The organism is Methylobacterium sp. E-065, from assembly GCF_022829605.1.
GTDB lineage: Bacteria > Pseudomonadota > Alphaproteobacteria > Rhizobiales > Beijerinckiaceae > Methylobacterium.
The window spans coordinates 54,320-111,002 of sequence record NZ_JAKSYD010000046.1 but is presented as its reverse complement, the minus strand read 5'-3'; the positions used below and the strand labels follow the sequence as shown (position 1 = coordinate 111,002).

The 56,683-nt window shown below is 69.1% G+C and carries 50 protein-coding genes, 1 tRNA gene and 2 pseudogenes (2 of these 53 cut by a window edge); 21 read left to right on the top strand and 32 right to left on the bottom strand.

The features are described from left to right. Positions 1–398: the 3' end of a polyamine ABC transporter substrate-binding protein gene (locus tag MKK84_RS04125; RefSeq protein ID WP_243916778.1), read on the top strand. The gene continues 646 nt to the left of window position 1, outside the view; 398 of the gene's 1,044 nt are visible here — the last part of the coding sequence; the start codon falls outside the window, past its left edge; it ends in the stop codon at positions 396–398. 39 nt (positions 399–437) lie between these two features. Here the strand turns inward: MKK84_RS04125 and MKK84_RS04120 are convergent, their stop codons facing one another. The 3 genes from MKK84_RS04120 to MKK84_RS04110 form a co-directional block, all read right to left on the bottom strand. Further along, positions 438–851, bottom strand: a complete 414-nt coding sequence (locus MKK84_RS04120; protein ID WP_243916758.1) for a DUF3597 domain-containing protein — start codon at positions 849–851, stop codon at positions 438–440. A gap of 613 nt (positions 852–1,464) precedes the next feature. Next, on the bottom strand, positions 1,465–1,806 hold the full coding sequence (locus tag MKK84_RS04115; protein WP_243916757.1) for a hypothetical protein: 342 nt from the start codon (positions 1,804–1,806) through the stop codon (positions 1,465–1,467). A gap of 26 nt (positions 1,807–1,832) precedes the next feature. Continuing rightward, the gene (locus MKK84_RS04110; RefSeq protein ID WP_409566438.1) at positions 1,833–3,638 is read right to left on the bottom strand and encodes a DEAD/DEAH box helicase; all 1,806 of its coding nucleotides are present in this window, start codon (positions 3,636–3,638) and stop codon (positions 1,833–1,835) included. Between the two features lie 266 nt (positions 3,639–3,904). On the opposite strand from MKK84_RS04110, the gene MKK84_RS04105 reads away from it, so the two are divergent. After that, a tRNA-Tyr gene (locus MKK84_RS04105) sits at positions 3,905–3,988 on the top strand. Between the two features lie 17 nt (positions 3,989–4,005). On the opposite strand, the gene ruvC is transcribed toward MKK84_RS04105, so the two are convergent. Next, complete coding sequence (gene ruvC / locus MKK84_RS04100; protein WP_243916755.1) at positions 4,006–4,629, bottom strand: crossover junction endodeoxyribonuclease RuvC; 624 nt, start codon at positions 4,627–4,629, stop codon at positions 4,006–4,008. Positions 4,630–4,719: 90 nt separating this feature from the next. On the opposite strand from ruvC, the gene MKK84_RS04095 reads away from it, so the two are divergent. Then, positions 4,720–5,292, top strand: a complete 573-nt coding sequence (locus MKK84_RS04095; protein WP_243916754.1) for a peroxidase-related enzyme — start codon at positions 4,720–4,722, stop codon at positions 5,290–5,292. Here MKK84_RS04095 and MKK84_RS04090 read toward each other — a convergent pair whose 3' ends face one another. Beyond that, positions 5,293–5,613, bottom strand: coding sequence for a YnfA family protein (locus MKK84_RS04090; RefSeq protein WP_243916753.1), 321 nt, complete (start codon positions 5,611–5,613; stop codon positions 5,293–5,295). Positions 5,614–5,712: 99 nt separating this feature from the next. Between MKK84_RS04090 and MKK84_RS04085 the strand changes: the two genes are divergently transcribed. Then, positions 5,713–6,681: a tyrosine recombinase XerC gene (locus tag MKK84_RS04085; protein WP_243916752.1), complete on the top strand. Its 969-nt coding sequence runs from the start codon at positions 5,713–5,715 to the stop codon at positions 6,679–6,681. A 153-nt stretch (positions 6,682–6,834) separates the two neighbouring features. Beyond that, positions 6,835–7,692, top strand: a complete 858-nt coding sequence (locus MKK84_RS04080) for a response regulator (protein WP_243916777.1) — start codon at positions 6,835–6,837, stop codon at positions 7,690–7,692. A gap of 161 nt (positions 7,693–7,853) precedes the next feature. Here the strand turns inward: MKK84_RS04080 and lpdA are convergent, their stop codons facing one another. The 11 genes and pseudogenes from lpdA to gloB all read right to left on the bottom strand — a co-directional run bounded on the left by lpdA (position 7,854) and on the right by gloB (position 20,531). Then, the gene (gene lpdA, locus MKK84_RS04075; protein ID WP_243916751.1) at positions 7,854–9,257 is read right to left on the bottom strand and encodes a dihydrolipoyl dehydrogenase; all 1,404 of its coding nucleotides are present in this window, start codon (positions 9,255–9,257) and stop codon (positions 7,854–7,856) included. Between the two features lie 62 nt (positions 9,258–9,319). Beyond that, positions 9,320–10,069 carry an SDR family oxidoreductase gene (locus tag MKK84_RS04070; protein ID WP_409566436.1) on the bottom strand — a complete coding sequence of 250 codons (750 nt, stop codon included), beginning with the start codon at positions 10,067–10,069 and terminating at the stop codon, positions 9,320–9,322. Between the two features lie 8 nt (positions 10,070–10,077). After that, positions 10,078–10,392: a DUF2442 domain-containing protein gene (locus MKK84_RS04065; protein ID WP_243916749.1), complete on the bottom strand. Its 315-nt coding sequence runs from the start codon at positions 10,390–10,392 to the stop codon at positions 10,078–10,080. Then, positions 10,389–10,538: pseudogene (locus MKK84_RS35835) on the bottom strand (hypothetical protein); the annotation flags it as partial. The gene MKK84_RS04065 and the pseudogene MKK84_RS35835, both read right to left, overlap by 4 nt. 155 nt (positions 10,539–10,693) lie before the next feature. Beyond that, complete coding sequence (odhB, locus tag MKK84_RS04060; protein ID WP_243916748.1) at positions 10,694–12,013, bottom strand: 2-oxoglutarate dehydrogenase complex dihydrolipoyllysine-residue succinyltransferase; 1,320 nt, start codon at positions 12,011–12,013, stop codon at positions 10,694–10,696. Positions 12,014–12,105: 92 nt separating this feature from the next. After that, a complete protein-coding gene (locus MKK84_RS04055; protein ID WP_243916747.1) occupies positions 12,106–15,096 on the bottom strand; it encodes a 2-oxoglutarate dehydrogenase E1 component in 2,991 nt (996 codons plus the stop codon). A 170-nt stretch (positions 15,097–15,266) separates the two neighbouring features. Next, on the bottom strand, positions 15,267–16,151 hold the full coding sequence (sucD, locus tag MKK84_RS04050; protein ID WP_243916746.1) for a succinate--CoA ligase subunit alpha: 885 nt from the start codon (positions 16,149–16,151) through the stop codon (positions 15,267–15,269). A gap of 2 nt (positions 16,152–16,153) precedes the next feature. Further along, positions 16,154–17,350 carry an ADP-forming succinate--CoA ligase subunit beta gene (gene sucC, locus MKK84_RS04045; protein ID WP_243916745.1) on the bottom strand — a complete coding sequence of 399 codons (1,197 nt, stop codon included), beginning with the start codon at positions 17,348–17,350 and terminating at the stop codon, positions 16,154–16,156. A 112-nt stretch (positions 17,351–17,462) separates the two neighbouring features. Beyond that, positions 17,463–18,425, bottom strand: a complete 963-nt coding sequence (gene mdh, locus MKK84_RS04040) for a malate dehydrogenase (RefSeq protein ID WP_091779812.1) — start codon at positions 18,423–18,425, stop codon at positions 17,463–17,465. A gap of 403 nt (positions 18,426–18,828) precedes the next feature. Then, positions 18,829–19,446, bottom strand: a complete 618-nt coding sequence (locus MKK84_RS04035) for a TetR family transcriptional regulator (protein ID WP_243916776.1) — start codon at positions 19,444–19,446, stop codon at positions 18,829–18,831. 308 nt (positions 19,447–19,754) lie between these two features. Beyond that, on the bottom strand, positions 19,755–20,531 hold the full coding sequence (gene gloB / locus MKK84_RS04030; RefSeq protein WP_243916744.1) for a hydroxyacylglutathione hydrolase: 777 nt from the start codon (positions 20,529–20,531) through the stop codon (positions 19,755–19,757). Between the two features lie 153 nt (positions 20,532–20,684). On the opposite strand from gloB, the gene MKK84_RS04025 reads away from it, so the two are divergent. Beyond that, positions 20,685–21,419, top strand: coding sequence for a methyltransferase domain-containing protein (locus MKK84_RS04025; protein ID WP_243916775.1), 735 nt, complete (start codon positions 20,685–20,687; stop codon positions 21,417–21,419). 193 nt (positions 21,420–21,612) lie between these two features. Beyond that, entirely contained in the window at positions 21,613–22,320 is a 708-nt protein-coding gene (locus MKK84_RS04020) for a MarC family protein (RefSeq protein WP_243916743.1), read from the top strand. An 18-nt stretch (positions 22,321–22,338) separates the two neighbouring features. Here the strand turns inward: MKK84_RS04020 and MKK84_RS04015 are convergent, their stop codons facing one another. Further along, entirely contained in the window at positions 22,339–23,394 is a 1,056-nt protein-coding gene (locus tag MKK84_RS04015) for a hypothetical protein (protein WP_243916742.1), read from the bottom strand. Positions 23,395–24,344: 950 nt separating this feature from the next. Between MKK84_RS04015 and MKK84_RS04010 the strand changes: the two genes are divergently transcribed. Both MKK84_RS04010 and MKK84_RS04005 read left to right on the top strand, forming a co-directional pair. After that, entirely contained in the window at positions 24,345–25,178 is an 834-nt protein-coding gene (locus MKK84_RS04010; RefSeq protein WP_243916741.1) for an ArsA-related P-loop ATPase, read from the top strand. Beyond that, positions 25,175–25,618, top strand: a complete 444-nt coding sequence (locus MKK84_RS04005; protein WP_243916740.1) for a hypothetical protein — start codon at positions 25,175–25,177, stop codon at positions 25,616–25,618. Before MKK84_RS04010 ends, MKK84_RS04005 begins: the two co-directional genes overlap by 4 nt. A gap of 13 nt (positions 25,619–25,631) precedes the next feature. Here MKK84_RS04005 and MKK84_RS04000 read toward each other — a convergent pair whose 3' ends face one another. The 5 genes from MKK84_RS04000 to MKK84_RS03980 all read right to left on the bottom strand — a co-directional run bounded on the left by MKK84_RS04000 (position 25,632) and on the right by MKK84_RS03980 (position 33,512). Next, positions 25,632–26,675: a cytochrome-c peroxidase gene (locus MKK84_RS04000; RefSeq protein ID WP_243916774.1), complete on the bottom strand. Its 1,044-nt coding sequence runs from the start codon at positions 26,673–26,675 to the stop codon at positions 25,632–25,634. Positions 26,676–26,817: 142 nt separating this feature from the next. Continuing rightward, positions 26,818–28,941, bottom strand: a complete 2,124-nt coding sequence (gene pbpC / locus MKK84_RS03995; protein WP_243916739.1) for a penicillin-binding protein 1C — start codon at positions 28,939–28,941, stop codon at positions 26,818–26,820. Positions 28,942–29,028: 87 nt separating this feature from the next. Continuing rightward, positions 29,029–29,244 carry a hypothetical protein gene (locus tag MKK84_RS03990; protein ID WP_243916738.1) on the bottom strand — a complete coding sequence of 72 codons (216 nt, stop codon included), beginning with the start codon at positions 29,242–29,244 and terminating at the stop codon, positions 29,029–29,031. A gap of 272 nt (positions 29,245–29,516) precedes the next feature. Further along, positions 29,517–32,930: an acyl-[ACP]--phospholipid O-acyltransferase gene (locus tag MKK84_RS03985; protein ID WP_243916737.1), complete on the bottom strand. Its 3,414-nt coding sequence runs from the start codon at positions 32,928–32,930 to the stop codon at positions 29,517–29,519. Positions 32,931–33,254: 324 nt separating this feature from the next. Next, positions 33,255–33,512 (bottom strand): hypothetical protein, encoded by a 258-nt coding sequence (locus tag MKK84_RS03980; protein WP_243916736.1) that lies wholly within the window; start codon positions 33,510–33,512, stop codon positions 33,255–33,257. A 181-nt stretch (positions 33,513–33,693) separates the two neighbouring features. Here MKK84_RS03980 and MKK84_RS03975 point away from each other — a divergent pair, with 181 nt between their 5' ends. Together MKK84_RS03975 and MKK84_RS03970 are read left to right on the top strand one after the other, a co-directional pair. Next, a complete protein-coding gene (locus MKK84_RS03975) occupies positions 33,694–34,704 on the top strand; it encodes an SDR family oxidoreductase (protein ID WP_243916735.1) in 1,011 nt (336 codons plus the stop codon). Between the two features lie 56 nt (positions 34,705–34,760). Then, positions 34,761–35,636, top strand: coding sequence for an MBL fold metallo-hydrolase (locus MKK84_RS03970; RefSeq protein ID WP_243916734.1), 876 nt, complete (start codon positions 34,761–34,763; stop codon positions 35,634–35,636). On the opposite strand, the gene MKK84_RS03965 is transcribed toward MKK84_RS03970, so the two are convergent. The 3 genes from MKK84_RS03965 to nthA are packed head-to-tail and all read right to left on the bottom strand — an operon-like array spanning position 35,624 to position 37,247. After that, entirely contained in the window at positions 35,624–35,947 is a 324-nt protein-coding gene (locus tag MKK84_RS03965) for a nitrile hydratase accessory protein (protein WP_243916733.1), read from the bottom strand. The two genes, MKK84_RS03970 and MKK84_RS03965, sit on opposite strands and share 13 nt — an antisense overlap. Beyond that, entirely contained in the window at positions 35,944–36,603 is a 660-nt protein-coding gene (gene nthB, locus MKK84_RS03960) for a nitrile hydratase subunit beta (RefSeq protein WP_243916732.1), read from the bottom strand. Before nthB ends, MKK84_RS03965 begins: the two co-directional genes overlap by 4 nt. Further along, the gene (gene nthA, locus MKK84_RS03955) at positions 36,600–37,247 is read right to left on the bottom strand and encodes a nitrile hydratase subunit alpha (protein ID WP_243916731.1); all 648 of its coding nucleotides are present in this window, start codon (positions 37,245–37,247) and stop codon (positions 36,600–36,602) included. The genes nthB and nthA overlap by 4 nt, the downstream gene beginning before the upstream one ends. 203 nt (positions 37,248–37,450) lie before the next feature. Between nthA and MKK84_RS03950 the strand changes: the two genes are divergently transcribed. Together MKK84_RS03950 and MKK84_RS03945 are read left to right on the top strand one after the other, a co-directional pair. Then, positions 37,451–38,155, top strand: a complete 705-nt coding sequence (locus MKK84_RS03950; protein ID WP_243916730.1) for a sigma-70 family RNA polymerase sigma factor — start codon at positions 37,451–37,453, stop codon at positions 38,153–38,155. Between the two features lie 103 nt (positions 38,156–38,258). Beyond that, on the top strand, positions 38,259–38,585 hold the full coding sequence (locus MKK84_RS03945; protein ID WP_243916729.1) for a hypothetical protein: 327 nt from the start codon (positions 38,259–38,261) through the stop codon (positions 38,583–38,585). A gap of 77 nt (positions 38,586–38,662) precedes the next feature. Here the strand turns inward: MKK84_RS03945 and MKK84_RS03940 are convergent, their stop codons facing one another. Next, positions 38,663–40,054, bottom strand: coding sequence for an amidase (locus MKK84_RS03940; RefSeq protein WP_243916728.1), 1,392 nt, complete (start codon positions 40,052–40,054; stop codon positions 38,663–38,665). 4 nt (positions 40,055–40,058) lie between these two features. Next, a complete protein-coding gene (locus MKK84_RS03935; protein ID WP_243916727.1) occupies positions 40,059–41,672 on the bottom strand; it encodes an ABC transporter substrate-binding protein in 1,614 nt (537 codons plus the stop codon). Positions 41,673–41,885: 213 nt separating this feature from the next. Between MKK84_RS03935 and MKK84_RS03930 the strand changes: the two genes are divergently transcribed. From MKK84_RS03930 to MKK84_RS03915, 4 genes are read left to right on the top strand one after another with little or no spacing between them, the layout of a single operon-like run. Then, the gene (locus tag MKK84_RS03930; protein ID WP_243916773.1) at positions 41,886–43,430 is read left to right on the top strand and encodes an acetolactate synthase large subunit; all 1,545 of its coding nucleotides are present in this window, start codon (positions 41,886–41,888) and stop codon (positions 43,428–43,430) included. Next, the gene (locus MKK84_RS03925) at positions 43,427–45,988 is read left to right on the top strand and encodes a penicillin acylase family protein (RefSeq protein WP_243916726.1); all 2,562 of its coding nucleotides are present in this window, start codon (positions 43,427–43,429) and stop codon (positions 45,986–45,988) included. The genes MKK84_RS03930 and MKK84_RS03925 overlap by 4 nt, the downstream gene beginning before the upstream one ends. Before the next feature lie 31 nt (positions 45,989–46,019). Continuing rightward, on the top strand, positions 46,020–47,492 hold the full coding sequence (locus tag MKK84_RS03920; protein ID WP_243916725.1) for a M81 family metallopeptidase: 1,473 nt from the start codon (positions 46,020–46,022) through the stop codon (positions 47,490–47,492). Next, entirely contained in the window at positions 47,489–48,622 is a 1,134-nt protein-coding gene (locus tag MKK84_RS03915) for a M20/M25/M40 family metallo-hydrolase (protein ID WP_243916724.1), read from the top strand. The genes MKK84_RS03920 and MKK84_RS03915 overlap by 4 nt, the downstream gene beginning before the upstream one ends. 141 nt (positions 48,623–48,763) lie before the next feature. On the opposite strand, the gene MKK84_RS03910 is transcribed toward MKK84_RS03915, so the two are convergent. Then, positions 48,764–50,155, bottom strand: a complete 1,392-nt coding sequence (locus MKK84_RS03910) for an amidase family protein (RefSeq protein WP_243916723.1) — start codon at positions 50,153–50,155, stop codon at positions 48,764–48,766. A 308-nt stretch (positions 50,156–50,463) separates the two neighbouring features. Here MKK84_RS03910 and MKK84_RS03905 point away from each other — a divergent pair, with 308 nt between their 5' ends. Continuing rightward, positions 50,464–50,613: a hypothetical protein gene (locus MKK84_RS03905; RefSeq protein ID WP_243916722.1), complete on the top strand. Its 150-nt coding sequence runs from the start codon at positions 50,464–50,466 to the stop codon at positions 50,611–50,613. A gap of 5 nt (positions 50,614–50,618) precedes the next feature. Here the strand turns inward: MKK84_RS03905 and MKK84_RS03900 are convergent, their stop codons facing one another. Both MKK84_RS03900 and MKK84_RS03895 read right to left on the bottom strand, forming a co-directional pair. Continuing rightward, positions 50,619–51,527, bottom strand: a complete 909-nt coding sequence (locus tag MKK84_RS03900; RefSeq protein WP_243916721.1) for a metallophosphoesterase family protein — start codon at positions 51,525–51,527, stop codon at positions 50,619–50,621. A gap of 89 nt (positions 51,528–51,616) precedes the next feature. Beyond that, positions 51,617–52,108: pseudogene (locus MKK84_RS03895) on the bottom strand (VIT family protein); the annotation flags it as partial. A 291-nt stretch (positions 52,109–52,399) separates the two neighbouring features. On the opposite strand from MKK84_RS03895, the gene MKK84_RS03890 reads away from it, so the two are divergent. From MKK84_RS03890 to lpxK, 3 genes are read left to right on the top strand one after another with little or no spacing between them, the layout of a single operon-like run. Beyond that, complete coding sequence (locus tag MKK84_RS03890; protein ID WP_243916720.1) at positions 52,400–53,185, top strand: lysophospholipid acyltransferase family protein; 786 nt, start codon at positions 52,400–52,402, stop codon at positions 53,183–53,185. Beyond that, entirely contained in the window at positions 53,182–54,513 is a 1,332-nt protein-coding gene (locus MKK84_RS03885; RefSeq protein WP_243916719.1) for a 3-deoxy-D-manno-octulosonic acid transferase, read from the top strand. Before MKK84_RS03890 ends, MKK84_RS03885 begins: the two co-directional genes overlap by 4 nt. Then, positions 54,513–55,496 (top strand): tetraacyldisaccharide 4'-kinase, encoded by a 984-nt coding sequence (gene lpxK / locus MKK84_RS03880; protein ID WP_243916718.1) that lies wholly within the window; start codon positions 54,513–54,515, stop codon positions 55,494–55,496. Before MKK84_RS03885 ends, lpxK begins: the two co-directional genes overlap by 1 nt. A 3-nt stretch (positions 55,497–55,499) precedes the next feature. Here the strand turns inward: lpxK and MKK84_RS03875 are convergent, their stop codons facing one another. Both MKK84_RS03875 and MKK84_RS03870 read right to left on the bottom strand, forming a co-directional pair. Then, a complete protein-coding gene (locus tag MKK84_RS03875; protein ID WP_243916717.1) occupies positions 55,500–55,718 on the bottom strand; it encodes a DUF2093 domain-containing protein in 219 nt (72 codons plus the stop codon). 64 nt (positions 55,719–55,782) lie between these two features. After that, on the bottom strand, positions 55,783–56,683 hold the 3' portion of the coding sequence (locus MKK84_RS03870) for a bifunctional riboflavin kinase/FAD synthetase (protein ID WP_243916716.1). Its footprint extends 86 nt past the window's final position; the window shows 901 of its 987 coding nt (coding positions 87–987); its start codon lies off the right edge, out of view; its stop codon occupies positions 55,783–55,785.

Here is a 56,683-nt window from a genome sequence, read left to right as displayed (position 1 = left end):
GCGTGGCGGTCGGCTATTCGGGCGACGTGATGCAGGCCAAGCGCCGGGCCGACGAGGCCAAGAACGGGATCGAGATCGCCTACGTGGTGCCCAAGGAAGGCGCACTGATGTGGTTCGACACCTTCGCGATCCCGAAGGATGCCGCTCACCCGGCCGAAGCACTGGCCTTCATCGACTACATGATGCGGCCCGAGGTAGCGGCGGCCAACAGCAACTTCGTCTCGTACGCCAGCGGCAATCTCGCAGCGAAGAAGTTCGTGAAGCCCGAGATCCTGAACAACCCCGGCATCTATCCGGACGAGGCGACGATGCAGCGGCTCTCGACCAACACCGCCTGGGACGACCGCACCCAGCGCTTCGTCACACGGCTCTGGACCCGAGTTCGAACCGGGCGCTGAGCAGGGAGCCGGCGGACCGGCTCCCTCGTTTCCTATGGCCTAGTGCTTCAGATCGTCCGGCACCTTGCCGCCGTTCTCGGCGAGCTTCTGCATCACTTGCTTGTGCAGCCAGATGTTCATCGTGGCCGAGTCGTCCTTGTCGCCGGTGTAGTGCAGCTCGTCGGCGAGCTGCTTGCGCGAGGCGAGGCCGGAATCGAGGCCCAGCAGCTTCATCAGGTCGACGATGGAGTGGCGCCAGTCGAGCGTCTGCGGGTTCTTCTCGGCGAGGCCGGTGAGAACCGCCGCGACGTCCACGGGCTCGCTGCCGCCCGCAGTTCCGGGTGCCGAGGGTGTCGACGGGGTGCTGGTGCCGGCCGGGCTACCCGAGCCTGCGGTTGGCGCGGGCGCGGCATCCGCGGTCCCGCCGCCGAACGGGTGGAGGATCTTGCCGACGATGCTGCCGAGGAGGCTCATGAGTCCGCTCCGATAAATGCGGCCCGGCTCACGTGCCGGGCGGGCGTGTAACGGGCGGTTCCAGCCTGGCGTTCCGACACGGATGCCACGACTCGGTCCCCGCCGGCCGAATTCTACCCGTGGGCGCCGTGGAGCGCTACGCCGAGCAGGCTCAGACCGAGGACGAGACACACGCCGCTCCAGCGCTCCAGCACGGCGGCGCGGGCGGGATCATGGAGCGAACTGTATGCGAGGGCGATCCCGCTAATCAAGCAAACCAAACTTATCACGACGACCAGCGAGTTCCCCTGAACCGAAATCTACGCGACCAGCCATAATCAGTTTTCGCGCTTATGCGAGTCAAAAAATAACGTAGTCAATTTGGATGAGGACAATTTACGCGGCTGGGTCACGTGGACGTGTTCTGGGGTTCATAAACATAATCTGAAGTTGCAGGGCGACCGACCCTGTAACTATGAACCTTCTGTCACGCAGAAGAGCGATCTAACGACCTGACAAGATAAGGTGTCTTAGATTAGGCAGGGGTTCGAAGGCTTTTCACTTGAACGTCCCGCGCATATGTGCGGCCAGGAACGACGATAGATCGTATTTCGATCCCTTACAAAACTCTGATTTAGACCCGGTCGAGTAGGGCCGAGACGATCGTGGCCCATTCCTCCGCGACGCTTCCCTGTGGATCTGTGCGGCCGGCACAGCCGTACCAGTAGCGCGCATTCCCCGCGTCGCCCTCGATGCGATGGAGATGGGCGTGCACCCAGGCGGCATCGCGGCCCGGTTCCGCCTGCACGAGGGCGTGGGCCTGCTCCCAGCCGCTCGAACCCGGTCCGGAGGGCGCCTGCGCCAGCCACCAGAGCGCGGCCAGCGGGGCCGGCCATTCCGTGGGCGGGGCGGGCTCGGTCAGGGTCGCCGTGAAGGCGGCGAATGCCGGGTCGGCGACAGGCAGGATCTCGGTCACGGCGCTTTCCTCGTTCCCGCGGCGTTTCAGCGTCGGGCGGCGCGCTCCAGCGGCCAGCGGCCCCGGCGCTGGCGGGCAGACCACGCATAGCGCGTATCGCCATCGAGGCAGTCGAGATGGTCCGACAGGCGGTTGCGTTCAAGCCAGCCGAGCGCCGCCTCCAGCTCAGGCAGGGTCATGGTCGCGCGGCCCTTGCCGAGCACGCGCTTCAGCACCGCGTTGTAGCGGTGCGCGAGGTTGCTGCCGCGGGGTACCCGGAGGGACGCCTCGTCCTCCACCGCCTGGGCCGCCACCGTGGCGGCGAGCCTCTGGCGCAGGGTCCGCTCGGTGACGGAGGGCGGCTCGGGTGCCGGGGCTGCCGGGGCGGGCTCGACGAGGCGCGGGCGCAGCAGGGCATAGCGAAGGCCGATCGCATTGCTCTCCAGCGGGGTGATCCCCCCGGGATCCTCGTCGCGCCAATGAGTCCGCTCGGGTACGACGGCGCTGACCGGCCGCTCGCGCCGGGGCCGGATGCTGCTGCCCTGCTCGGTCTCGAGCTCCAGGCGAAACCGGGCGAAGAGCGGGTCGTCGGGGTGGAAGACCAGCGCCTGCTGCGTGTCGTAGGCGCCGGCATGCGGATCGACCCGGGTGGCCCGGGCCAGCATCTGCTCCAGCCAGGGGCGCGAGCGGATATGCGTGAGGGCCGCCACCACGGCGACCTCGGGGGCGTCGAGCCCCTCATAGGCCATCGCCACCGTCACGAGGATCGCCGGCTCCGGCGTCAGGCGGAAGGCAGCCAGCGCCGCATGGGCATCCCCCTGGCCGGAGGTGGCCAGCCGCACGTCCCGCGCCCCCTGCCCCGCCGGCATCCAGCCCCGGAGGGTTTCGAGGTAGGCGCGGGCGCTCGCCTGATCCGGCGCCACCACGAGGAGCTTGCCGAGGCCCCGCACCGCCTCGCCGGGCGGCAGAGCGCGTTCGGCCCGGCGCCGGGCGCGCAGGCGCTTCGTGGCGTGGAACGCCTCGCTCAGAAGGTCGCGGGCGAAGCCGGTGCGCAGCGCCGTGAACAGGGCCGGCCGGGTGGTGATGCGGACCGACCCCGCGCCCAGGCGATGCGGCCCGACCCGGGGGCTGTCCCCGGCGATCCGGCCGCCTTCCAGCCAGCTCGCCTCGCCGTCGATGGCCCCGAACGTTACCGGCAGCACGGCCCGCTCGGCCAGCGCCTGCGACCGGGAATAGCCGATCACCGCGAGCCCGGGTGTATCCAGATTGAGCTCGGGCCCGCGCCCCGGTGCGGCGGGCCGGTAGGGCAGTCCGAGGATGCGCTTGCCGTCGGCGCGCTCCAGCGTCCCGGACAGGTAGAGGCGGAACGTGGCGGCCTCCATCACGGGGAGCATGGCCCGGGACCACGCCCCGGCCTCCGCATCCTCAGTGCTGCCCTCGTCGGATCCCGGCCGTCCGGGGGCCGGCAGGTGATGGACCTCGTCGATCACCAGGAGGGTGCGGTGCGCCCGCGCCTCGGCGAGATGGAGAGCCGGCGCGGCGGCGATCGCCTGATAGGTGGTGATGTAGCCCGACAGCCCCCGGGCGGGATCGCGCTCGTTGTCGGCCGCGCGCACGCTGAGTGTGTGCCCGAAAGCCGCGCGCCAGAGCGGGTCGGCAAACGCTTCCTCAGCCTGCAGACGCAGGGAATCCCGCGGCACCACCCAGACCACACGCTCGACCAGACCCGCCGCGATCAACTGGTGGGCGGCGATCACCGGCAGCAACGACTTGCCGCCGCCGGGCGTCACCGCCGCCAGGATATCGCGGACGGCGCCCGCCTCCCCGCTCGCCATGGCCGCCACCAGGGCCATCAGCGTGCGCTGGTGCGACCGCAGGGACGGGGCGGGACGGGTCAATGGCCGACGAAGCAGGGCGACATAGGCCCACCGTGGCCGATCGCGATTCCTTTGTGAATCCCTTCCGTCGCGGAACGTTCGCGTTTTCTTCCGGACGGGTGGTACGGCTGCGTGTCAGCGGAGCGGCGCTGCACAGCCCGGTGCCGGATCGGCGCACGAGAAGCGTTGACACCCGGCCCACCCCTCACCATAAGGGCGCCGCGGGCGAAAAAACCCGCCTTGGGGGAATGTCCCGAGCGGCAAAGGGGGCGGACTGTAAATCCGCTGCGTAAGCTTCGTAGGTTCGAGTCCTACTTCCCCCACCAAGTCGATCCCAATCCCGTCAGCCTTGTTTCGCCAGCGCCGCCTCGATGCGCGCGGCGGCTGCGGCGGAAAACCCTTTCCCTTCGAGCCCTTGCCCCGCGGCCGCTTGGCCCGTGAGGCTGCGGCGCTTGCCCGCCGGCATGTGCGCCTTGCGGAGCGCGTGCGAGTCCCGGTGGCTGGCATGGGTGATGGCGATCGCCAGCGCGTCGGCGGCGTCGGCCACGCGGAACTCGGCCTTCGGCAGCAGGAAGCGCACCATCGCCTGGATCTGCACCTTCTCGGCGTGGCCGGAGCCCGCCACGGTCTTCTTGATCAGGTTGGCGGCGTATTCGAACACCGGCAGCCCGGCGAGTGCCGGCACCACCAGCGCCATGGCGCGGGCATGGCCGAGCTTAAGCGTCGCCTGCGCGTCCTTGTTGACGAAGGTCTCCTCCACGGCGACCTCGTCGGGCTGCTGGCTCTCGACGATGCGGCCGATCCCCTCGAACAGCTCACGCAGCCGCAGGGCCAGGGGCAGGTCGCCGTCCGAGGTGACGACACCGCACGCGCCGTAGGTGAGCTTGGACCCCTGCGCAGTGATCAGGCCCCAGCCGGTGCGGCGGAGCCCGGGATCGATCCCGAGGATGCGGACGGGGCTGGTCATGATGCTCCACGGCTCGACGAACGGCCCGAGGCTGCCGTACGTATCGTGAACGCTTGGTTTCACCAAGACGCGGATTTCGTGAGGACGATCATGAGCGCGGACACCCCGATCAGCCGCTTCCCGGTGCTGAAGCTCTCCGACATGCCGGAGGATCTGCGCGTCCGCATCGCCCTCGTGCAGGAGAAGGCGGGCTTCGTGCCCAACATCTTCCTGGCGCTGGCGCATCGGCCGGAGGAGTTCCGCGCTTTTATGGCCTATCACGACGCGCTGATGGACCGGCCCGGCGGCCTGACCAAGGCCGAGCGCGAGATGATCGTGGTCGCTACCAGCGCGGCCAACGATTGCCTGTACTGCGTCGTGGCCCACGGGGCGATCCTGCGGGTCCGGGCCAAGAACCCGCGGATCGCCGACCAGATCGCCATCAACTACGCCAAGGCCGACATCACCCCGCGCCAGCGCGCCATGCTGGATTTTGCGGTCAAGGTAGCAACCCGCTCCCAAGCCGTCGGGGCGGAGGATCACGCCGCGCTGGCCGGGCACGGGTTCAGCCCGGACGACATCTGGGACATCGCCTCGATCACCGCCCTCTTCGCCCTTTCGAACCGGATCGCCAGCGTGACGGACCTGCGCCCGAACGACGAATTCTACGCGATGGGCCGCTGATCAGGGCCGGCGGCCGAGCAGGATGATCGCCGTGCCGACGAGGCAGATCGCGCCCCCCGTGAGATCCCAGCGGTCCGGCCGCTGGCCCTCTACGAGCCACAGCCACAGGACCGAGGCTGCGATGTAGACGCCACCATAGGCCGCGAAAGCACGACCCGCCGCCGGGCTGTCCACCAGGGTCAGCAGAAAGGCGAACAGCACCAGCGATGCGACGCCCGGCAGCACCCACAGAGGGGAGCGACCGACCCGGAGCCAGGACCAGAACGCGAAGCATCCGGCGATCTCCGCGAGGGCGGCGCCGGCATAAGCGAGGAGGGTCATGGTCAAAGCTTGGCACGGCGTCGCGCATGAGGCGAGTTTCGGGCCTGAACGGTGGGCTGCGTTAAGTCTCCCGCAAGGCTGATCCGGTCGATTGGCACCATGAACGCGCACGCCTCCACCGACGACCTGTTGCTGTTCCCCGGCGACGCGCGCTTGCGCGCCGTGGTCTTGGCGTGGCTCGACGGGCTGGCGCGCGAGCGGCGGATGGCGCCCAACACCGTCGAGGCCTACGGGCGCGACCTGCGCCAGTTCCTCCACCACCTTGCCGGGCGGCTGGGCACGCCGACGATCCCGATGCTGGTTGCCCTGAAGGTACGCGACATCCGCGCCTTCATGGCGGCGCGTCGGGCCGACGAGGTTTCCGGGCGCTCGCTGATGCGCATGCTGGCGGGGCTGCGGTCCTTCGCGCGCTTCCTGGAGCGCGAGGGCCACGGCACCGTTTCGGCGCTAGGTGGCGTGCGCTCGCCGAAGGTTCCGCGACGGCTGCCCCGCCCCCTGCCGGTCTCCGCCGCGGTGGCGCTCACCGATACGGGAATCCGCGCCGGCGAGGAGCGCGAGCCCTGGGTGCTCGCCCGGGATGCCGCCGTACTGGCCCTGCTGTACGGCGCCGGGTTGCGTATCTCGGAGGCCCTGGGTCTCACCCGCCGCGATGCCCCGCTGCCGGGCGTCGATCAGGTCACCGTGCTGGGCAAGGGCGGCAAGCAGCGCATGGTGCCGATCCTGCCGGTGGTCGCGCAGGCGGTCGCCGACTACCTCGCCGCCTGCCCGCTTCCGCTGCCGCCGGAGGGGCCCCTGTTCGTCGGCGCCCGCGGCGGCCCGCTCTCGCCGCGGATCATCCAGTACACGGTCGCCCGTGCCCGGGGCACCCTCGGCCTGCCGGAGAGCGCCACGCCCCATGCCCTGCGCCACTCCTTCGCGACCCATCTCCTCGCCCGGCAGGGGGAACTGCGTGCAATCCAGGAACTCCTCGGCCATGCCTCGCTGTCGACCACGCAGCTCTACACCCAGGTCGATGCCGCCCGGCTGATGAGCGCCTATGCGGCCGCGCATCCCCGGGCTGGACGCTAATCTAGATTGCTATTCTTGCGAATTCGGCGGCCGATTGTCTCCAGAACAGTAAGCCGGTCGGCTATAACGGTGAACATCCGTTTTCTTTAAGGGCTTCGTCACCATCGGCGCCCATTCTGACCGTTACGGGGTGGGTCGGCACGGACGGTCGTGATGGAGCTTGCGGAGGCGCGGACGCCCATACGGGTCGTGATCGCGGATTGTGACGCGGGCCGCCGGGCAGCGCTCGGTGATGTGGTCCAGCGATTCGATCCCACGGCCGTGATCGACGAGGCGACGTCCGGTCAGGCTTTGTGCGACATCTTCCTCCGGCATCGACCGACCCTGGCCTTCGTCGGCCTCCAGCTGGAAGATCTGAGCGGGCCCGAGGCGGTCGCGGTGGCGCGGCGCGCGGGCGCGGAGCCGCCCTGCCTGGTCCTCGTGGCCAACCGTGTTCTCGCCCAATGGCAGGAGATCGCCACGAGCCTCGGCGCCTATGAGGTGCTCAAGACGCCCCTCGACCCGAGCCATATCGAGCAATTGCTCCACGCCAATGCCCGCCGTCGGGCGCCGACGCGGGCGCTGCTCGCCTGCTCGTCTCCGGCCGGGCGTTCGGCGATCAGCCGGGTCGTGGCCCGAAGCGGCTTCACCATCGAACTCGACGAGACGGATGACGGCCGCCACGCCCTCAAGCTCCTGAAGCTCGCGGCCTATGACTTTGCGTTCATCGACGTGAAGCTCACCGGCATCGACGGGCTGGAACTCGCCTGCCAGATCCAGCCTCTGGGCCTGGCCACCCGCATCACCCTCCTGACCACCTCCGAGCCGGAGTCGGTTGCTCAGGCGGGCCGCTATTTTGGTGTCGACGCGGTGCTGCGGATGCCGTTCTACGCACGCGACATCGACCTTGCCCTGCACAACGCGCTGGGCCTGCGCCGGCCGTATCTCCTGAACGCGCTGACGGCGCCGCCGGCGCCGAGCGCGCTGCTGCGGATCGTCGATCTACCGAACGCCCGGCGCAAGATCGCCTGATCCCGCGCCGTGGGGATGGACCAGGTCACGGTTTCGAAAGGTCGAGACCTTTCGCGGGTCCATGGCGGAGCCCGGGTCAAGATCTTAGGGCTCTGCCCTAAGAACCCGCCAAAGGGATGAAGCCCTTTGGAAACCCGGTATCTTACGGCTCGAACAGGTTCTCAGACGTGGATGGCGCGCTTGTTCACCGCGAGCGCGGCTTCCTTCACGGCCTCGGTTAGCGTCGGGTGGGCGTGGCAGGTGCGGGCGATGTCCTCGGACGAAGCGCCGAACTCCATGGCCACCGCGACCTCGGCGATCAGGTTGCCAGCATCGGCCCCGACGATGTGGACGCCGAGCACCCGGTCGGTCTGGGCATCGGCCAGCACCTTCACGAACCCCTCCGTGGTGCCGTTGGCCTTGGCCCGGCCGTTCGCCGTGAAGGGGAATTTGCCGGCATTGTAGGCGATGCCGTCCTTCGTCAATTCCTCTTCGGTCTTGCCAACCGAGGCGACTTCCGGGAACGTGTAGACCACGTTCGGGATCACGCCGTAATTCACGTGGCCGGACTGGCCGGCCAGCATCTCGGCGATGGCGACGCCCTCGTCCTCGGCCTTGTGGGCCAGCATCGGGCCGGCGATCACGTCGCCGATGGCATAGATGCCGGTGACGTTGGTGGCGTAGTGCGAATCCGTCTGGATCCGGCCCTTGTCGTCCCGCTGCACGCCGACCGTGTCGAGGCCCAGGCCTTCCGTGTAGGGCACCCGGCCGATTGCCACGAGAACGACGTCGGCCTGGAGCGTCTCCGCTGCGCCGCCCGCGGCCGGCTCGACCGTAACGGTTGCGCCACCCTTCTTGCCGACCTCGACGCCGGTCACCTTGGTGGAGAGCTTGAAGGCGATGCCCTGCTTGGTCAGGATCCGCTGGAACTGCTTGCCGACTTCGCCGTCCATCCCGGGGAGCACCCGGTCCAGATACTCGACAACAATGACCTCGGCGCCCAGGCGCCGCCAGACCGAGCCGAGCTCCAACCCGATCACGCCGGCGCCGATCACGAGGAGCTTCTTCGGCACCCGGTCGAGTTCGAGGGCGCCTGTGGAGGAGACCACGACCGTCTCGTCGATGGTTACGCCCGGCAGGCGCGTCACGTCCGAGCCGGTGGCGATGACGATGCTCTTGGTCTCGAGCATCTGGTTGCCGCCATCCTCGGACACGACCTCGACGCGGCCGGCGCCTGCGATCCGGCCGGTGCCGTGGAAGGTCTCGACCTTGTTCTTCTTGAGCAGGAACTCGACGCCCTTGGTGTTGCCGGCCACGCCCTCGGCCTTGAAGCTCATCATCTTCTTGAGATCGAGCTTCACGCCGCTGACCTCGATGCCGAGATCGGCGAAGTGCTTGGTCGCCTCCTCGAAGGCCTCGGAGGCGTGGAGCAGCGCCTTCGACGGGATGCAGCCGACATTGAGGCAGGTGCCGCCGTGTGTGGCGCGCTTCTCGACCACGGCGGTCCTCAGGCCGAGCTGCGCCGCGCGGATCGCGCAGACATAGCCGCCGGGGCCGGTGCCGATGACGACGAGATCGTAGGACATGCAGGTTCGCTTCCGGTCGGTCGTGCCGCGTGCGGGACGGGCAAGGATAAGTCAGGTGAGGATCAGCGGCCGCCGCCGATATCGAGGATGGCGCCCGTGGTGTAGGAGGCTTCCTCCGAGAGGAGCCACACGATCGGCGCGGCGACCTCCTCGGCAGTGCCGGCGCGGCCCAGCGGGACAGCCGGGCCGAGACGCTCCACCCGGTCGGGCTCGCCGCCGCTGGCGTGGATCTCGGTGGCGATAATGCCGGGCGCCACCGCGTTGACGCGGATCCCCTCCCCCGCAACCTCGCGGGCGAGGCCGATCGTCAATGAATCGATCGCGCCCTTTGAGGCGGCGTAATCCACGAACTGGCCAGGACCGCCGAGGCGCGCCGCCACCGAGGACAGGTTGACGATCGCGCCCCCTGCCCCGCCACGCTTGGTCGACATCCGCCGCACCGCCTCGCGGGCACACAGGAAGCTGCCGACCACGTTGGTGTTCATCATCCGCTGGAGCCGGGCGAGGCTCATGTCGGCGACGTCCGCCTTCACATCGACCACGCCGGCATTGTTGACCAGCGCCTTGAGCGGGCCGAGCGCGTCGGCGGCCTGGAACAGAGCGATCACGTCGGCCTCGCTGCCGACATCGCCCCGTACGGCGAGCGCCCGGCCGCCCTGGGCGGTGATCGCATCGACCACGCCTTGCGCCGCGGCGGCATCCGACACGTAGCTCAGGCAGACCGCGTAGCCGCGCTCGGCCAGCAGCAGCGAGACGGCCCGGCCTATGCCGCGGCTGCCGCCGGTCACGATGGCGACGCTGGTTCTGTTCATCGGCTCACTCATGCGGCTGCGATGTGCTTCCTCTCGAACCGATCCGCCAGATCCTCCACGATCTGGGTCTCGATCCGGATCCGAGTCGCGTCGGGACAAAAATCGATCTCTTTCCCCTCGCCATCGAGGTTCCAGCCGAAGGTCCAGCCCTGCTCACCGACTGCGACCGTCCGGAAATAGGCTTCATCCTTCAGCGGCGCGAAGACGGGAGCTTCGGCGATCAGGTCCGACAGGTCGAGAACACCTTCGAGGCCGTCGTCGAACGTGACGCGGAGCGCCGGATAATCCAGAGCCTGTACGGCGGAGACCCGATGATGTGTCACGCGATCATCCCTCCACTGTAGCGGCCGGCCCGAATCTCCCGCCAGATGTAGGAGACCTGTTCGCGATCGGCATCCAGCCACATCTGGACCGCCTTGAGTTTCGTGCGCGACAGCTTTCCGCTGAGGACTTCACCGGTGGCAATCGAAAGCTTGGCTTCCTACCCGGCAAACAGCGCGTGCAGGTGGGGAGGCAGATGATCGTTGAGGAAGATCATGATCCGAACCCCCTCGACGATGGCGATGGTCGGCATCGATCAGGCCGCCTCCGATCGATGCCGACGTCACGGCGCCTGGACGCCGCTCAGAGATCCAGTACGAGCCGCGCCGGGTCCTCCAGCGCCTCCTTGACCCGCACCAGGAAGGTCACGGCCTCCTTACCGTCGACGATCCGGTGATCGTATGACAGCGCGAGGTACATCATCGGACGCGCTTCGATCTTGCCGGCACGGACCACCGGGCGCTCCTCGATGCGGTGCATGCCGAGGATGCCCGATTGCGGCGCGTTGAGGATCGGCGTCGACATCAGCGAGCCGTAGATGCCGCCGTTGGTGATCGTGAAGGTGCCGCCCTGCATGTCCTCGATGGACAGCTTGCCGTCGCGCGCCTTCTTGCCGAAGCCCGCAATAGTCTTCTCGATGCCGGCGATCGACAGGTCGTCGGCATTGCGCACGACCGGCACGACGAGGCCCTTATCGGTCCCGACCGCGATGCCGATGTGGTAGTAGTTCTTGTAGACGAGATCCTGTCCGTCGATCTCGGCATTGACCGCCGGCACATCCTTGAGGGCGCCGATCACCGCTTTGGTGAAGAAGCCCATGAAGCCGAGCTTCGTGCCGTGCTTCTTCTCGAAGATGTCCTTGTACTGGCTGCGCATGGCCATCACGGCCGACATGTCCACGTCATTGAACGTGGTCAGCATCGCCGCCGTGTCCTGCGCGTCCTTCAGGCGGCGCGCGATGGTCTGGCGAAGCTTGGTCATGCGCACGCGCTCCTCGCGCGACGCATCGTCCGGCGCGGAGGGTGCCCGCGGCAGGGTCGGGCGGGCCTCCTTGGCGGGCGCGGACGGAGCCGGACCCTTGGCGATGGCGCCGAGCATGTCGCCCTTGGTGACCCGGCCGTCCTTGCCGGAGCCGTTCACGCCCGACGGATCGACGCCGGATTCGCGGGCGAGCTTGGCCACCGCCGGGCCGTTGTCGCCGACCGGGCGCTGCTGGGCTGCGGGGGCCCCCGCTTCGCCGTGATTGCCGTAGCCGGCGGAAGATTCCTGGGCTGGCGCCTCGGCCTTGGCGGGGGAAGCGGCCTTCGGGGCCTCGCTTCGGCTCTCGGCCTTGGTCTCAGTGGCCGCTTTCGGAGCCGCCTTCTTGGCTGGTGCCACGCCGGCGCCCGCCTCGACGATCGAGCCGAGCAGGGCGCCGGGCTCCACGGTCTCGCCGTCCTTCACCAGGATCTCACCGAGCTGGCCCGCCGCCGGGGCGTTGACCTCCAGGGTGACCTTGTCGGTCTCGAGTTCGACGATCGGCTCGTCGGCCGCGACGATGTCGCCGGGCTTCTTGAACCACCGGCCGATGGTGGCCTCGCTCACGGATTCGCCGAGGGTCGGGACGAGGATGTCGGTAGCCATGTCGTTTCGCACTTCCGGATCGGTTCGGCCGTGCCGGACGGCCTGGACAGTGACGGCGGCGGCCCGAGCGGGCCGCCGCCAAATCCCAAAAATCAGACCGCGAGGGCCTCGTTGAGGAACGCCTGAAGCTGCGCCTGGTGCTTCGACATCTGGCCCACGGCCGTGGAAGCCGAGGCCGGGCGGCCGACATAGCGGGCCCGCTTGACCGCGGAGCCGGCCTGACCGAGCACCCATTCGAGGTAGGGTTCGACGAAGGCCCAGGAGCCCATGTTCTTTGGCTCTTCCTGGCACCAGATCACGTCGGCGTTGCGGAAGCGGGCCATCTCGTTGGCCAGCGCCTTGAGCGGGAACGGGTACAGCTGCTCGACGCGCATCAGGTAGATGTCGTTGAGGCCGCGCTTCTCCCGCTCCTCCAGCAGATCGTAATAGACCTTGCCCGAGCTCAGCACGACGCGGCGGATCTTGTCGTCGCGCACCAGCTTGTTGGGCGCGCCCTCCTCCTCTGCATCGTCCCAGAGGACGCGATGGAAGGTCGAGCCCTCGGCCAGCGCGTCGAGGTTCGAGACGGCGCGCTTGTGGCGCAGCAGCGATTTCGGCGTCATCAGCACAAGCGGCTTGCGGAAGTCGCGCTTCAGCTGCCGGCGCAAGATGTGGAAGTAGTTCGCCGGGGTCGTTACGTTGGCGACCTGCATGTTGTCCTCGGCGCAGGCCTGGAGGTAGCGCTCCAGGCGGGCGGAGGAATGCTCGGGCCCCTGCCCCTCGTAGCCGTGCGGCAGCAGCAGCACGAGGCCGGACATGCGCAGCCACTTGCGCTCGCCGGACGCGATGAACTGGTCGATCACCACCTGGGCGCCGTTGGCGAAGTCGCCGAACTGCGCCTCCCACAAGACCAGGGCGTTCGGCTCGGCCAGCGAGTAGCCGTACTCGAAGCCGAGCACCGCCTCCTCGGAGAGCATCGAGTTGATGATCTCGATGGATGCCTGCCCGTCGCGGATGGCGTTCAGCGGCGTGAAGCGCTGCTCGTTCTCCTGATCGATCACCACGGCGTGGCGCTGCGAGAAGGTGCCGCGCTCGACATCTTGGCCCGAGAGCCGGACCCGGTTGCCGTCGAGCAGTGTCGCCCCGAAGGCGAGCGCCTCGGCGGTCGCCCAATCGATACCCGTTCCGGTTTCCACCGCCTTGGCGCGGTTGTCCATGAAACGCTGGATCGTCCGGTGCAGGTGGAAGCCCGGCGGCACCTGCGTGATCTTCCGTCCGATCTCCTGCAGCGTCTCGGCCGGCACGGCGGTGCGCCCGCGGCGCGGGTCGTCCACGTCCTCGTGCACGGCCTTCACGCCGGACCACCGCCCGTCGAGCCAATCGGCCTTGTTGGCCTTGTAGTTGTTGGCGACGTCGAGCTCGGTATCGAGCAACTGCCGGAACTCGGCCTTGCGAGCGTCCAGCGCCTCCTGGGTGACGGAGCCGTTCTCGACCAGCTTGCGGCCGTAGGTCTCCAGCACCGACGGATGCTTGCGGATCCGCTGATACATCTTCGGCTGGGTGAAGGCTGGCTCGTCGCCCTCGTTGTGGCCGAAGCGGCGGTAGCACAGCATGTCGATCACGACCGGCTTGCCGAACTTCTGGCGGTACTCGACGGCGACCTTCGCCGCGAAGGTGACGGCTTCCGGATCGTCGCCGTTGCAGTGGAAGATCGGCGCCTCGACCATCTTGGCGACGTCGGACGGATAGGGAGAGGAGCGCGAGAAGCGCGGATCGGTGGTGAAGCCGATCTGGTTGTTGATGATGAAGTGGATCGAACCACCGGTACGATGGCCCTTCAGGCCCGAGAGGCCGAAGCACTCCGCAACCACGCCCTGGCCCGCGAAGGCGGCATCGCCGTGGATCAGCAGCGGCAGCACCGTGCGGCGCTCGATGTTGGGCTTGGCCCACTGGTCCTGCTTGGCGCGGACCTTACCGAGCACCACCGGATCGACGATCTCCAGGTGCGATGGGTTGGCGGTGAGCGACAGGTGGACGTTGTTGCCGTCGAAGGCGCGGTCCGAGGACGCGCCCAGGTGGTACTTCACGTCGCCCGAGCCCTCGACCTCGGCCGGGGAGGCCGAGCCGCCCTTGAACTCGTGGAACACCGCCCGGAAGGGCTTCGCCATCACGTTGGTCAGCACGTTCAGCCGGCCGCGATGGGCCATGCCGAGCACGATCTCGCGCACGCCGAGCGCGCCGCCGCGCTTGATGATCTGCTCCATGGCCGGGATCATCGCCTCGCTGCCGTCGAGGCCGAAGCGCTTGGTGCCGGTGTACTTCAGATCGAGGAACTTCTCGAAGCCCTCGCCCTCGATCAGCTTGTTGAGGATCGCGCGCCGGCCCTCGGGGGTGAAGGAAATCTCCTTGTCCTTACCCTCGATGCGCTCCTGGATCCACGCCTTCTCGGCGGGGTCGGAGATGTGCATGAACTCGACGCCGAGCGTCTGGCAGTAGGTCCGCTCCAGGATATCGACGATCTCGCGGATCGTGCCGAACTGGAGGCCGAGCACGTTGTCGAGGAAGATCGGCCGGTCCCAGTCAGTCTCCTCGGTGAAGCCATAATGCTGCGGGTGCAGCTCCTCGTGATCGCCCCGCGGCGCAAGGCCCAGCGGATCGAGCTTGGCGTGCAGGTGGCCGCGCATGCGGTAGGAGCGGATCAGCATGATCGCCCGCACCGAATCCTTGGCGGCCTGCTCGACCGAGACGCCGGTGGTCGCGGTGACGCTGTCCTGCGGCTTGCCGGGCTTGGCCTCCTTGGCATCGCGGGCGACGATCCGGTCGCCGACCGCCTTCTCCAGGGCGCCCCAATTGCCGTCGAGCGCCGAGACCAGCTCGCCGTTTAGCGGCACTGGCCAGTTCGGTCTCTCCCAGGAGGCACCGGCGGCGTTCTTCTCGACGAGCGTCTCGTCCTCGCCGAGGCCCTTGAAGAAGGCCTGCCACTCGGGATCCACCGAAGCCGGGTTGCGGGCATAGGCGGCCTGCAATTCCTCGATGTAGGCGGCGTTGGCGCCGTAGAGGAACGAGGTTTCGAGGAGCGCTTCGTTCACATCCTGGCGTGCCATGGTGCGTCCATCCTATCGCGCGGGCAGGCTGCCCTGCCCTTCAGGCGTTCCGTCCGCGCGGCGGATCGCCTTCAAACCGAAACGGGGCGGGTGGCCGCCCCGCTGAATTTATCGTCTGTCCGATATGGGTGTTGCAGCCCTGCGATGGCTGCAACGCTGTCGCCTGGAACTCAGCCCTTCAGGACCTCGACCAGCGTCGAGCCCAGCCGGGCCGGCGACGGCGACACGCGGATGCCCGCGGCCTCCATGGCGGCGATCTTGTCCTCGGCGCCACCCTTGCCGCCCGAGATGATCGCGCCGGCATGGCCCATGCGTCGGCCCGGAGGCGCCGTGCGGCCGGCGATGAAGCCGACCATCGGCTTCTTCCGGCCGCGCTTGGCCTCGTCACGCAGGAACTGCGCGGCTTCCTCCTCGGCTGAGCCGCCGATCTCGCCGATCATCACGATCGACTCGGTCTTCGGGTCGGCCAGGAACAGCTCCAGCACGTCGATGAACTCGGTGCCCTTCACCGGATCGCCGCCGATGCCGACCGCCGTGGTCTGGCCGAGGCCGGCATTCGAGGTCTGGAACACCGCCTCGTAGGTCAGCGTGCCGGAACGCGACACGATGCCGACCGAGCCCCGGCGGAAGATGTTGGCCGGCATGATGCCGATCTTCGACTCGCCCGCGGTGACGATGCCGGGGCAGTTCGGCCCGACCAGGCGCGACTTCGAGCCGATGAGCGCCCGCTTCACCCGTACCATGTCGAGCACCGGAATGCCCTCGGTGATGCAGACGATCAGCGGGATCTCGGCGGCGATGGCCTCGCAGATCGCATCCGCCGCGCCGGGCGGCGGCACGTAGACAACCGAAGCGTCGGCACCGGTGGCCTCGCGGGCCTCCGCCACCGTGTCGAAGACAGGCAGGCCGAGATGAGTCGCGCCGCCCTTACCCGGGGAGGTGCCGCCGACCATCTTGGTGCCGTACGCGATGGCCTGCTCGGAGTGGAAGGTCCCGTTCTTGCCGGTGAAGCCCTGGCAGATGACCTTGGTATTGGCGTCGATCATCACCGACATGATCAGGCTCCCTTCACGGCGGCAACGATCTTCTGGGCAGCGTCGTCGAGGTCGTCCGCCGGAATCACGTTGAGGCCGGAATTGCGGATGATCGCCTTGCCTTCCTCGACGTTGGTGCCTTCCAGGCGCACCACCAGGGGCACCTGCAGGCCCACCGCCTTGACCGCAGCGATGACGCCATTGGCGATCACGTCGCACTTCATGATCCCGCCGAAGATGTTGACGAGGATCCCCTTCACCTGCGGATCGGCGGTGATGATCTTGAACGCCGCCGTGACCTTCTCTTCGGAAGCGCCGCCGCCGACATCGAGGAAGTTCGCCGGCTCCTCGCCGTAGAGCTTGATGATGTCCAGCGTCGCCATGGCGAGGCCGGCGCCGTTGACCATGCAGCCGATCGTGCCGTCGAGCGCGATGTAGGCGAGGTCATATTTCGACGCCTCGATCTCCTTGGCGTCCTCCTCGGTCTCGTCCCGCAGGGCGACGATATCGGCGTGCTTGTAGAGCGCGTTCGAGTCGAACGAGATCTTGGCGTCGAGGCACTTGAGATGGCCGTCTGACGTGAGCACCAGAGGATTGATCTCCAGCATGCTCATGTCCTTGGACATGAACGCCGCGTAGAGTTTTTCCGTCAGCGACGCGGCTTCCTTGGCCTGGGCGCCGGTGAGGCCCAGCGCCTTGGCGACGGCGCGGCCGTGATGAGGCATCACGCCCGTGGCCGGATCGACCGCGATCGTATGGATCTTCTCGGGCGTGTCGTGGGCCACCGCCTCGATGTCCATGCCACCCTCGGTGGAGACCACGAAGGCGACTCCGCCGGTGACGCGATCGACCAGCATCGAGAGGTAGAACTCTTCGGCGATCTGCGCACCTTCCTCGATATAGAGGCGGTTGACCTGCTTGCCGGCCGGCCCGGTCTGGATCGTGACCAGGGTCTGGCCGAGCATCTCGCCGGCATATTGCTTCACCTCGTCGATCGACTTGGTGACACGCACGCCGCCCTTGGCGCCCTCGGGCGCGCCCTTGAAGGTGCCCTTCCCGCGGCCGCCCGCGTGGATCTGGCTCTTCACGACCCAGACGGGGCCGCCGAGCTCCTTGGCGGCGGCCTCGGCCTCCGACGGGTTGAAAATGGCCACGCCGCGGGAGACGGGCAGGCCGAACTCCTTCAGCACGGCCTTGGCCTGATATTCGTGAATATTCATCGGAGCCTCGTAGGGAGGAGCGAATAGGTGGAAGCGAACGGCGCGTCGTGAGATCAAGCGATCGGAAATTGGATCTCCGAACCCAACGCGCTGCCCGGTCTCCGCTTACCGGTCAGGCGAGGTTGCTGTCGACGCCCTTGCAGGCCTCGATCAGGCCCGTGACCGAGGCGACCGACTTCTCGAACATCGCCTTCTCGGCGGCGTCGAAGGTGACCTCGAGGACGCGCTCCACGCCGTTGGCGCCGATCACGATCGGCACGCCGATGAACATGCCCTTCACGCCGTACTGGCCGTCGAGATAGGCCGCGCAGGGCAGGACGCGCTTCTTGTCGCGCAGGTAGCTCTCGGCCATGGCGATGGCGGAGGCGGCCGGCGCGTAGAAGGCCGAGCCGGTCTTGAGCAGGTTCACGATCTCGCCGCCGCCCTTGCGGGTGCGGTCGACCATGGCGTCGAGCTTCTCCTGGGTGGTCCAGCCCAGCTTGACGAGATCCGTGAGCGGTACGCCCGCCACCGTGGAGTAGCGGGTCAGCGGCACCATGTCGTCGCCGTGGCCGCCGAGCACGAAGGCGGTGACGTCCTCGACCGAGACCTTGAATTCCTCGGCGAGGAAGTGGCGGAAGCGGGCCGAGTCGAGCACGCCCGCCATGCCGACGATCTTGTTGGTGGGCAGCCCCGAGAACTTCTGCAGCGCCCACACCATCGCGTCGAGCGGGTTGGTGATGCAGATCACGAAGGCGTCCGGCGCGTAGGTCTTAATGCCCTCGCCCACCGCCTGCATGACCTTGAGGTTGATACCGATCAGGTCGTCGCGGCTCATGCCGGGCTTGCGCGGCACGCCGGCGGTGACGATCACCACGTCGGCGCCCTTGATGGCCGAATAGTCGCTCGCGCCCGCATAGGTCGCGTCAAAGCCCTCGACCGGGGCGGCCTCGGCGATGTCGAGCGCCTTGCCCTGCGGCACGCCGTCGACGATGTCGAACAGCACGACGTCCCCGAGATCCTTGAGGCCGGCCAGAAGGGCCAGGGTGCCGCCGATCTGGCCGGCACCGATGAGCGCGATCTTGTTGCGAGCCATGTCGGATCCGTTTCCCTTGCGTGTCGCTATCGAGGATGCGTCGGGCGTTGCTGGGATTGCGCTTCCGTTCCGGTTCGCGGTCAGATTCGCGGCCCCAAATCTGCGCGGTTGTGTGGCCGAAAAGCACCGTCGCTTCAACCCGATGCGGGTCGAGCCTCGGCGTCGGCGTCGAGGCCCAGCTGCCGGACGGAGGCGCTTATGGATGGAGAAACGTCAGCGCGGCGAAGGTTTTAGGTGCAGTGCAACCTGGATCCGACGCGCGGCGAAGCTTCGATGACAGATTCCGAAAGCTGTCATTTGCACGTTTCGTCACCGACGGCGGTGCTGTGAACATCTGGACATAGCAAAGGCCCGGATTTAGGGTCCGGGCCTCGGAGAATCCGTCACGCTGGCGTCGGGTTTGTCAGAGAACCCCGGATCGCAGAACCCTCTGGATCGCGTGAATGACGGCGCCGAAGCGCGCCTCGATCAGATCGCGCGGCACTTCGGCATCATGCTGGATCGCCAGGGGATGCGTGAAGCGGTAGCTCGCATCGAAGATGTAGGCGATCGCCCGCTCCCGGTCCCGGGCCGAGAAGATCCCGGAGGTGATTCCCTCCTCGACGACCCGCTCCACGAGGCTGCGCAGGCGGACACGGTGCCGCCGGGCGATCGGCCGGGCCGCCACGGTGGCGTCGAGATGGACTGCGAACAGGTTCGGCTCGTCGACCAGCGCGTCGCGTTGAACGGTGGCCAGCGCGGTAAGGAGACGCTCGATCTTGTCGTCAGCCGGGTCGGGTGCGTCGGCGATGCCGGAGAGCCGGGCTTCGACCTCGCGCAGCCAGCGCCCTGCCACAGCGTCGAGGAGTGCGTCCTTCGACGGGAAGTAGCGGTAGACGTTGGCGTGGGTCATGCCCGCTTCGGCGGCGACGGCCACCACCGTCACGCGCTTGGGGCCGAGCCGGGAGAGATGCTCGGTGGCGATGCCGAGCAGCCGAACGTCGGCAGCTACGGGTGCGCGTGGCCTCGATCCGCCAGGCACATCAGCCGCGTCCCGGGGCGTGCCGGTATCGGCGACCTCGGCGACGGAGAGCTTAGATTTGGCGCTCAGCGCCTCTTCCTTGGACCCGTCAGATTCTGGCTTCAAAAAAGGCAGCGGAAGGCGGGAAGTGGACAGGTGGTAGGGCGAGACGGACCCCCATCATACCGGCTGAAGCGTCCCGGCGCTTCGCGTTGACGTTACGGCTTCCCCCCGGGAGCCCGTTAACCTGAGCGGATTTAGTCCGCTTAAACACTCCTATGTGTCAGTTTGCCTTGAGAAGGCAACAAATTTTTCTCGTTATCCCTGCGTCAGAAGCGGTTCTTCCACGCCCTAAGAGCGACGAAGACCGATTCTGGATCGCTTCCTGGTGGCAGATCGACGGATTTAGCCAGTGCAGGGACTGCGCAGCGCAGGAACGGGTTGGTGGCGCGCTCTGTGCCCATGGTCGAGGGAACGAGAAAACGGCTCTCCGCCTTCGCGGTTTCGGCCTCGGCGAAGCGGGTCTTGAGCGCTGCGTTGTCCGGCTCGGCCGCCAGGGCGAAGCGCGCATTGGAGAGTACGTAGTCGTGGCCGCTGAAGACTTGAGCGGAATCGGGGAGATCGTCGAAGCGCCGCAGGGATCGGTAAAGGGTCTCGGGCGGGCTCTCCATCACCCGGCCGCAGCCGAGGGTGAACAGCGTGTCGCCGGCGCAGACAAGCCCCGCCTCAGAAAACCAGTACGTGACGTGATCGGCGCAATGGCCCGGCGTCTCCCAGACCTGCGCGGTGAGACCGCCGACCTTTACCGTGTCGCCCTCCCGGACGGTGACATCCACCAGGGGGACTGCGTCGCCGGCTTTGGCGGGCGCGACGACCCGGGCGCCGGTGGCCTGCTTCAGCGCGGGGATGCCTTCGACGTGATCGGCGTGCCGGTGCGTCACGAGGATGTCGGTGAGCCGCCAGCCGGTCTCATCGAGCACCCTCAACACCGCGTCGGCCTCCGGCACGTCGATCGCCGCGCAGGCCCCGGTGGCGGGATCGCGAATCAGGACGCCGATATTGTCGCTGCGGCAGAGGAAGGTGCGGATCTCGGTCTGGGCGGCCATCGGGGGATTCTCCTCGGGGCGCAAACGCTGTCGCCGTGAACAGGCGGTCCCACGGCCGGGTTCCGCGTACTTCGGTTCCGTAACGCTTGCCGCGGGCGACCCGGGTCACCATTGAGTACGGCGACCGTTCCCGTGTCGGTAGCCTGCCTCTTCATGCGTCTCGACGTCAACGATTTGCGGGCCTTCTATGCCAGCCCCCTGGGCCGCACGACGCATCGCGTGGTCGGCCGATCGATCGACGCGTTCCTCGGCTCGGTCTCGGGCCTGCGTGTGCTCGGGATCGGCTACGCGATGCCGTATCTCGGCCCGATCCACTGTATCGCCGAACGCACCCTCGCGTTCATGCCGATCAGCCAGGGTGTCGTGAACTGGCCGGCGAGCGGCCGATCCTGCACGGCGCTGGCCGATCCCACCATGATGCCGCTGCCCGAATCCGCCGTCGACCGGATCCTGCTCATCCACGCCCTCGAAGCCGTCGAGAGCCCTTCGGAGCTGCTCCAGGAGGTGTGGCGGACCCTCACCCCCGGCGGGCGGATGATTCTGGTGGTGCCGAACCGGCGGGGGGTCTGGGCCCGGCGGGAGGCGACACCCTTCGGCCATGGTCAGCCCTACAGCCGCTCGCAGCTCGGCCGGCTGATGCGCGAGACGCTGTTCTCGCCGGTGAACTGGACCGAGACGCTCTACATGCCGCCGGTGCGCTCGCGGCTGATGCTGCGCACCGGGCCGGCCTGGGAGTGGACCGGCACCAGCCTGTCCCTGCCCTTCGCGGGCCTGCACGTGGTCGACGCGACGAAGCAGCTCTACCGGCCGGTCACGGTGCGGCAGGTGCGGCGCGCCCGCCGCCTCGCCCCGGCCCGGGTGCTGGTGCCGGCGCCCGCCCCGGGCTGAGCGGGCGTTGGCACGGGCGGCCGGCGGCGGAAACCGGATTCCGTCGGCGCGCCCGGTGGCCTAAGCACGTTTCGCAAAAGTGGCTGCCGGTTTCGCGACGAAAACCTGCGATCGACGAAGAACCTAAGCGGAGGTTGCGTTGGCGTGCCAACGCAACTTTGCTTAGGAGGACGGCCCGCACGGACCGATCCTGATGAGCATCGATTTCACCGTCCAGCAGTTCCTGCTCGCCCTTTCGGGCCTGGTCGCGATCGTCAACCCGATCGGCGGCGCTTTCATCTTTGCCCAGGTGACGAGCGCCTACAGTCACGCCGAGCGCGTACTCCTGTCGCGCCGGATCGGTGTCTACGCGGCGCTGGTCATGCTGGGCGCTCTCTGGGCCGGGACGCCGATCCTCAACTTCTTCGGCGTCACCCTGGCGGCCCTGCGCGTCGCGGGCGGGCTGGTGGTGATGTCGTCAGCCTGGACCCAGCTCAACCGGCCGGAAGCCCGCGAGGCGCGCAAGCAGGCCGAGGCGTCGGGCTCGGCCGGGCCGGGCGCTGCGGCCCCCTCCGAGCCGGTACCCACCGCGGCGCTCTCCGAGATCGCCTTTTTTCCGCTGACCCTGCCGTTCACCACCGGACCGGGCACGATCGCCGTGGCGATCACCCTGGGCGCGAACCGGCCGGCGGCTTACGCCGAGCGGGCCGGTTTCTATTTCGGCGTCACGGTGGCGGCGCTGGTGGTCGCCGTTACGGTCGCCCTCCTGTACGCCTCGGCCGACCGGGTCGTGGCGCTCATCGGCCCGGCCCGGGCCCGGGTGGTCGGACGCCTGTTCGCCTTCCTGCTGCTCTGCGTCGGCACGCAGATCCTGATCAACGGCCTGACCGACGTGATCGCGCCGCTGCTGGCGGCGCGATGATTCCGGTCCGAGCCGCCGTCAGATGACCGGCAGGGTTCCGAGGCCGCCGAACAGGGCTGCGTGGCCCGCGTAGTAGAGGAACAGGAAGGCCGCCAGCGCCGCGCCGTACCAAGCCGGCGCCAGGAGCACTTGGCGTGCCCGCACCCGAACCCGGACATCGTCGGCGGCGATCGCCAACAGAACCACGATGATCCCGGAATGGCCGATCGCGTCCACTTTGCCGAATTCGACGATCGCCGAGACGAAGATCGCCGCCAGGATGATCGCCGCGCAGCGCCGGACCAGGGGCGTCCAGATCAGCGCGAAGGCGAGGGTGAACTCGATCACGCCGGCGGCCTGCATGAACAATTCGGGGGTCGCGCCCATGGTCATCTGCGGCTTGGCGGCGAGCAGCGGCGCCGACCATTCCGGATAGGCCCACTTCTCAATCGAGGCCCACATCAGCGTGACCGCGGCGGACCAGCGGACGAGGTCGAGGGGGCGGATGTCGAAGGGCTTCAGGTCGAGTCCCTGCACGATCAGGTAGACGGCGATCCCGAGGAAGATCGGATAGTCAGCGAGGTGGAACAGCCCGTATTGCGCGGTCGCGTAGCTGAACAGGAAGACGAGGCCCAGGCCTGTGATCGGCATCGTGCGGCGCCAGATCAGGCAGCCGGCGAGCGCGAGCTGAAACCACGGGATCCAGGCCACGTCGGTCTTCAGCTCCGGCGTCAGGATGATGCCGCCGAGGACGAACAGCGAAACGAGGAAGAAGCCCAGCGTGGCGCGGACCAGCAACTCCGTGTCGGTGCGGATCCGCGTGGTCACGCGATCGAGGGCGTTGAGCAGCGCGCCGCCCAGGGGCGTGCCCTCCGCCAAGCATCCGAACATCAGGCAGAGCAGCGCGAGGCCGGTGAGCCACTCGAAGTCGAGACAGAGGACCTGTTCGAGGCCCTGCGGCTGCCCGGCCACGTCGAAGGCGCAGAACCATTTAACGTGCGCCTCGGCGGCGTTCGTCCCCGCGAGGATCAAGGGGCCGGTGAGGCCAAGGGCGGGGGCGACCGCCAGGGCCGACTTTTTGTTGGATGTTGGCATTGAGCCCTCGTCGCAACGCAACGACACCGTGGTTACCGGTTTACTTAAATATACCCGGCGCATTTTAGCCAAGGGTTTGTTAACGAATGTGAGTGAACGGTTAACGCTGTGGATTGTGCTTAGGTAGCGTCGAATCCCGTTGTGGCTGTGCGGAACGTCCGAGCGGCGCCACGACCCTCAGCGGCGCGTTGCCGGACGGATTGCTGCTCTGACGGCCGTCGGCTCGACTATCCCCGTCAGATGGCAAGTCTCGACCGGGCCGGGCCTTGCAGCGACCACGCCTGTACCGCGCTGTCGACAAGTCTCGCAGGTCCGAGCTCCATCAGTGCCGCGATCCCGGCGCCGAGCCGGAATGATTTTCGTTTATACGTCCAATATTGATAGTATCAGCACAACGAATGCGCCCAATATCAATATCTATCAAAAATAATACACGATATAAAGCCATTCATGCGGGAATTTAGACTAGTAATATGGGTAATCGTCGTGAGATTGATTCATTAATGTTTACGCTGTAGCGGAAAGATGCCTGCAGAGACGGCAGGTATCGGGTTCGCATCTTGCGTGAGCCGGCACGTTGTCTTGGTCGAACCGAATTCAAAGGCTGGTCCTGCGCGGCTGGTCCGCCGGAGCCAGCGACTGAGCGACGAGGTGCACGCAATGGGGAGGGACGCCATTCCGAGGCCCGACACACCTGTCGACCTGCGGCGGTCGCGCATCCCTGAGCCGTGGCACCGGGTGGCCCATCGCTCTGCCGCCGGCCCACCGGGCGAATCGCAGGGGTTGGCGCATGTCCGAGCGGGCGTAGCCGGGGCATCGGAGATGACCGAAGCGAAGCCCTGACGGCGTCCCGGCTCCGGTTGCAGCGCATCACTCCTGACATCCCGCGGGACAGTCCCTCGGCGCTTCGGCGCGCGGCACCGCCCTATCCATCAGCAAGGAGAGACTTCATGGCCGACGATACGCAGACCAAGGTTCCGGCCTGGTACGGACCGGACGAGATCCAATTGATCCAGCGCGACCTTCTCGGTTCGGCGGCGAAGATCCTGATCCTTTGCCTGGGCGGCAAGGGCGGTGTCGGCAAGACGACGATCGCGCTTCAGGTCGCCGATCTCTGCGCCGAGGTCAGTCCGGTCCTGGCGATCGACACCGATCCGGCCAATCGCCATTTCCACACGGCTTTAATGCAGGAGACCAACCCCGGCAGCGAGAGTTTCGTGCCGCGCCGGCCCGACATCACCTGCTTCCGTCAGCGCCTGCGCGCTGAGGACAGCACCGGCCGCGTCGACCCGACCCTGTGCCAGGACATGATCGAGCACGTGATCGAGGCCGCCGAGCGCTTCGTGGTGGTCGATTTCCCGGCCGGCGACACCGAGACGACCCGCCGCTGCGCCGAGATCATCGTGGAGAGCTGCCGGGAGTCGAACATCCGCCTCGCCGTGGTCGTCGCGGCCGGTGCCGTCGATCCGACCGCCCTCGATGTCCTGCGCGAACTCAAGCCGATGCTGATCGAGTGCGACCGGGCCATCCTGGCGAAGAACACCGCTCAGGCGACCAATTTCGACTACCTCGAATCCTCCGAACTCGTGAAAGCCCTGCGCAAGCAGCCGAATTTCCGTGTGATCGAAATCGAGAAGATCGGCGAGCGCCTGATCGAGGCCCTGCGCGTGCAGAACATGACGTGGCAGACGCTGGCCAACACGGCGCCGATGCGCCTGCGCGTTGAAGGCCGCCGCCTCCGGCGCAACTTCCACCAGGTGTGGCGGGAAGCGCTCCGGCCGTGACCAACCTCGAGCGGTTCTACCGGTCGGTCCACGGCCGCGATCTTCAGCCCTGGGAGCGTCAGCTCGCCGTGCGGATCGCGGCCGCCTTGAACACGACGACGAACGACGATTTCGTCGTTCACCTGCTCCTCGTGTATATGTCGACGAACTCGATCACCAACATGTACAACGAGTTGGTGGCCGCGCGGAACACGCTCGCCGAAGACAACCGCTACCTGATCCAGACCGTCACGAAGGATCTGCGCCGCAACAAGCTGATGACCTACGGTCTGATCGGCGCGGTGGCGCTCGCCGTCATCGCGGGGGCCTGGACGCTAGCCACGGTGGTCAGCCTCTCGAACGGCGCGGCGGCGAACGAGGCCCGCCTCGCCGCCGCGCTGGAAGCCTGCGAGCAACGGAATACCGGACGCCCCCCGCGCGGGCTCGACCTCGGCCGTTGAGCCGGATCCGGCGTCAGGGCGTCGGCGGCTGGGTCGAGAACGACGCGGTCACGAGGTCGCGCTCCGTGCGCGCCGATAGCGTCGCGAGGAAAGCCAGGAGATCGCTCCGCTCCGTGGCGATGAGATGAAGCGGCTTGATCAACCGGGAGCGGCTCGGGCGGTCGATCCCGCCGCGGTCGTAGAGATCGATCACGGCTTCGAGGTTCGGCACCGACCCATCGTGCATGTAGGGCGCGCGCTGGCCGACCTCCCGGAGCGTCGGCGTCTTGAAGGCGTAGCGCAGCGCGACCGAGGTCGGCTTGAAGCGGCCCCGCCCGATGTCGGTTCCTTGAGCCACGCCGATGTCGTGGAACGAATTGTCGGTGAACGACCAGCCGGAATGGCAATTGGCGCAACCGGCGCGACCGTTGAACAGGTCGAAGCCCCGCTTGGCCGGCTCAGCGATCGCGTCTTCCTGGCCGGCGATCCACCGATCGAACGGGGCCGGCTCGGTCACGATCAGGCGTTCGAAGGTGGCAAGCGCCGCTTCTAGCCGTTCCCGCGTGACGGCCGGATCCGCGAAGGCGCTTGCGAAGGCTGCCGTGTAGTTCGGTTCGGCGGAGAGCCGGGCCAAGGCCTCGTTCATCGGCAGGTTCATGTTGCCCGGCGCCGTGATCGGCATCGCCGAGACCGATTCGAGCGTGTGGAACTTGCCGTCCCAGCCGAGCGGACCGTCCTGCCAAGCGACATTGAGGACCGTGGGCGTGCGCAGGTCCATGTCGCCTTTCTGGCGCGTCGCCGCGCGGGCGCGCCCGTCGGCCCAGGCCAGATCCGGGACGTGACAGGTCGCGCAGGAGCGCGTCCGATCGCCGGACAGGATCGGATCGAAGAACAGGCGACGACCGAGTTCGGCCTTGGCCGCCGTGTACGGATTTTCGGCCGGGAACGGGATCTCGGCGGGCGGGCGATAGGTGTCGCGCCAGGCGGCACGGCGCGAGTCCGGGCCGCTGCCGAGCCCCACGCCGACGCCGACGAATCCAAGAATCGCCGCCACCGCGGCGCTGACCTTCCACGCCATCATCAACCTCACAGGGCACGTTTATACCGCTATTCGTTGATGACCGATGAATCTCCGCATGAATATTCAGGGGCCGGACAATGCACGCGTATGCAAAACTTCGGAGCCGCCAAGCTTCCGTCATGCAATCGGTGGTTTCGTGCTATTCCAGCCGCACCGCAACGCTGTCACTCGCTCCGGTTGAATCAAGGACGGAGATCCGCGCGAAGCCGACCCCTTGGGGAAACCATTCGGCTCGGTGACGCAGCGTTTGCGCGACCGGCTGACCATCGATCAGCCATGTCAGCGGTGGCACCCCGCCCAGCGCCTTGAGGGCCACGGCCTCGCCGTCTCGGCCATGCCCGTCTGGTGCCAGACCGAGGTCGATCCGTGCGCCATCGGGCGGATAAGCGATCCGCAGGGTCGGACTCCGTGCGCCAGCCGCGTCGCGACCGAGCCGCTGCAGCGGCGGCGGCAGGCTGCTCGATCCGGCCATCAGGGTGTTGGCCGGCCGGGGAACCGGCTCGAACTCGCCGCCGAGGCGCGCGAAGGCGTCGAACAGGATCGGCGCCGCGACGACCCGGCCGACGAGGCCCGGAACCGCCGCCCCGTCCGGCCGGCCGACCCACACCGCCACGGTCACGCGCCGGTCGAACCCGGCCGCCCAGGCATCGCGATAGCCGTACGACGTCCCGGTCTTGTAGGCGATGCGGTTCGGGAGGGCGTTCTCGGGCGGTGGCGTTCCGCGCAGGATGTCGGCGATGTACCAGGCGGCTACAGGGCTCACGACCTGGCGGCCGGATCCGGGCGCCCCCGCCTCGGCGCGGCGCTGGATGTCGGGCAGCGTGCCGCCACGGGCGAAACCGGCATAGAGCCGCGCGAGATCCGTGAGCGTGATGCCGAGCCCGCCGAGCGCCACCGGCAGGCCGGGCGCCGCTTCGCGCGGGAGCTGGATCCCGGCGCCGGCCGCGCGCAGCCGCGCGATGAAGCGGGCCGGGCCGACCGCCTCCATCAGCGCGACTGCGGGGACGTTGAGCGACAATTGTAGCGCGCGTCGGGCCGTGACCGTGCCCTGGAAGGTCAGGTCGAAATTCTCCGGGGCGTAGCTCGCCGAGAAGCGCGTCGGGCGATCTTCCAGCAGCGTCTCGGGATGGGCCAAGCCGTCTTCGAACGCCATGGCGTAGACGAACGGCTTCAGGGCGGAGCCGGGGGAACGGATCGCCAGGGTCATGTCGATGGCGCCGCGCCGGGTCGCATCCAGGTAGCCGGCGCTGCCAACCTGGGCGAGGACGCGCCCGTCCCAATTGTCGAGGACGAGGATCGCCGCCGAGAGGTCGGGTCCCGTCGCGGCGGCGCGCTCGGCTGCCAGAACCTCCAGTCGCTCCTGCAGGGGTGCATCGATGGCAAGGCGGATCACCGGATTCGTCGGCTCGGCTGCCACCGCTTCCTCGGTGGCGTGCGCGGCCAGCATCGGGAAGGGCTTTCGTGCAGTCGGAACCGGCTCCGCCTTCGCGGCTTCGGCCTCCGCCGCGGTCAGCACGCCCCGGGCGCTGGCGATATCCAGAACGCGGTCGCGGGCGGCGCGGGCGCGCTCCGGGAAGCGGTCCGGACGGCGGGCCTCAGGGGATTGCGGCAGGGCCACGAGCAGCGCGGCCTGCGCCGCTGTCAGCCGCGCCGGCTCCCGTCCGAAATACGCGAGGCTCGCCGCCCGGACGCCCTCCAGCGGACCGCCATAGGGGGCGAGCGCGAGATAGAGGTCGAGCATTCCGCCCTTGCCGAGGCGCCGCCCGAGGGTGACGGCTCGGACCATCTGCCGGAGCTTCGCATCGAGGGAGCGTTCGCGCCGCGGCTCGACCAGACGAGCCACCTGCATCGAGAGGGTCGAGCCGCCCGACACGATGCGCCCGCGCACCAGCCATTGCCCCGCGGCGCGCAGGAGGGCCGCGGGGTCGATCCCGAAGTGATGCGCGAAGCGGCGATCCTCGTAGGCGAGCAGCATCGCCTGGAAGCGCGGGTCGACCGCCTCCGCGGTGACCGGCAGTCGCCACCGCCCGTCCGCGGTCGCGAAGGGGCGCAGCAGCGTCCCGGATCGATCGAGCACGACGGTGGAGCGTGTCGCCGCAGACGCGAGGTCCACGGGTGGCAACGCTGCGGCATAGATCCAGGCCGCGCCGAGGCCGGCCGCCAACAGGCCGAGCCCAAGCCCCGCAGCGACGAGACCCGAGCGCACGGCTAGGCGCCGCGCCGGGGGCGCTCCTCCGTCGGGGTCGAACCCGTCCTGCGGCACGTCTCCTCCGGGGTCCGGACCCGCCTTGCGGCACGCAGAATTCCCGGTTCCCGCAGCGCAGGCAAGCCCGTCCTTGCGCGGCCCTGGCTACGCGATGCCGATGCTGCGCTGATCCACGAAGTTCGGTCGCTCCTGCCGTTCGAACCGGACCGGGAACGGCACCACGTTCGATGCGAGCGGCGCGACCGCCGCGTCGTAAGTCGGACCGGTCCCGCGGGCCTTGCCGGGCTTCATCCAGCGCCCGACGCGCTTGAAATACGTCCGCCTCGCCAGCCAAGCCGGAACTTGCCCGTCCTTCGACATGATCTGCCCCTCTCGATGCAACCCGCCGCGACGATATCCAGCCCGGCAACTCGATCGCGTCACCGGATCGAATCGGAGCTGTATTCGTGATACGAATGCATGCCAGGAGTTGTTGCATCCTCCGTTTGGGTGATGCCGCCCCACCGCTCTGAGGCGGTCGGGCAAAACCGTCAGAGCGCTTGCCGCCGAAGTGGATGCCGGTTCGACGCGAGAGAGTGCGTCACGACAAAGGCTTAGCGCCAGGCCCGATTGGAGCGCGATCGGGCACGGCTCTAAGCAGCAGCGGTCTCCTTCGCCCGCTCCAGCGCCATCTTGGTGACCGCCACCTGATCGACCTTGCCGGTGCCGAGCATCGGGATCGCCTCCAGCAGCACCACCTCGGCGGGGATCGCGACGTCGGAGGCGCCGCGATCCTTGGCGAAGCTCTGGTAGGCGGATCGCGTCGCGTCCTTCGCCTGCGTGAACAGGATCAGCCGCTCGCCCTTGCGTGGATCCGGCACCGCCGCCACCGCGCTCAGGTGGTCGGGCCAGAGTTCGGCGGCCAGCGACTCGATGCCGGCGAGCGACACCATTTCGCCCGCGATCTTGGCGAAGCGCTTGGCCCGGCCCTTGATCGTGACGAAGCCCATCGCGTCGATCGCCACGATGTCGCCGGTGTCGTGCCAGCCCCCCGGCGGCGGCTCCAGCACCCCCGGCTTCTCGGCGCGCAGGTAGCCCAGCATGATGTTGGGACCCTTCACGGAGAGGCGGCCGCCGTCGTCGATCCCCGGTACCGGCTCGAGCCGTGTCTCGATGCCCGGCAGCATCCGCCCGACCGTGCCAAAACGGTTGAACATCGGCGTGTTGAGCGCCACGACTGGCCCGCACTCGGTGACGCCGTAGCCTTCCAGGATGCGCAGGCCGAACTTTTCCGCCCAGGTCTTCCGGGTGGTCTCCTTCACGGCCTCGGCGCCGGCCACGACGTAGCGCAGCGAACGCAAATCGTAGGAATGGGCCGACCGGGCGTAGCCGGTCAGGAACGTGTCAGTCCCGAACAGCACGGTGCTGTTCGAGCCGTAGATCAGCTCCGGCACGATCCGGTAGTGCAGTGGTGACGGGTAGAGGTAGACCGGTACGCCCGAGACCAGGGGCAGCACCAGCCCGGCCGTGAGGCCGAAGGCGTGGAACACCGGCAGGACGTTGAACACCTTGTCCATCGGCCCGAAATCGATCCGGGCCGCCACCTGCGCCACGTTGCCGAGCATGCAGCGATTGGCCAGGACCACGCCCTTCGGCGTGCCCTCGCTGCCCGAAGTGAACAGCACCGCCCCCGGATCCTCGCCGGAACGCGCCACGAGGGGACGGCGGGGTGCCAGCAGGCCCCGGATCTTGTCCCCGGTCGTGATGCCGGCCCGCACGTCCTCCAGGTAAATCAGCTCGACCGATCCGCGGATCGCCTCCACGAGCGGCCCGAGCCGCCCCTTCTCGATGAAGGCCCGGGAGGTGAGAACCTTGCTCACCTCGGCGGCCCGGCAGGCCGAGAGGACGTTGGCGGGACCGGCGGAAAAGTTGATCATCGCCGGCACCCGGCCCGCGGAGGCGAGCGCGAACAGCGTCACCGCGGCACCGTTGGCGTTCGGCAGCATCACCCCGATCCGGCCGCCCACGGGGGCCAGCGGCATAAGCTTGCGGCCCAGGATGTTGGCGCCCATCACGAGCCGGCTGTAGGAGAGCCGACCGCCGACAGGGTCCTCCAGGGCATTGCGGCGCCAGCCGTGGAGATCGCCCGCCTCGATCAAAGCCGCCATCAGGCCACGGTCGATATCGGTGGTGCGGAACACGAGGTCGGACATGATCCCGTAGAGGGCTGCGCCCGCCGCCTGCCGCCGCGCCTTGCCCTTGAGGGCGGGATCGACGGTCAGGCGCACCGGCGGCATCACCGTCACGATCACCTTCGGCCACCACTTGCGGCTGACCTGCCGGCGCGACAGGCGCGAGAAGATCGTGCGCTCCAGCCCGTCGATCTTGACCGGCACGACCATCGCGCCGGACTTGTCCGCGATCAGCCCGGCGCCGTCATAGACCTTCATCAGGCTGCCGGTGACGGTGAGCCGGCCCTCGGGGAAGATGATCAGGGTCTCGCCGCTCTTCACGGCGTTGATCAGCGTGCGCGTGGCGAGCGGGCGCGTCGGGTCCAGCGGCATCGCCTTGGTGACCCGCAGGAACGGCCGCACCCACCAGCGCTGCGCGATCCCGCTGTCGATCGCGAAGACCGGCTCCTGCTCCAGCAGCGACAGGGCGAGCGGCGCGTCGAGGAACGAGACGTGGTTGAGCGCCACGATGGCGTTCGGCCCGGCCGCCGCGACGTTGTCGAGGCCGCGGACCTCAAGCCGGTAGAAGGCCCGGAACAGGATCGACAGGGCGTCCCGGAACGGGCTGGTCGGCAGGGTCATGAACACGATGGCACCGACGATCAGGTTCAGTACCGCGACGACGGCGAGCAGGCTCGCGATCGACAGGCCAGCCCCCTGCAGGGCGGCGAGTGCCAGGGTGCCGGCCACCATGAAGGCTGCGGTGACCACGTTGACGGCGCCGATGATGCGCGCGCGCATCGCCTTCTCGGCCCAGGCCTGCACGGCCGCGAAGGACGGGACGATGTAGAGGCCGCCCGCCATGGCGAGACCCAGGAAGCCGATGGCGACGCGCAGGCCGTCGCCGGTCCGCAGGAAGTCGAACGGACCGATCGGGTCGGCGGATGGCGGCGGTAGGTGGCCGATCGTCCAGGCGAGGTCGAGGCCGAACAGGCCCATCAGCACGGCGCCGACCGGCGTCGGCAGCAGCACGATCCGGCCGCTGGCGAGCCAGGAGGCCAGCCCTGAGCCCAGCGCGATGCCGACGGAGAACAGCGCCAGCAGCAGGGTGATCACCGTCTCGGTGCCGTTGAAGGCGCCGCGCACCAGCACCGGCAGCAGCGAGAGCACCACCACGCCGACCAGCCAGAACCAGCTCACGATCAGCGAGCCGCGCCACAGGCGCGTGTCGGCCCAGAGGTCGCGCAGCAGCGACAGGGTCGAGCGGGCGATGTTGGGATCGACCCGCAGGTCCGGCGCCCCCTCCCCGGTCGCCGGGATCATGCGGGCCGAGAGCCAGCACAGGATCGCGAAGCCCATCACCAGGGCACCGAACAGGACGCCCGAGCCGCCCATCGCCGAAGCCGCGCCGGCCGCGATCGTGCCGAGCAGGATCGCCAGGAAGGTCGCGGCCTCGACCAGCGCGTTGCCGGCGGGCAGCTCCTCGCGGCGCAGGTGATCGGGCAGGATGCCGTACTTGATCGGGCCGAACAGGGCCGCGATCGTCCCGAACAGGCCGAGCGCCACGAACAGCACCGGCACGGAATGCAGCAAGAAGCCCAGCACCGCGGTGCCGGCCGCGAAGATCTCCGCGAATTTGAGCCGCCGCGCCATCAAGGCCTTGTCGTACCGGTCGGCCCATTGGCCGCCGAGACCCGACAGGAGGAAGAAGGGCCCGATGAACACGGCGCTCGCCAGCGTCACCAGCACGCCCGCATGGGCATCGGCCTCCCCGCCGATCCCGAACAGGATCAGGAAGGCGAGCGCGTTCTTCAGGAAATTGTCGTTGAAGGCCGAGAAGAACTGGCACCAGAATAGCGGCGCGAAGCGCCGCGCGGTCATCAGGGTACGGAACATGGCGGTCTCTCGTTCCGGACCTGACTGGCCTACCCGGTATGGTCAGGTCAAATCGGAGCGCGGACAACGCACAGCGACCACGGCTGCGGCGAACCTCGCCGTGCGGGTCCGCACCGCTGCGTGACGGGAGCGGCGCCCCGGGCTTACGACGCGCAGATCCCTTTCCCGGACAGGTGGAGCGAAGCGGAACCTGATCCGGGGCCGAGCACACGAAGCGCCGCGCCAGCGGCACAGGTTGATCCAGATAGACGCTTCGCGACGTCTTATGCTGTTTCCCGGATCGCATTCCGCTAGCGCTGCATGCGCCCGGGAAAAGGCCGGGGCTCAGACCTTCCGGACCCCCCGGCCGTGGCGGCCCGGAATGGCAGCGTGCCGGACGATGACGCCGCGTAGCGAGGCGCCGAGGTCATAGGACCAGGAGATGTACGTCGCGACCACTGCGATCACGCACAGCGCCACCCCAGCCGCGCAGGCCGGAATAAGCAGCAGGAAGGTCAGCACCATCCCGACCGCCGTCCGCTCGGCCAGCGAGGCCTGGGGCCAGGGATCGATCGGTAGGGAGAAGCGTCGTCCGGAGCGCATGACTTCGACCTTCGGTGGTTCGGCATGACGCAACACGAGGGGTCAACAGCGGCCGGACTCGGTCGTTGCGTAGTGGAACGCGAAATAGATGCCCCCCGTGACGTTCCGGCCCGATGCCGAAGGGCAACCGACCGTCGCGATCCGGGTTGCCGTTCGAATTCCTGACGACGATGAGGTGGATATGGCTCGGGTTGCGGTCGTGACCGGCGGTACGGCCGGGATCGGACTGGCGGCGGCGCATGCCCTCGCCGAACGTGGATGGTCGGTGGCGGTGATCGCGCGCGATCCGGACCGGCTCTCCGCGGCCGAGCGGGCGCTGGCGGCCTACGGCCAGCCGGTGCTGGCGATCAGCGCCGACGTCGCCGATCCGAAGGCCGTGGACGCCGCCGCCGCGCGGATCGAGGCCGAGCTCGGGCCGATCCGCGCCTGGGTGAACAACGCGATGTCGACCGTGGTGAACCCGGCCGACCAGATCACCCCGGACGAGTACCGGCGGGTCACTGAGACGACCTATCTGAGCCAGGTCTACGGGACGCTCGCCGCGCTGCGCTACATGAAGCAGCGAAACCGGGGCGCGATCATCCAGGTCTCGTCCGGCCTCGCGGTCCGGGCCGCGCCGCTGCAGGCGCCCTACTGCGCCGCGAAGTTCGCGGTCTCGGGCTTCACCGACGCCCTGCGCTGCGAATTGCTGCACGACCGGGTGAATGTCAGCCTCAGCGTCATCTACCTGCCAGCGGTCAACACGCCGCAGTTCAATTGGGCGCGCAACCGGACCGGGCACCGGCAATACGCCCCGGATCCGGTCTTCGACCCGCGGCTCTGCGCCGAGGCGATCGCGTACGCCGTCGAGAATCCGCGCCGGGAGGTCTGGGTCGGGCGCTCGTCGATGATGATGGCGGCCGCGCAGGTTCTGGCTCCGGCGCTCGCCGACCGTAAGGCCGCCTCCATGTGGTCGGCCCAGCTCTCGGACGAGACCATCCCCGAGATGAAGGGGAACCTGTTTGAACCTGTACCGGGCCCGGTCGGGATCGACGGCCGTTTCTCCGGTCGGACCAAGGCGAGCCGCAGCGAGTTCGTCACGAGCCGCACCCGCGACCTCGTGGTCGGCGGGCTCGCCGGGCTGGCGCTGATCGGGCTCGCGGGCACCATCCACGCGGCCCGCTCGGCGCGCCGGCTGCCGGATCGGACGTAAACGGCTGCACCCCATCACGCCGCCTGCTACAGCCGCCCCGAAGAAGGTTCAAAAAAATGCCCGGCTATCTGCCCTTCGCGGGCGCCCTGAAGCTGCCTGCCTACACCTGTGACAATTGTGGATTCTGGCAGCGCCACTTCGAGACCCCGCCCGCTTGCCCGATGTGTCTCGATGCCCGCCACGTCGTGCCGCAGGACGGCTGGCGCTTCCGCACGGCGCGGGAGGCACAGGATGCCTTCCCGTGCCACTGGCAGGAACTGGAGCCGGGCGTGTGGCGGTTCTGGAACGATCCGGTTTCCGGCATCGGCCCATCCGCCTACCTGATCCAGACCGAGCACGGGAACATGGGTTTCGAGGGCTGCCCGGTGTTCAGCGAGGCCGCCCTCGACCAGATCGAACGCCTCGGCGGCATGGCGGTGCTCTCCGCCTCGCATCCGCACGCCTACGGGGCATTGCCGCAATTGCAGGACCGGTTCGACCCGGAACTCTGCCTGGCCGCCGCCGACTTCACGTGGAGCGCGGCGCTGCAGGTGAGCTGGCCGTTCGACGATTTCTTGGAGCCGCTGCCGAAGCTGGAGCTGCATCGGACCGCGGGTCATTTCGACGGCCACGCGGTTCTCTACGATCGTTCACGAAAAATCTGCTTCTGCGGCGACGCGCTGAAGTTCGAACTCGATCCGACGGATTTCCGCCGGGCGACCACGATCTCGGCCCACAAGGCCTTCGTGCGCGGCGTGCCGCTCACCCCGAACGAATTGCGCCGTTACCGCGACGTGTTCGAGCGCCTCGATTTCGTGCAGACCTGGACGCCGTTCGAGCCGGCGCGCAATTGCGGCCGGCCGGAGGTGCTGGCCCTCCTCGACCAGCTGATGACCGGACGGTCGCACGCCGCGCCGGTGCCGCTCGACAGCCTGCGCGTTCAGGGTCGGTAGAGCGGGTCGTTCTCCAGGTGGATCGGCTCGCCGTGCGGCGTCGCCTCGGCGGCCCGCCGAAACGCCTCGGTGCGCGCCGCGACGTTCTCGGGGTCAGCCACGCCGCGCTCGGCGAGGATGCCCTCCAGGGTGGCGAGCCACGCGCCGTAATCGGCGGGTCGCTCGGGCGCGCCCGCCGGGCGGATGCCCTGGCCGAGACGCTCCGCCCATTCCGACCACGTGAACAGCCCGGCCTCGCGCAGGCTGACCACCATGGCGAAGACCTGGGCCTCCCAGGGCGCCGAAAAGGGGCTGGGCGACGGATCGGTCACGCGGGTTCCAGATAGGGTTCGAAGGCCGCCACCGTGACGGTCCCGCCGGGATCGCCGCTCTCGCCCCATAGGTCCTGCGCGGTGAACGCAACTGTGTAGAGCCAGACCGGATTTTCGCCCCCCTGATAGGCGTTGGTATCGGGAAAGACGAAAGCCCCGTCGACTCGCACGATCCGCCCGCGCTTGCCGCGGACGTAGCGCGGCAGCCTCGTATGCGTGGTCGGGTGGATGTTGCGGGCCAGGACTTCGTCGCCGAGCGCGAAGCGGGCGGGGGCGTCGGTCGCCCGGCTGCTCGGGAAGCCTGCCCGGAAGCGTTGCTCCAGCCCATCGCGCGCCAGGGTCCGCGCCACGGGCTTGGCCGGCTCCATAGCGCGGCCGGCCTCCATCTCGGCAGGCGTGGCCAGCCCGGTGGCGGCGAGCTGCTTCTCCAGAGCCTTCAGCCAGATCGCGTAGTAGCTCGACGCGAGGTATTCGGCCGGCGGCAGCGACTCGCGGGCGGCGCGGCTGCCGTCGAGGTTCCAGGCGCCGGTATAGCCCATGGCGAGCGCCATCGCGAAGACGCGCCGCTCCCACGCGGCGTGGAACACCGGTTCGTTCGGCTCCGGCACCACCGGCCCGAAGCCGTGCGCGCCGCCGAGATCCTGGGCACCGTTCATACCGGCATCTCCGCGGGTTCGACTGGCAGGGCCTTGGGTAGCCCGGTGCCGATCATGGAATCGCGCGTGACGAGGGCAGCCAAGGCGTCTTCGGAAAAGCCGTCGGTCCCCGCAGGACGCAGCGGCAGGACCATGTAGCGGGTCTCGGCGGTTGAATCCCAGACCGTGATGCGCGTGGTCTCCGGCAGCGTCACCCCGAACTCCGCGAGCACGCCGCGGGGATCGATCACCGCCCGGGCCCGGTAGGGCGGCGCCTTGTACCAGACCGGCGGCAGGCCGAGCACCGGCCAGGGATAGCAGGAGCACAACGTGCAGACGACGAGGTTGTGCATCTCGGGCGTGTTCTCGACCACCACTATGTGCTCGCCGCCGCGCCCGCCGATGCCCAGTTCCGCGATCGCCGGCGTGGCCTCGGTCAGCAGCCGCGTCCGGAATGCGGGATCGACCCAGGCCCGGGCCACCACCCGGGCGCCCAGATGCGGACCGACCTTGGTCTCGTAGAGTTCGACCAGCGCGTCGAGGGCGGCTGGGTCGAGATACCCCTTCTCGGTCAGCAGCGATTCCAGCGCGCGCACACGGGCTTCGACCGGCGAGAGTTCGCTGCCGTGATGCACGTGGTCGTGATCCCCGTGGTGATGATTCATCGCTCGCTCCTCACGATGCGCAGTCTGCACCGTCGGACAGCCAGCTTCCAGCTCGGAAGCACGGATGGATTAACCTCGGCCGTTAGGCGCACGTTGCCTCTACCTCCCGATACCGCTGGGAGCGTTTGGTATCGGTTCATATTTACACCGGTACGGATGTTAGAGAAATTCCAGTATACAAGTAACGGGATCCGGATACGTCCATGATCGAAGACGCCACGAAGCCGTCGAGCAGGGCCGAAATCGACCGCAAGGCCGACGGCTACGCCACGGCCATCGGGCAGCACCTCGCCCTGCCGATCCGCGACTATTTCAAGCTCGTCGAGCTGGAGCCGCTGCCGGCGCAACTCGGAGATCTGCTCGCGCGGTTCGAGGTCGCGGTCGCCGCCCACGGCCAGCTTGTGCCCTTCGATTTCCGCGGCGACATCATCAAGGCGCTGCCGGCGCTGCGGACCTTCGCGCTGTCCCTGGCGGGGGACGTCAACCGGGCCGATGATCTCGTCCAGGAGACCTTCGTCAAGGCCTGGGCCAACCAGACACGGTTCCGCCCCGGCACGAACTTCACCGCGTGGCTGTTCACGATCCTGCGCAACCAATTCTACTCGGAGCTGCGCAAGACCCGGCGCGAGATCGAGGATGTCGACGGAACGCACGCGGGCCAGATGACCAGCCTCGCCGATCAGGAGGATGCCAGCACCCTCAAGGTCGTATGGGCGCGCCTCGAAGGATTGCCGGTGGCGCAGCGGCAGGCACTGCTGCTGGTCGGCGCCGAGGGCCATACCTACGAGGAGGCGGCGAGCAAGCTCGGGTGCCAGGTCGGCACCGTGAAGAGCCGGGTGAGCCGCGCCCGATCCTCGCTGCTCGGCACCCTCGGGGTTGTCGTGGCCGGGCAGGCTCCGGCGGCCTGATTGGACGGCCTCGACTGCGCAGCTCCGGCGCGGGAAGGCGCTTGGCACCCGCAGACGATGTGCGCCGCCCGACATGACAGCATGTCGCAGCCCGTTATGATCGGTGCCGGTCATCGATTCGGGGGCGAAGAGGGAGGCGATTTCACAGAACAACGGCACGACAGCGCAGTGGTGGGCGGCCCATCCCGCCCTCTTGGCGTTGTGCCTGTGCCTCTTCGGCCTCGCCATCGTCACGGCGGCTTGGGGAATCGGCCTCCTGTCGACATCAACGGCGCAGGTGCTCGGCTTCCTCTACGTGGCCTGCCTCTACGCCTTCCTCATGCACCATTTCGGAATCAATGAATTCATCGCATCGACGAAGTCCGTCTGGTCATTGCTTGCGGCGATCTGGTTCTGTGTGACGGTCATCTATGGCCTGTTCAACAGCTGACGCGGTTGAACTGACGCGTCTTTCAAGATGGGCATGGCCGCCGCGCGGAACCACGCGCGGCGCGTAGGCCCCGGTCCTCACAGGGATGGCTGACGCAGATGCCACTCGGTCGCCTGCTGGAAGGCCTGCCCGATCCGCAGCGCCATCGCCTCCTCGTAGCCGCCGCAAGAGATCTGGAGCGAGAGCGGAAGCCCATCGGCTGTGAAGCCGTTCGGCAGCGCCAGGGCGCAGAGATCGAGTAGGTTGCCGAACCGGGTGAACCGCGAGGGCAGCTGCGCCTCGTCGACCGCGGCGAGCGGCACGGCAGCCGACTCCGTGGTCGGCGTCAGCAGCGCATCGATCCCCTCCAGCGCCTCGGCATAGGCCTGCTTCATCGCGGCGCGGCGGTGGAGCGTGCCGAGATACGCCTGCGCCGAGACCGTGGCGCCGGCCAGGATCCGGGCCCGCACGGCGTCGCCGAGCTGCGCGGACGGGTCCTCAGCCAGCGTCCCGTTGACGAAGTAGGCTTCGGCGTTCGTGATCGCGCTCATCGCCACGCAGTCGCTGAACCGGAACGGCAGGGCCACGTCCACGATCTCGGCGCCCGCGCGGGCGAGCCGGTCGAGGGCGTCGTCGTAGGCGGCCAGCATGTCGGAAGAGACGCCCTGCCGCTCGACCGCTGGCATGCGGCCGAGGCGCAGGCCGCGCACCCCGCGGTTGAGCGTGGGCCAGGGTGCCGCCGGCTGGACGCCGCGGGTGGTCGGATCCAGGGGATCCGGCCCGGAGATCGCCTCGTAGAGGAGCGCGGCGTCCTCTACCGTGCGGGCGAGCGGCCCCGGCGAGTCGAGGGTCGTCGACAGCGGAACGATCCCCCAGGTCGAGACGCGCCCGACCGTCACCTTGAGCCCCGTCAGCCCGCAGAAGGCGGCCGGCAGGCGCACGGAGCCGCCGGTGTCGGTGCCGAGGCCCCACGGGGCCATCCGGGCCGCCACCGCGACGCCGGTGCCGCTGCTCGATCCGCCGGGCGTGCGTGGAACCTCCGTGTCCCAGGGGTTCCAGGGCGTGCCGAGATGCTGGTTGGTGCCCCAGCCGCCATAGGCGAACTCCACCGTGTGGGTCTTGCCCAGCACGATCATCCCCTGCGCGATCAGGCGGCGGGCGACGGTTGCGGTGCGCTCGGCCCTCCGGGCACGGTGCGCGGCCGAGCCGCCCATGGTGATCCGGCCCTCCAGATCGATCAGGTCCTTGAGTACCACCGGCACGCCATGGAGCGGCCCAACCGCGTGGCCCGACCGGATCGCCCGGTCGGCCCCCTCGGCGGCGAGGCGCGCATCGGCGGAGAACACTTCCGTGAAGGCTTGAAGCTTCGGCTCCAGCTGCGTGATGCGCCCGAGCAGCGCGTCCACCGCATCGACCGGCGAAAGGCTGCGTGCCCGGATCGCCCGGGCGAGTTCGGCCGCGGAGGCGTGGACGGGATCGAGATCGGGCATCGGCTTACTGCACGCTGACGAGGGTGAGGTCGACGAACCAGGATTGCGGCGAGACGAAGCCGTGGACCGTCTTCGCCATCCCGCGCGGGTTGAGGTCGTGGACGATGAACAGCCAGGGCGGGTTGTCCACGAGGCGCTCGTGCGCGGCCTTGGTCTGGGCGTCGATCACCTTGGCGTCGGCGGTCTCGGCCAACGCCTTGAGGGCGGCGTCGAACGCGTCGTCCTTCCAGTTCGGGAAGTTGAAGCCGGCCGGCGGGAAGCGGTCGCCCCCGAAGTAGCGCGCCATCACGGCGGCGTCCGACGAGGGCGAGGAGACGTTGAGCGCCAACGAACCCTGCAGGCTCTGCGCATCCGGCAGCGCGCGGCTGGAATTCAGCAGCACCTGCCACTCGACCACGTTGAAGCTGAGATCGACGTTGCAGGCCTGTTTCAGGTTCTCCTGCAGGTACTCGTTCATCGGCATGGGCAGCATCTGGCCCGAGCCGGACGACGAGATCATGATCTTGAGTTTCAGGGGTTTCGTATCCGAATACCCGGCCTCGGCCAGCAGCGCCTTCCCCTTGGCGGCGTCGAACGTGTAGCGGTTCTTCGGAGACCCGAAATTCGGGTCCTTGTCGTTGAGCCATCCCGTGGCCGGCTCGGCCGTTCCGTTGAGCAGCTCCACCAGGGCGGACCGATCGACGCAGTAGTTCAGCGCCTGCCGGACACGCACGTCCTTCAGAGGGCTGTCCTTGGCGCCCATGTTGTAGATGTAGGGCCAGACATGCGGGTAGGAGCCCGTGGTGATGGTGAAGCCGGCCTGCTTCAGGGACGGGATCGCGTCGGGCGCCGGCACCTCGATCCAGTCGACCTGTCCGGACCGCAGGGCCGCGACCCGGGCATTCGCCTCCGGGATCGGCAGCAGCCGGACCCGGTCGACCTTGGCCATCCGGTCCGGGTCCCAGTAGCCATCGAACTTCGCGAGATCGACCGCTTCCCGCGGGGCGACGCGGGTGATCTTGAACGGCCCCGTCCCGGCCGCCGGCAGCGCGGCGACCTTGCTCCAGTCGCGCCCCGCCTTGTCGAAGGATGCGGGTGAGGTGAACAGCAGATAGACCACCATGTAGGGGAAGTACGACGCCACCTGCGTGGTGGTGATCTGAACCGTCGCGTCGTCGATCTTCTTGTAAGATCCGACCAGCGGCGCCCGGGCCCGGGAGATGCCCGCGCCCTGCGGCTCGAATTGCGGGCTGTCGTTCTTGAAGTAGCGGTCGAGATTCCAGATCACCGCGTCGGCGTTGAACGCGGTGCCGTCATGGAACTTGACGCCCTGGCGCAGGTGGAAGGTCCAGAGCGTCTTGTCGTTCGGGTCCTGCTCCCAGCGCTCGGCCAGGGCCGGGACGATGCCGGCGAGCTTGGTGGTGCTCTTCAGGTCCCACTGCACCAGCCCCTCGAAGATCGGGTAGCCGAGGAAGCGCATGCCCTCGAAGCCGTTGTTGGGCATCCCCGTCGTGGTCGGAATGTCGGTGGCCGTCATGGCGATGCGCAGCACGCTCTCGGCGCTGGCAGGCCCCGCCAGGACGACGGGTCCAGTCAAAGCGACAGAACCGGCCAGGGCGGCGGCAATCAGGCGGCGCATTTTCATCGGACCCCACGGGTGGAAGGTGCGGCTCGCCTCGGGCAAGTCCCGCGCCAGACCGTGCCATGATGCCAGCGTTCGGCGAACGGGAGATGTCACTTGCCGCCCCTTGCGCTGGGCCGCCATGGCGTCACGATAATACAGAATCCATGGCGCCGCCCAGGCCGCCAGCGAGAGGGAGAGCTGCCCGTGAGCGATGGGATGCCGGCCGCCATGAATGGGGCCGAGAGCCTCGTCCGGACCCTCGTGGAGGGCGGGGTCGAGGTCTGCTTCACGAACCCCGGCACCTCGGAGATGCATTTCGTGGCCGCCCTCGACCGGGTCGAGGGGATGCGCTGCGTGCTGTTCCTGTTCGAGGGCGGGGCGACCGGCGCTGCCGACGGCTACGCCCGCATGGCCGACAAGCCGGCCTCGACCCTGCTCCATCTGGGGCCGGGCCTCGCCAACGGCTTGGCCAATCTTCACAACGCCAAGAAGGCGCGCACGCCGGTGGTCAACATCGTCGGCGAGCACGCGACCTACCACCGGGAATACAACGCGCCGCTGACGTCCGACATCGAAGGTCTGGCCTGGCCGATGTCGTCCTGGGTGCGGACCGGCATGAGCGCCGCCGAGATCGGCCCGGACGGCGCCGCCGCCATCGCGGCTGCCTGTACCGCGCCCGGTCAGGTCGCGACCCTGATCCTGCCCGCCAACACCGCCTGGGATCCCGGGACCGGGCCGGCACCGGTGCCGGCGATCCCCGAGCGGGCCAAGGCCGGTGACGCCGCGATCGCGGCCGCGGTAAGCGCGCTGCAGAGCGGTGAGCCGGTGCTCCTGCATCTCGGCGACCGGGCGGTGCGGAACGAAGGCCGGGTCATCGCCGATCGGATCGCCCGCGAGACCGGTGCGCATCTGATGGCGATGACGTCGAATGCCCGGATCGATCGCGGCGCCGGCACCGTGCCGATCGAGCGTCTGCCCTATCCGATCGACCAGGGCATCGACGCCCTGAAGGGTTTTCGCCATATCATCCTGATCGGCGCGACCCCGCCGGTGGGGTTCTTCGCCTATCCGGGCAAGCCGAGCCTGCTGGCGCCCGAGGGCTCCTCCACCATCATGCTGGCCACCCCCGAGGAGGACCAGATCGACGCCCTGGAGCGGCTGGCCGAAGCCGTCGGCGCCCCGCCCGCCGAGCCGGTCGCCGCCGCCCCTCGACCGAAGCTCCCGACCTCGGGGCCGCTCGATCAGGACACGATCGGGCAGGTGCTCGGCGCGCTGATCCCTAAGGGTGCGGTGATCTGCGACGAGTCGATCACGACGGGCCGCAACTTCTTCGCCCTGACCCGGGACGCGGCGCCCCACACGTGGTTGCAGCTCAGCGGCGGCTCGATCGGGCTCGGCATCCCGATGGCGACCGGCGCGGCCATCGCCTGCCCCGACCGGAAGGTGATCAACCTGCAGGCCGACGGCAGCGGGCTCTACACCGTGCAGGCGCTCTGGACCCAGGCGCGGGAACGCCTCGACGTGGTAACGCTGGTCTGGTCGAACCGCTCCTACGCGATCCTGCGAGCTGAGCTGACCAATGTCGGCGCGCTCAATCCCGGCCCGAAGGCGATCGGCATGCTGAGCCTCGACGATCCGGCTTTGGATTGGGTGAGCCTCGCCAGGGGATTCGGCGTTGAGGGACGGCGCGTCGAAACCCTCTCGGACTTCATCGAGGCGTTCCAGCACGCGCTCGCCAACCCGGGGCCGCACCTCATCGAAGTCGCCCTGTGAGCGGGGCCACATACGCCCTCCCCGGGCTCGACGGCCCGGCCGAGATCCGAGTCGACCGCTGGGGGCTGGCGCATATCCGGGCTGGCTCGGCCCGCGACGCCTTCCGGGCGCAGGGCTTCAACGCGGCGCGGGACCGGCTCTGGCAGCTCGACCTCTGGCGTAAGCGCGGTCTCGGGCTGCTGGCGGCGAATTTCGGACCCGGCTACCTCGCGCAGGACCGCGCCGCCCGGCTGTTCCTGTTCCGGGGTGACATGGCGGCCGAATGGGCTGCTTACGGGCCGCAGGATACGAAGGCCATCGTCACGGCCTTCGTGGACGGGCTCAACGCCTATGTGGCACTGACCGAGGCGCGGCCCGAACTGCTACCGCCGGAATTCGCCCTCACCGACACCCGCCCGGCCCGCTGGCAGCCGGAGGATGTGGTGCGGATCCGCAGCCACGGTCTGGTGCGCAACGTCCTCTCGGAGGTCGCCCGCGCCCGCGTTCTGGCCCGCGCCGAATCCCGGGAGGCCGGGCTTGCCGCGGACAACCTGCGCAAGCGGATCAGCCCGCCCCACGAACCGTTGGTGCCGGACGGACTCGATGCCGCCGACTGGCCGGACGATCTCCTCGACGATTTCCGCCTCGCCACCGCGACGGTGGGCTTCTCGCCCGAACGTCTGGCGGCGACCCGCGACGAGGCCTGGGCCTGGAGCAAGGTGGACGCGCACGGCGCCGTCACGCGGGGACCGCGCGCCGCCCCGAAGGAGCCGGCTGAAGGCTCGAACAACTGGGTGGTGGGGCCATCCCGCACCGAGACCGGACGTCCGATCCTGGCGAGCGATCCGCACCGGGTCTACCTGCAGCCGTCCCTGCGCTACGCGGTCCATCTGACAGCGCCGGGCCTCGACGTGATCGGGGCCGGCGAGCCGGCGCTGCCGGGCATCTCGATCGGCCATAACGGCCACGCAGCCTTCAGCCTGACCATCGCGCCGATGGATCAGGAGGATCTCTTCGTTTGCGCGACCGACCCGGCCGGTCCGGATCGCTACCGCTACGGCGACGGCTGGGCGCCGATCGAGCGCGTCGTGGAGAAAATCCCGGTGCGCGGTGGGCCGGACGAGACCGTGGTGCTCGGCTACACCCGGCACGGCCCGGTGATCCGCGAGGCTGCGGGCCGCGCCTTCGCGCTGCGGACCGTCTGGTCCGAGCCGGGTGCTGCCGCCTATCTCGGCAGCCTCGCCTATCTCGGCGCCAGCAGCCCCGAGGCCTTCGGCGAAGCCCTGCGGCACTGGTCGGCGCCGTCCGTGAACCAACTCTACGCCGATGCCGCGGGGCGGATCGCATGGTTCATGACCGGCAAGGCGCCGGTGCGGCCGGCCCATGACGGGTTGATCCCGGTGCCGGGCGACGGCCGGTACGACTGGGCCGGGTTCCACGATCCCGGCACCCTGCCCCGCAGTCTCGACCCGGAGGCGGGCTGGCTCGCCACCGCCAACGAGATGAACCTGCCGCCGGATTTTCCCGCGGAGGCGCACAAGGTCGGGTTCGAGTGGGCCGAGCCCTGGCGCGCCCGGCGCATCCGGGCGGTGCTCGGCGACCAGACCCGGCACAGCCTGGAGGATTCGCGCGCGCTTCAGGGCGACGCTTTCTCCGAGCCCGCTCTGCGGCTCGCCGATCTGGTCCGGGCCATGTCGCCCGCCTCCGATCCCGATGTCGCTTCGGCCCAGGCGCTGCTGGCGTCGTTCGAGGGCCGACTGGATCCGGATTCCGCGGCAGCTGCTCTCATTGAGGTATGCTGGGTCCACCACCTGCGGCCGGCCCTGCTCAAGGTGCTGGTGCCCGATGCCGGCACCCGGCGCCTGCTGCCGCCGGGCGATACGCAGAGCCTGATCGAGCGGCTGGAAAACGGCCTCGAGCCGGCGGCGCGCGACGCGGTTCTGGCGGACGCCCTCGGGGCTGCGTTCCGGGATTGCCTGGAGCGGATGGGGGCGGACCCGATGGGGAGGCTCGTATCGGCCGCGCCGTCCTCCGACGGGCAGCAAAATCCTCTGAAAACAGCGCTTTCCCCCTCCCCCCTGCGGGGAGGGGTTAGGGGTGGGGGCGGTGCAGAAGGCACCGCCCCGCTCGATCCTGTACCACCCTCACCTCCAACTCCTCCCCACAAGGGTGAGGAGAGTACCCTCCGGCTCCACCAGCCCAACCCGCGGGGTGGATGGTCCTGGGGCCGACTGCACCACGCCCTGTTCGCCCATCCCCTCACCGCCCTGAGGCCCGATCACGCCTGGGATGTCGGCCCGCTGCCGGTCGGCGGGTCCGCGGCATCGGTCATGCACGCGGAGTACCGGACCGACACGTTCCGGCTCACCCACGGCGCCTCGTTCCGCATGATCGTGGACGTGGGCGACTGGGACCGATCGGTCTTCGTCAACGTGCCGGGCCAGTCCGGGGACCCGGGCAGCCCGCATTACGCCGACCTGGCCCCGATCTGGGGCCGCCAGGACCATGTGCCGATGCTCTACGGCCGCGAGGCTGTCGACGCCGCCACCGAGACGATCATCATCTTGAGCCCCGCCTGACCGGGCGGCCGGGACGGAGTGGGACGGAACCTTGAAAATCTTCATCGCGGGCCTCGCCACCGAGACCAACACCTTCGCGCCGCTGCCTACGGGCCGCGCGGCTTTCCACGCCGATTACGCCCGCCGGGACGGCACCCGAAATCCGCCGAGCCTCAGCAATATCGGCCTCAAGGCGTGGCGCGAACTGGCCGAGACCGACGGTCATACGGTCGTCGAGAGCCTCTCGACCTTCGCACAGCCCGGCGGGATCACGCTCCGGGCCGTCTATGAGGAACTGCGCGACGCCCTGCTGGAGGATCTGAAGTCCGCCCTGCCGGTCGACGCGGTGCTGCTGTTCATGCACGGCGCCATGGTGGCCGAGGGCTATGACGATTGCGAGGGCGACACCCTGGAGCGGGTCCGCGCCATCGTGGGTCCGGACACGGTGATCGGCGTCGAACTCGATCTGCACTGCCACCTGACCGAGACGATGCGGACGAGCGCCGACGTCATCGTGATCTACAAGGAATACCCCCACACCGATATCGTGGACCGCGCCCGCGATCTCTATCCGCTCGTGATGCGGTCGGTCGCAAACGAGATCCGGCCGGTGATGGCTTATGCCGATTGCCGGATCATCAACATGTGGCGCACCAGCCGCGAGCCGGTCGCGGGCTTCGTGCGCCGGATGGAATCGCTGGAGGGGCGGGACGGCATCCTGTCGGTCTCCTTCGGGCACGGCTTCCCGTGGGGCGACGTGGCCGATGTCGGCGCCAAGATGCTCGTCATCGCCGACGGCGATGCCAGCAAGGCGCAGGCGCTCGGCGACGAACTCGCTGGCGCCGTCTGGGCGATGCGCGAAGAGGCGGCGAGCCGCTGCGACACGATCGATGCGGCCATCGATGCGGCGCTGGCTTCCGACGACCCGCGCCCGATGGTGCTGGCCGACTTCGCCGACAATGCCGGTGCGGGCGCGCCCTCGGACAACACCGCGATCCTCGCGCGCTTGGCGGAGCGCGGGGTGCGGGACGTCGCCCTCGGCCTGATCTGGGATCCCGGCGCGGTCGGGATCTGCCACGAGGCCGGGCTCGGGGCGCGCTTCACCCTCCGGATCGGCGGCAAGTGCGGCGTGACCTCGGGCGATCCCGTCGACCTGCGCGTCACCGTGCGCGGCCTCTCCGAGGACCACAGCCAGACCGGGCTCAGCGGCGGCCGGGCCCATCTCGGCCCCGCCGCCTGGGTTGAGGCCGACGGGCTCCACGTGGTGCTGACCCACAAGCGCCAGCAGGCCTTCGCGCCGGACGCCTTCACGGGACTTGGGCTCAGCCTCGACGACAAGCGGATCGTCGTGGTGAAGTCGATGCAGCATTTCTATGCCGCCTTCGCGCCCATCGCGAGTGAAGTCCGCTACGTGGCGGCGCCCGGCGCGGTCCCGCCGGATTACGGCGCGATCCCGTACACGAAGCGCTCGGGCGCCTACTGGCCGCGCGTCGCCGATCCCTTTGCTGAGGAAACTGCCCAATGATCCCGGACCTGCACCTCGACGCGGGCGAGATCCTCGCGACGCTGCGCCCCTGGGTCGAGTGCGAGAGCCCGACCTACGATGCGGCCGCGGTCAACCGGATGATGGGCGTGGCCGCCCGCGACCTCGCCGTCTTGGGGGCGCGGGTCGAGACGATCCCGGGGCGGTTGGGCCTGAGCGATTGCGTCCGCGCGCGCTTCGCGCATCCGCGCCGGGACGAGCCGGGGATCCTGATCCTCGGCCATCTCGACTCCGTCCACCCGGTGGGGACGCTGGGCGCCCTGCCCTGGCGGATCGAAGGCGAGCGCGCCTACGGGCCGGGCATCCTCGACATGAAGGGCGGCAACGTGATCGCGCTGGCGGCGATCCGTGCGCTCGCGGCGGCCGGGATCGAGACGCCGCTGCCGATCACCGTGCTGTTCACCGGCGACGAGGAGGTCGGCAGCCCCTCGACCCGCGACCTGATCGAGGCCGAGGCCGCTCGCCACGCCTTCGTGCTCGTGCCCGAGCCTGGCCAGCCGGAGAATGGCGTGGTGACCGGTCGCTACGCCATCGCGCGGTTCGACCTGGAGGCAACCGGCCGCCCGAGTCATGCGGGAGCCTCGCCCCACGAGGGGCGCTCGGCGATCCGCGCCATGGCGCGCAAGATCCTCGCGATCGATGCCCTGTCGGATGCCGATTGCACCTTCTCCACCGGCATCGTCTCGGGCGGGCAATGGGTCAATTGCGTGCCGACGCTCTGCCGCGGCCAGGCGCTCAGCATGGCCAAACGCCAAGCCGATCTCGACCGCGGCGTCACGCGGATTCTGGCGCTGGCGGGGGAGGAGGACGGCGTCCGCTTCACCGTGACCCGCGGCGTGACCCGGCCGGTCTGGGAGCCCGATGCCGGCTGCATGGCCCTCTACGAGACGGCGCGGCGTCTGAGCGAGGCGCTCGGCCATTCGCTGCCCCACCGCAGCGCTGGCGGCGGCTCGGACGGCAACTTCACGGGTGCCAACGGCATCCCGACGCTGGATGGCCTCGGCCCCCTCGGCCAGGGCTATCACACCCTGGAGGAGCACGTGCTGATCGAGACGCTGCCGCGGCGGGCGCAGCTGTTCGCGGCGTTGCTGGCGAGCCTCGGGGCGGCGTGAGTCGTGGTTTCGAAAGGGCGAGCCCTTTCGCGGGTCCAGGGCGGAGCCCTGGCGTCGGGCTTCCCCCGAGATAGTCAGGGCTTTGCCCTGACAACCCACCAAAGGGCTTTGGCCCTTTGGAAACCCTGGACACGCGGGCGCTCAGGCCGGATCGACCGGCATCTCCGGCACCCCCGCTGCCTCGATCGCCGCGCCGGCTGCGAGGCACAGGTCCTCCCGGTAGCGGGCCGCAACGAGCTGCACGCCCACGGGCGTGCGCCCGACGAGGCCTGTGGTCACCGTCAGCGCCGGGATCCCGAGCGGCGCCAGCCCGACCTGAAGGAGGTTCGCCTCGAAGGCCCGGGCGATGCCGGCCTCCGTCCGGTCGAGCCCGTCCGGGAACGGCAGCTCGCCCGAGACGGGCACGAGCAGCACCGGGTTCTCGGCCAGGAACACCGACCAATCCCGGGCGAGCGTGAGGCGCAGCGTCAGCGCCCGGGCGATCGCGTCCGGCGGCATCGCCTCGGCCCGCGCCCGGAAACTCTCGAGGAGGCCGATCGCCGCCGGGTCACCCTCGCGCTCGGCCGCTGCACGGACAGCCGCATAGCCGTCGCCCAGCCAAAGCTGGAGCTGCAGCTCGCTCGCCTCACGGATCGGCGGCGTGTCAGCGATTTCGGTGACCGTCCAGCCTGCTTCCGCCAGCCGGCGGGCCGAATCCCGGAGGGCGGCCTCGACCTCCGGCGCGGTGGCGAGACCGCCTGGCCGCACGCACAGGGCGACCCGGCGCGGGACCTCCGGGCCCACGAGCGGCGCCGGCACCCACCAGGGATCACGCGGCTCGGGCGCCGCCATGGCTTCCAGCCCGAGGCGCAGATCCGCGATGCTGCGGGCCAGCGGGCCCGATACGGCCATGAGCTGCGGTCCGATCCCGCGCTCGGGGGAAGACGAGTTCCAGGCCGGGATGCGGCCGAGGCTCGGGCGCAGACCGTGCACCCCGCAGGCATAGGCCGGGTAGCGCACCGAGCCGGCGATGTCGGTGCCGTGGGCGATCGCTCCGATCCCGGCCGCCACCGCGGCGCCGGCCCCGCCCGACGAGCCGCCCGGCGTCAGCGCCGGATCGCGCGGGTTCTTGGTGTCGCCGTGGAGTTGGTTGGTGGTGAACCAGCGCAGCGAGAAGGCCGGCGTGTTGGTCCGCCCGAGCAGCACCGCGCCGGCCCGGCGGAGATTGGCGACCACGGGATTGTCGTCCGCGGCCATGAGATCGCGCTGGAGCCGCAGCCCGTTGGTGGTCGCGAAGCCGCGCTGGTCGGCGTTCACCTTCACGGTCACGGGCACGCCCGCCAGGGCCCCGAGGGCCTCGCCGCGACCGCGGGCGGCATCGATCGCCTCCGCCTGCGCCAGCACCTCCTCCGGGCGATGCTCGACCACGGCGTTGATCCGGCCGTTGACGGTGTCGAGCCGGTCCAGGGCCGCCTGCGCCACCTCTCGGGCCGAGACCTGGCCGGTCCGAATCAAAGCCGACAGGTCGGTCGCCGTCAGACGCCAAAGCTGCATCGAAATTCCTCTCGCGCGCCCCGAGGGGCCAAAATCCGCCCCTGATTCGCGTCGCCGGGCACGGTGGCATCGTTGCATTCAATATGCAGGCCAGCCGCCGCTTTTTTGCGCAGCCGGGGATCGCCAGTCCGCACAAGGATTTGCCGCGCTGCAGCGGAAATACCTAAGCATTCATCCGTATCCGACCCTTGCCACGATGGGTCCGATCGATAACGTGCTCAGTGTTCGCGCGTTCAACAGACCCATTCACGAGGGAGGGACGATCTCCTCGGTCCACGGCAAGTAACCTCCAACACAGGACGAGACCCATGGCAGAGGTGATTCGCGTCAAGCCGACGCATGACGGCACGTACACCGTGTATCGCGGCACATTGGCCCTGATCTGCGGTCTGACACGGCTCCAGGCCGAGCGCTACGAAGCCAGCCTGACAGGGCAGAAGCTCGCAGCCGTCGCCTGATCGGCTCAGGTCACATCAATGGGGCCGAGGTCGCACATCGTGCCCTCGGCGCCCAGTCCGCGGCGCCGGGCCGCGAGTGCGTAGCGCTCTCCCGTCTGGGCGATCTCGTATACGATGTACGAGGCCCGGCGCGCCGCGACGGCCCCATGCCCGTCGGGTCGGGCCGAAGCTGAAGACGCACCCACGACCGGCACGCCGCGCCCGTCGGGTCCCGGGATACGGGCGGTGCTGGTCACATGATTGTGGCCGTGCAGGATCAACTCCGCACCTGCGCGTCCGATCATTGCCGTGAAAGCCGCTGCGTCGAGCAATTCGCGGCCCGCCGTTGCGCCGCCCGGTTGCGGCGGGTGATGGATCATCACGACCCGGAATGGACGGCCCGGCTCGGTGGCGAGCGCCCGGAGCAGCGATTCGGCCGCAGCCAGCTGCGGTGCGCCCAGGCGTCCCGTCGCCACGAAGGGCTTCGTCGGGATCGCGCTCGACAAGCCGACCAGGGCGAGCGGTCCGCGCCGGCGCAGATAGGGGAAGCGGCCGACGGATCCGGAATCGTCGCCCGTGTAGGCGCCGCAGGCCTCGAGCAGCCCTTCCAGGGAGCCGCGGACGTAGGCGTCGTGATTGCCCGGCACGAAGCTCACCGCATCCGGTGGGCCCAATGCCTCCAAGAAGGTGCGCGCCGTCGCCCACTCGCTCGGCAGGCCGATGTTGCACAGGTCGCCCGTGCAGGCGACATGCTCGGCGCCCTGCCCTTTCAGATCGGCGACCAAGCGCTCCAGTACGGTCATGTCGTGACTGCGCGACCGGCCGCGCCGCCAATTGGCGTAGCCGGTGGCCCGCTTGCCGATGAGCTGATGCAGACGCACCCGGCCCAGGGGGCCGACATGCGGATCGCTGAGGTGGACGAGGCGGAAGGTCAACGCCGGTAATCCCGCGCGGGACGGCCCGGGAGCGGCCGAGGAGCCGGCCCCGCATCGCGGGCGCGGGCGCCGCCGTCAAGCACCTCCCGTCACGCGCTGCCAATGAGCATTCCGACGGCCAGAACCAGGGCGCCACCGAGCATGACCTGCAGGGCTGCGCGCGGGAACGGCGTGGCCATGTAGCGGGTGCGAATCGCCGCGATCGCAACGAGCTCCACGATGACGACCAGGACCGCGAGGCCCGTGGCAAGCCAGAAGGGGTTCGGCCACCCGGCCGGCAGGGTGTCGGGGATCGCGTAGGGCAGCGTGTGGCCCAGACCGCCGAGCGTCGTCATCGCGCCGCAGACGAGGCCGCGGATCCAGGGGTCGCCGCGGCCGGTGATGCTACCGTCGTCCGACAGGGCCTCGGTGAAGCCCATGCTGATCCCTGCCCCGACCGAGGCCGCGAGGCCCACCAGGAAGGTCGCGTGGTTGTGACCCGTGGCGAAGGCCGCCGCAAAGATCGGCGCCAGCGTCGAGACCGAACCATCGATCAGGCCGGCGAGACCGGGTTGCACGTAACGCAGGACGAAGGCGCGGCGGGCTTCTCCAGTCAACGCCGCGGAGCTCTCGAGGACGGCGGCCATAGTGGCTCTCCCTTTTAGATCAATTCCAATCTATAGTCTGGAATAAATCTAAACAAGCGGGCCCGCCGTGTTTTCGCCGTGCCGCGGGAGCATCCGCGTCACCCCGGGGGCAGCAGCTTACCGGCGCTTCGCGCGCAGGTTGTGATCCGGGCCGATTGTTTCGTCTCATGCGCGGGGGCTAGAGCATGCGCGATCGATTTCGATCCGGAACTGATCGGGTGGCGGTCCGGCCATCCCAGGCGTGACATGAGCCTCGGCAAGCGTTTCCTTCGTCAGCCCGGCGTACAGCGCCTGCTCGGCCGCTTCGCGGCGGCGTACCTGCGGCTGGTGCAGCGGACCAACCCTTTCGTGGTCCAGGCCGGCGGCGTGCCGGCCGGGCAGGCCAATGCCTGGATCGACGCGCACACGCCGATGATCGCCGGCATGTGGCACGGCCAGCACATCATGATGCCCCTGATGCGCCGGTCCCACGACAGGGTCGCCACGATCATCTCGCGAAACACGGACGGCAACATCAACACCATCGCGCTGGAGCGGCTCGGCGTCCGGGTGATGCGGGCCTCGGGCGCCCGCGGCCGGAATCGGGCCGCGGACGTACGCGCCAAGGGCGGTGCCGAAGGGCTGCGGGCCATGCTGCGGGCGCTCAAGGACGGTGAGTCCGTGGCGTTCAGCGCGGACGTGCCGAAGGTCTCGCGCCGGTGCGACGCCGGCATCCTGACCCTGGCCCGCCTCTCGGGCCGACCCATCATCCCGGCCGCCGTCGTGACGAGCCGGCATCTCCGCTTCAAGTCCTGGGATCGCGCCTGTCTAGGCCTGCCGTTCGGGCGCGGCGCGATCGTGCTGGGCGATCCGATCTATGTGCCGCGCGACAGCGTGGGCGAAGCCTTCGAAACGCTCCGGCGCTTCGTCGAGGCCGAGATGAACCGGGTCCATGCCCGCGCCTACGCGCTGGTCGGGCGCGCCGACCGGGCGGCGCTCTACCGCGATGCGCCCACGGTCGAGGCCGCCGCACCCGTGGGAGACGCCGCATGAGGCGTCCCTCCGTGACCCTGCCGCTGCAGGCTTACCGGGCCGGCCTGTGGGTCGGCGAGCCGGCCCTGTCCGGGCTCCTCGCGTGGCGGGCGCAGCGCGGCAAGGAGGATCCGCTGCGGCTCCCCGAGCGGCGCGGCCTGCCCGGGCGGGCCCGCCCGGTCGGTCCCCTGGCGTGGATGCACGGCGCCAGCGTCGGCGAGGCCCTGTCGCTGATCGGTCTCGTGGAGGGCATGATCGCCCGCGGGTTCTCGGTTCTGGTGACCACGGGCACCCGCGCGGCCGCCGACCTGATCGGCGCCCGCCTGCCGGTCGGCGCCGTCCATCAGTACATGCCCCTCGATGCCCCGCGCTGGATGGCGCGCTTCCTCGATCACTGGCAGCCGAACCTCGCGGTCGTCGCTGAATCGGAGATCTGGCCCAACATGATCCTGGCGCTCGACGAGCGCGAGATTCCGCTGATCCTGGTCAACGGCCGCATGTCGGAACGCTCGTTCCGCGGCTGGGAGCGTTGCCCGCGCACCGCCAAGGCACTCCTGTCGCGGATCGCGATCTGCCTCAGCCAGACCCAGGACGATGCGGCCCGCTTCGCCCAGCTCGGCGCGCCGCGCGTGAGCATCTCCGGCAACCTGAAATTCGACGCCTCGGTGCCCCCGGCCGATCCGCAGCAACTCGCGTATCTGGGGTCCATGGTGGCCGGACGGCCGATCTGGATCGCGGCCAGCACGCATACGGGTGAGGATTCCACCATTGCGTACGCACACGCCCTGTTGAAGGAGCGCTTCCCCCAGCTGCTCACGCTCATTGCCCCGCGGCATCCGTCCCGGGGCGCGGAGGTCGTCGAGTGCGCATCAGCCCTGGGCCTGCGGAGCGCCCGGCGCTCCGCCGGAGGGCGCCCCCACCCGTCCGTGGACGTCTATGTCGCCGACACGATCGGCGAGTTGGGCTTGTTCTACCGCCTCGCTCCCCTGGGGTTCCTCGGCGGCTCGCTGGTGAGCCGGGGCGGCCAGAACCCGATCGAGCCGGTGCGCCTCGGCACGGCGGTGCTGCATGGACCGCATGTCGAGAATTTCGGCACAGTCTACCAAGCGCTCGATCGGGCCGGCGGGGCCGTGGCGGTGCAGGACGGCGTCGAACTGGCCGCGGTCGCGGGCGAGCTCCTTGGGAATCAGGCTCGGCTCGCCACCATGACGCAGGCGGGACAGCGGGCCCTTCAGCCCTTTGAGGGGGCTGTGGCCCGCACGCTCGCGGTTCTCGACCCGTTCGTCGCGCAGATGAAGTTGCAACGCCTCGACCGGGGCGGTCGCGTGCGCCCGCTCGCGCGGGCCTGATGCGGCCTCCGGGATTCTGGGCTTCCGGACCGGACCATCCGTTGGCGCGCGTCCTGGCACCCGCGGGGGCAGCCTACGGGGCGCTGGTCGCCCGGCGCATGGACCGGACGGGCGTGCGGGCGGGCTGTCCGGTTCTGTGCCTGGGCAACTTCACCCTCGGTGGGGCGGGGAAGACGCCCGCCGCGCTCACCGTCGCGGGTCTGCTTGCCGAACTCGGGCGTACACCCGCCTTCCTGTCCCGCGGCTATGGCGGCCGGACGGCCGGTCCGGTGCAGGTCGATCCGCGCCGGCACAGCACCGTGGAGGTCGGCGACGAGCCGTTGCTGCTCGCCCGTCAGGCGCCGACGATCGTCGCGCGCGATCGGCCGGGAGGAGCCGCCCTGTGTCGGAGACTGGGTGCCGACGCCATCGTGATGGATGATGGGCTGCAGAACCCGTCGCTCGTGAAGGATCTCAGCCTCGTGGTCGTCGATGCACCCGTCGGCGTGGGCAACGGCCTGCCCGTTCCGGCGGGGCCACTGCGGGCGCTGCTCGCCCGGCAATGGCCCCATGTCGGCGGCTTGATCGTCCTCGGTGAAGGGGCGCCGGGCGACGCCATCGCCCGGGCCGCCGCGGGCCGGGGCGTTCCGGTCCACCGCGCACGCCTCGTCCGGGAGACGGACGATTGGGTCGGCCGACGCTGCCTCGCCTTCGCGGGCATCGGGCGCCCGGAAAAATTCTTTGCCACCCTGATTGAGGCAGGGGCCACGCTCGCCGCGCAGCGCGCCTTCCCGGATCACCATGCCTATCGGGACGGCGAACTGGCCGCCCTGGTCGAGGCGGCGCGGCGACTCGATGCCGAGCTTGTCACGACCGAGAAGGACGCCGTGCGCCTGCCCGCGTCCTTCGTGACCCAGGTGCGGGTGCTGCGCGTGCACCTCGTGTTCGATGATCCGGACGCTGTACGCCGCCAGCTGCGACAGGTGATCGATACCGCTCCCTGACGATCAGGGCCGGCCGGTCTCCTTCAGCCGCTTCAGGATCGCCTCGGGGGAGGAATAGGCCTCCTGGCGCAGCGCGCTCCAATAGCGCAGCCCATCGAGGGGGATCGGCTCGCCGGTCACCGCGCAGCGCACGAAGCTGCCGGGCTTGACCACCCGCATGGTGCCGTCGCCGTACTCGACCACCGCTTCGCCGTTGTTCGCGCGCTCGTAACGACCCAGCACGTCCGCCTCCTGCTTGATGCCGCCCTTCTACACGATCAGCGCGGCCGGCGATCCCCCCGGGACCTCAGTCCAGCATCGACCGGGTTGCATCGTGCGCCAGCAGGGACCGCGCCGCGTCGGCGTCGATGTGCATCCGTTCGACCAGCGCCTCGGCGCTGGCGAACCGCTCCTCGCCGCGGATATAGCCCACGAACTCCACGGCGATCTCCTGACCGTAAAGATCGCCGGAGAAATCGAACAGGTAGGTCTCGAGGAGCGGCGCCCCATCGTCGAAGGTCGGGCGGCGGCCGTAGCTGGCCACACCATCGCGGAACCGGCCCGATGCGAGGCGCACCCGCACCGCGTAGATCCCGTGCGCAAGACCGCAATCGGGCACCATCACGTTGGCGGTGGGAAAGCCGAGCTGCCGGCCGCGCTTGTCGCCGTGGCGGACGGGGCCCAGCACGAACCAGCGGTAGCCCAGCAGGGCGTTGGCCCGGGCGACGTCCCCCGCGGCGAGCGCCGCGCGGATCGCACTCGACGACACCGGGTCTGCCTCGTCGCCGAGGGCGACCGGCGCCACGATGCGGCAGCTCAGGCCCGCCTCCCGGCACAGATCAGCCAGGACCGCAGGTGTGCCCTCACGGCCACGGCCGAAATGAAAATCGTGACCGACCACCACGCCGGACAGGCCGAGCGAGTCCTTCAGGAAGTCGATCACGAAGGCGCGCGCGCCCGTGGCGGCGAGCGCCCCGTCGAACCGGCGCACGATCAGCCCATCGAGCCCCAGGCGCGCGAACACGACCTCCTTGGCGGCGAGGCTGGTGAGGCGGAACATCGGCGCGTCGGGGGTGAAATAGGCCCGCGGGTGCGGCTCGAAGGTCAGCACGACGGCCGGCCGGCCGGCGTCCCGAGCCGCCGCCCGCACGCTCTCCACGAGGACGCGATGGCCGAGATGGATGCCGTCGAAATTGCCGATCGCTGCC

Excerpts from the sequence above, each read along its gene's own strand:
- MKK84_RS03915 (WP_243916724.1), top strand. The coding sequence starts at position 47,489 with ATGATCCCGGACCTGCACCTCGACGCGGGCGAGATCCTCGCGACGCTG.
- MKK84_RS03885 (WP_243916719.1), top strand. The coding sequence starts at position 53,182 with ATGAGGCGTCCCTCCGTGACCCTGCCGCTGCAGGCTTACCGGGCCGGC.
- MKK84_RS04025 (WP_243916775.1), top strand. The coding sequence starts at position 20,685 with ATGCGTCTCGACGTCAACGATTTGCGGGCCTTCTATGCCAGCCCCCTG.
- MKK84_RS03940 (WP_243916728.1), bottom strand. The coding sequence starts at position 40,054 with ATGCCCGATCTCGATCCCGTCCACGCCTCCGCGGCCGAACTCGCCCGG.
- MKK84_RS04055 (WP_243916747.1), bottom strand. The coding sequence starts at position 15,096 with ATGGCACGCCAGGATGTGAACGAAGCGCTCCTCGAAACCTCGTTCCTC.
- odhB (WP_243916748.1), bottom strand. The coding sequence starts at position 12,013 with ATGGCTACCGACATCCTCGTCCCGACCCTCGGCGAATCCGTGAGCGAG.
- MKK84_RS04095 (WP_243916754.1), top strand. The coding sequence starts at position 4,720 with ATGAGCGCGGACACCCCGATCAGCCGCTTCCCGGTGCTGAAGCTCTCC.
- MKK84_RS04020 (WP_243916743.1), top strand. The coding sequence starts at position 21,613 with ATGAGCATCGATTTCACCGTCCAGCAGTTCCTGCTCGCCCTTTCGGGC.
- MKK84_RS03950 (WP_243916730.1), top strand. The coding sequence starts at position 37,451 with ATGATCGAAGACGCCACGAAGCCGTCGAGCAGGGCCGAAATCGACCGC.
- MKK84_RS03970 (WP_243916734.1), top strand. The coding sequence starts at position 34,761 with ATGCCCGGCTATCTGCCCTTCGCGGGCGCCCTGAAGCTGCCTGCCTAC.
- mdh (WP_091779812.1), bottom strand. The coding sequence starts at position 18,425 with ATGGCTCGCAACAAGATCGCGCTCATCGGTGCCGGCCAGATCGGCGGC.
- MKK84_RS03990 (WP_243916738.1), bottom strand. The coding sequence starts at position 29,244 with ATGTCGAAGGACGGGCAAGTTCCGGCTTGGCTGGCGAGGCGGACGTAT.
- MKK84_RS03890 (WP_243916720.1), top strand. The coding sequence starts at position 52,400 with ATGAGCCTCGGCAAGCGTTTCCTTCGTCAGCCCGGCGTACAGCGCCTG.
- MKK84_RS04120 (WP_243916758.1), bottom strand. The coding sequence starts at position 851 with ATGAGCCTCCTCGGCAGCATCGTCGGCAAGATCCTCCACCCGTTCGGC.
- MKK84_RS04110 (WP_409566438.1), bottom strand. The coding sequence starts at position 3,638 with ATGGCCCTGGTGGCGGCCATGGCGAGCGGGGAGGCGGGCGCCGTCCGC.
- MKK84_RS04070 (WP_409566436.1), bottom strand. The coding sequence starts at position 10,069 with ATGAACAGAACCAGCGTCGCCATCGTGACCGGCGGCAGCCGCGGCATA.
- nthB (WP_243916732.1), bottom strand. The coding sequence starts at position 36,603 with ATGAACGGTGCCCAGGATCTCGGCGGCGCGCACGGCTTCGGGCCGGTG.
- sucC (WP_243916745.1), bottom strand. The coding sequence starts at position 17,350 with ATGAATATTCACGAATATCAGGCCAAGGCCGTGCTGAAGGAGTTCGGC.
- lpdA (WP_243916751.1), bottom strand. The coding sequence starts at position 9,257 with ATGTCCTACGATCTCGTCGTCATCGGCACCGGCCCCGGCGGCTATGTC.
- ruvC (WP_243916755.1), bottom strand. The coding sequence starts at position 4,629 with ATGACCAGCCCCGTCCGCATCCTCGGGATCGATCCCGGGCTCCGCCGC.
- gloB (WP_243916744.1), bottom strand. The coding sequence starts at position 20,531 with ATGGCCGCCCAGACCGAGATCCGCACCTTCCTCTGCCGCAGCGACAAT.
- MKK84_RS04085 (WP_243916752.1), top strand. The coding sequence starts at position 5,713 with ATGAACGCGCACGCCTCCACCGACGACCTGTTGCTGTTCCCCGGCGAC.
- MKK84_RS03935 (WP_243916727.1), bottom strand. The coding sequence starts at position 41,672 with ATGCGCCGCCTGATTGCCGCCGCCCTGGCCGGTTCTGTCGCTTTGACT.
- MKK84_RS03975 (WP_243916735.1), top strand. The coding sequence starts at position 33,694 with ATGGCTCGGGTTGCGGTCGTGACCGGCGGTACGGCCGGGATCGGACTG.
- nthA (WP_243916731.1), bottom strand. The coding sequence starts at position 37,247 with ATGAATCATCACCACGGGGATCACGACCACGTGCATCACGGCAGCGAA.
- MKK84_RS04000 (WP_243916774.1), bottom strand. The coding sequence starts at position 26,675 with ATGGCGTGGAAGGTCAGCGCCGCGGTGGCGGCGATTCTTGGATTCGTC.
- MKK84_RS03910 (WP_243916723.1), bottom strand. The coding sequence starts at position 50,155 with ATGCAGCTTTGGCGTCTGACGGCGACCGACCTGTCGGCTTTGATTCGG.
- lpxK (WP_243916718.1), top strand. The coding sequence starts at position 54,513 with ATGCGGCCTCCGGGATTCTGGGCTTCCGGACCGGACCATCCGTTGGCG.
- MKK84_RS03980 (WP_243916736.1), bottom strand. The coding sequence starts at position 33,512 with ATGCGCTCCGGACGACGCTTCTCCCTACCGATCGATCCCTGGCCCCAG.
- MKK84_RS04090 (WP_243916753.1), bottom strand. The coding sequence starts at position 5,613 with ATGACCCTCCTCGCTTATGCCGGCGCCGCCCTCGCGGAGATCGCCGGA.
- MKK84_RS04010 (WP_243916741.1), top strand. The coding sequence starts at position 24,345 with ATGGCCGACGATACGCAGACCAAGGTTCCGGCCTGGTACGGACCGGAC.
- MKK84_RS03905 (WP_243916722.1), top strand. The coding sequence starts at position 50,464 with ATGGCAGAGGTGATTCGCGTCAAGCCGACGCATGACGGCACGTACACC.
- MKK84_RS03985 (WP_243916737.1), bottom strand. The coding sequence starts at position 32,930 with ATGTTCCGTACCCTGATGACCGCGCGGCGCTTCGCGCCGCTATTCTGG.
- sucD (WP_243916746.1), bottom strand. The coding sequence starts at position 16,151 with ATGTCGGTGATGATCGACGCCAATACCAAGGTCATCTGCCAGGGCTTC.
- MKK84_RS04080 (WP_243916777.1), top strand. The coding sequence starts at position 6,835 with ATGGAGCTTGCGGAGGCGCGGACGCCCATACGGGTCGTGATCGCGGAT.
- MKK84_RS03930 (WP_243916773.1), top strand. The coding sequence starts at position 41,886 with ATGAATGGGGCCGAGAGCCTCGTCCGGACCCTCGTGGAGGGCGGGGTC.
- MKK84_RS04015 (WP_243916742.1), bottom strand. The coding sequence starts at position 23,394 with ATGCCAACATCCAACAAAAAGTCGGCCCTGGCGGTCGCCCCCGCCCTT.